This window comes from Kitasatospora sp. NPDC059812 (genome assembly GCF_042732075.1).
GTDB lineage: Bacteria > Actinomycetota > Actinomycetes > Streptomycetales > Streptomycetaceae > Kitasatospora.
In genome coordinates this window covers 4,747-48,888 of record NZ_JBHWIO010000039.1, presented here as the reverse complement: position 1 = coordinate 48,888, position 44,142 = coordinate 4,747, and the positions used below count along the sequence as shown (strand labels likewise).

Sequence of the window (44,142 nt, the reverse complement as noted above, 5' to 3'; positions counted from 1 at the left end):
ACCCCAGCTTCGTGTTTCTCGGGGGGCCCCTTTTTTTTTAAACCCCCCCCGCCCCCCCCGGCCCCCCGAACCCGCGGGGGCCGGCACCCCCGGGGGGGGGGCCCCCCCCCCGTCGTTCGCCAGGATCGGGGAGGCAGCCACCGGCCTGCGGGGCCCTACCGCCCGAACTCCCGGGCGGCGGTCAGCCGGCCGCGGACGGCGGCGTGGACCTCGGCCTCCTCGGCCGGATCTGCGGCGAGCCGGCGCAGGCGCTCCAGCACGCGCGCGTCACCCGTGGTGGCGACATGGCGCGCGGCGAGCTCCCGCGTGGACTCCTCGCAGTCCCAGAGGCACTCGACGGCGGGGCCCTCGGGGAAGTGCACATCGGTCACGGCGAGCGCCCGGGCGGCGCGGCCGCGCAGTTCGGAGGAGGCGGCCTCCCCGTAGATGTGGCGCAGCACGGGGACGGCGTCGGCGGCGACCAGCCGCCCCGCACCGTCGACCAGCGAGCCGAGCCCGGTACCGCTGACCCCGCGGACGGAGACCCAGCGGCGCAGCCCGTCGACGACGAGCGGTGCGTCAGCCGGCTCCCCGGCGTCGGCGAGCAGTTTGACGGCGGCCTCGCCGAGCGCGCTGTCCGCGCCCCCGGTGGCCGGGTCGGCCCAGCGGCGGGCCTGCGCCAGGACCTCGGGGCCGCGCATCCGGCCGACCAGTTCCAGGGCGGCGCGCACGATCCGGTCGTCGACGTCCACGGCGGCGGCCTCGATCAGCTCGACGGCGGCCGGGTCGCGCTGGTCGACCAGGTAGCGCAGTGCGGCCCGGCGGGCACCGGGCAGGCCACCGCGGGCGGCCTCCAACACGGCGGGGCGGTCCTCGGGCCGGACCACGGCGGTCAGGCAGCGGGCGGCCGCGGCGGCCCGGCGGTCCACGGCGTCGGGCGCGGCCGGATCGGCGGCGTCGGGCGCGGGCTCGGGCCGGCTGTCGGCTCCGCCGAGGAAGGCGCCGGCCCCGAGGGCGCCCAGGCTCCCCTGGTCGGCCCAGGCCAGGACGTCGGCGGTGGACCAGCCCGGGGTGACGCCGCCGCGGTTGAGCTGGCGCTGCCAGAGGTCGAAGGGTGACTGCTCGCTGGCCGCCGCCACTCTCGGGTGGTAGGCCGCCCACAGCCGCCAGGGCCGGGGCTCGTAGGCGTTGCGGATGAACTCGCGCAGCTCGGCGTCGCCCTCGGGGCCCGGGGCGAAGCGGTCCAGGACGGCGGTGCCGAGCAGCAGCAGGCCGCGGTCGTCGTCGCGCAGGGCGAGCTCGTCGAGGGCCCAGGCCCAGTTGGCGCCGGTGGCGGTGTACTCGCGCAGCATCAGCAGCGCGTCGCGCCGGCCGTACGCGGCGAGGTGGCCCAGGACGGAGAGGGCGAGGCCGGTGCGGTTCTCGTCGTCGCTGACGAGGTCCTCGGCGGAGTGGAGGTGGTCCTCGATGCCGTCGAGGGGGGCTTCCAGCTCCATGTAGAGGCGGGCGTAGTAGAGGGAGCGGTTCTCGACCTGCCAGTCGGCTCGCGGATCCCTGGTGACGCACTCCTCCAGCGCGGCGATGGCCTCGGTACGGTCGGCGGCCAGCGCGTGGAGCTGCCCGTCACCGCGGCCTCGCTGCAGGAGGCCGAGGAGGCTGGCACTGGGTGCTATCACTGGCTCGAACATGAGGTCAGCATCCGTTGCGGCGGTCGTAGTGGCAACGGGATTTCCGTCGCCGGGGTCACTGGTCGGTACTGCGGTGGGCGCCCGGGCGCCGGAATCACCGAAGGTTACCGCCTCGCGCCACCTTCCGCACACAGGGCGACGAAGGCTGCTGCCACAGTGGCATATGCCAGGGGAATTTTGCCTGCGTTATGTCCAAATCGCCCGCAGGGGCGAGGGCGCTGTGCCACAGTCTTCTCACCACCGACGGCCCGCACGCGGCGGGCCACCCCCGAGCCATGGACCCGCCATGAAGATGCCCATAGGCGCCGCCCGCCCACCGGACACCGCCACGGTGGACGGCGCCCCGGCGGGCGCGACGGACGACGGCGCGCGCGGCGAACCGAGCGGCGACGCCGACAGCGGAACGGACGGCAGAGTGGACGGCACGGCGCAGGAGCCGTCCAAGAACCCCGACCTCGGCGACGGACCCGACGCCGACGGCGGTCGCGACCACCTCATCGGCTCAGCCGAATGGGACCTCCTCACCGACCGCGTCCACTGGAACGCGGACACCTACCAGCTCCTCGGCTGCGACCCGGGCAACGGCCCGCTCAGCCTGGACCGGCTGCCCGACCGCCTCCCCGAGGCCGACCGGCCCGTGCTGCGCCGGATGATGACCGACGCCCTGATCCACGGCCGTATCTCCGCCGGCACCCTGCGGATCCGCCGCGACGGCGCCCCGCACGCCAGCGTCGAGTGCGCGGGCGAGCCCGTCCTCGGCACGGACGGCACCGTCACCGCCCTGCGCATGCTGCTGCGGCCGGCACCCCCGAACTGACCGGGGCCCGCCGGGGCCTCAGAAGCTCCGGGCCGCAGAACCTCCGGACCTCACAACCTCCACGTCTCAGGACCCCCGGGCCTCAGGACCGCTTCGGCCGCTTCTTCGCGTCCGCCGCCCGCAACTCCCGCCCCAGCTCGGCCCGCAGCTCGTCCACCACCGGCAGGCCCCGGTAGCGCGCGGTCAGCCGGTACATCTCGCGCAGCCGGTCCCAGGTCCGGTGCGAGGAGTTCTGCCCGATCAGGTTCATCACCATCTTGGCCTGGAACTCCGCCGCGTCCGGCTCGCCGCTCAGCCAGTGCACCGAGGCCAGGGTGATCCGGTCGAACAGCGCCGAGCGCAGCTGCCCGGTGCCCTCCCGCAGGGTGATCACCCGCTCCGCGTGCCGCTGCGCCTGCGCCGCCGCCGAGGGGTCGTGCTCCGCCAGCGTGCGCAGCACCAGCGCCTGCATGCCGCGCAGTTCGGCCTCGTCGAACACCTGCATCCAGGACGGCGGCGGCTCCGGCGCCCCCTCGGCGAACAGGTCCTCGGCCTCCCCGAGCAGCCGCCAGGTGTCCTGGGAGTGCCCGATCGAGGCGTGCGCCCAGGCCTCGACGGTGTTCAGCATCGCGCGCGTTCTCGGCAGCACCCGGCCGCCGGCCGCCTTGGCCGCCGACATCAGGTCGATCGCGTCGTCGGCCCGGCCCAGGTGGACCATCTGCCGCGCGGCCCGGGAGATCGCCTCGCCGGCCCGCGGCCGGTCGCCGGCCTCCTTGGCCGACTCCGCCGCGATCATGAAGTACCGCTGGGCGGTGGGCTCCAGGCCCACGTCGTGCGACATCCAGCCCGCCAGCACCGCCAGGTTCGCCGCGACCAGCCACAGCCGCTGCTCCACCGCCGGGGGGTGCCGGTGCGTCAGCAGGCCTCCCACCTCGTTCAGTTGACCGACCACCGCCTTGCGCTGGAGCCCGCCGCCGCGCGCCGCGTCCCAGGCGCGGAACACCTGGACCGAGCGCTCCAGCGACTCCACCTCGTCGAGCCCGACCGGGCCCGCGTCGTACACGTCCACCGCGGGGCGCGCCCCGCCCTGGGTGATCACCTGGCGCGGCCCGGGGACCGAGGCCGCGTACGCGACCGCGTCCCCCCCGAGCCAGCCCTTCAACGAATCGGCGATGACCGTTCCGGCCGTGAGCGCGGCACCCGCGCCCACCAATCCACGTCGGTTCAGCATGAGGTCCATTCCCGTGAACTCGGTGAGGACCGCGGCCGTTCGATCCGGCGACCATGGCACTGCTGCGGACTGCGCCGCTCCGGACCTGGTGGGCCGGTGTCGTTCCAGACCGAGGTCCTCAGTGGTGACGACACGGCCGAGCCGCTCCGTGAACACGGCCGCCAGCACCCTCGGCACCGGATCCCGGGGGATCTCCCCCTGCTCGATCCAGCGCCGTACCCTCGACGTGTCGGTGGACAGCTGCTGCTGCCCCATCGCGGCACCCCGACGGTTGACCAGCCGCGCGAGCTCGCCCTTCGACCAACCGGTCAGGACGAACAAGTCAGCGAGTCGGGTGTTGGGTTCCCTGCTCAACGAAGCCCCCAGGTTCCTCGGCTGATTCGAGGCTAGAGGCTCCGGCAAGTGCCAGGCGAGCATTCGCCACCGTTCGCCAGGGCCCGCCAGACTACTAAGCCAGTGCGCCGCGGGTGTGTTGTAGGGGTGCGCCACCTCGCCCCCGGGTCGGGCGGCGTCCCACCGGCGTCGGGGCAGTCCCCCGACCGTGGCACGGGACGCTCCCGGTCCTCACCCGAGGGGGTGGCGCGGCCGGGTGGCGCGGGGGCGCCGGGCACGGCCACGGCAGTCCGGCCGACCGTACTCCCCAGGGTGCGGACGGCCGGAGCACCGCCGTCGTCCGGGTCTTCCGACCCCGCGTCCGTGCCCGGCGCCCGCGCACCACCCACCGCACCGAGTCAGGGCCGCCGTCACGCCAGGAAGCACGCGGCACCGGCCCTCCCCGCACCGCGGGGCGCACCTGCCGACGGACAGAAAGGGACCACCCTCACCCCATGTACTCCTCAGCGACGACCCCCTCGCCGACCGCGACCCGCACCGCGCTGCGCCCCCCCACCGCGGCCGCCGGGCGCCCCGGGCCGAAGCAGGTGCCCCCGTCGAGCCGCCCGGTGGCCCCGCACGGCACCGACGGCCGGTCCACGGACGCCCGGGTCCCGTCCGGCCGTACGGCGCTGGGGCTCCGCGGCCCCGAAGCGGCCCCGCCCGTCGGCGGCCGGCTCCCGCTCGCCCGCCAGGCCGACGGCCGGGTGCTGCGCCCGCCGCACCGGCCCGGCCAGGTCGGCGGCCCCGAGCGGATCGACCCGTCGGCGCTGCAGACCCCGGCGGTGCGGGCCGCGCTGGCGAGCGTCGCGCGGATATGTCCCGCGTTCACCCCGCGCCAGGTGCTGCGCGAGGGCAGCCGCCACATCCTGGTGGCGGGCACCATCGGGCGGGCCCCGGTGGTCGCCAAGTGCCTGGCACCGCAGGCGGTGCGGAGTGGCTACTTCGAGCAGTTGGTGGCCGACTTCCACCACGAGGTGGCGGTCTACCGGGCGTTCGTCCGGCACCGCCCGCCGGTGCGGCTGCCCCGGCTGGTCGCCGCCGACCACGACCGTTGCGTGCTCGTCATGGAGCGCGTTCCCGGGCGCCCGGCCGCGCGGGAGCGCCACCCGGTCAACGCGCCCACCCCGGGCGAGGTGCGGGCGCTGCTGACCGCCGTCCGGACGCTCAACCTGTGGCGGCCGCCGACCGACGTGTTCCAGCCACGCATGGACTACCCGATGGAGATCGCCCGTTACCACTCGGTGGGCCAGCTCACCGACCGGGACGCCGGCGACCTGCGCGGTCTGCTGCACGGCCTCGGCCACACCCCGCTCCAGCTCTGCCACGGCGACGCCCTGCTCAGCAACATGCTGCTGGCGCCGTCCGGCCCGGTGCTGGTGGACTGGGAGCAGGCCGGCTGGTACCTGCCCGGCTACGACCTGGCGGTGCTGTGGAGCGTGCTGTCCGGCGACACCGCGGCGCGCCGCCAGATCAGCCAACTCGCTCAGAGCGGCGGCACGCTGGCCCGGGACGCGTTCCTGGTCAACCTGGTGCTGGTGCTGATGCGGGAGATCCGGCTGTACGACGTGCCGGGCGCCGGCGAGGAGCAGCGGATCATGATCCGCCGGCTCTACGACGACGCCGCGCTCGCCCGCCGGGCCGTCCGGGCCGCGGTCGGCACCCGCTGAGGCTCCGGGCCCCGAGCCCCCGGGGCCCGGAATCCGCTACGGCCGGCCGCCGCGCTCCAGGGCGGCCCGGCCGGCGGCCTCCAGGACGGCCTCGTCCGGGGCGAGGTGCACCCGGCTGCTCAGCACGTCCCGCAGGTAGCGCTCCAGCGGGTGACGCCGGCTCAGGCCGGGGTTGCCGGTGAGCGAGACCGCCTGCTGGACCGCCGCCGTCGCGGCCCGGGTGGCCAGCAGGTGGGCCGGGCCGGTCCGGGCGACCGCGTCCGGCTCGCCCCGGTCCACCCGGGGGGCCAGCCCCTCGACCAGTTCCTCGGCGCCGATCAGCTGGGCCTCGATCTCGCCGAGGGCGCAGCGGTAGCGGGGCAGGGTGCCGAGCGGCTCGGTCAGATTGGCCGGAGTGCGCTGGTTGAGGAAGCGGATCAGCCAGGACTGGGCGGCGCGAGCCACCCCGATCGCCACCGCGGAGAGCGCCAGATCGTGCCAGGCGAGGGAGAGTTCGGCCGCCCCGGCCGCGTCCGCCGCGCCGCCCTTGGGAGCGGTGAGGCCGAGCGCGAGCTCGGTCGGCACCCGGACCTGCTCCAGCACCACGTCGTGGCTGGCGCTGGCCCGCAGGCCGACCTGGTCCCAGGTCGGGTCGATCTCCAGGCCCTCGCTCTCGCCGCGGACCAGGAACGTCCCCAGCCTCGGCTCCGGCTCGTCGGTCCGTGCCGTCACCGCCATCCAGGCCAGCGCCTCGGCGCCGGTGCAGTACGTCTTCCGGCCCGTCAACAACCAGCCCTCGCCGTCCCGCCGGGCCACCGTGTCCGGCAGCGCTCCGGGCCGGCCGCCGGGCTCCGCGCGCAGCGTGTTGACCAGGGCGGGCCCGCGCCGGGACTCGGTGAGCAGCCGCCGGTAGCCCGCCGTCGGCCAGGAGGCACGGCGGGCCTGCTCGGCGTGCTGGAGCAGCGTGAAGGCGGTGACCACGGCCACCGAGGCGTCCCCGCGCCCGAGTTGGGCCAGTACCCGGACGGTGTCGGCGAGCGTGCCGCCCGGTCCGCCGTACCGCTGGGAGACGGTCAGGGTAAGCAGTCCGGCCTCGTGCACCGCCTCGATGCCCTGGTACGGGAAGGTGGCGTCGCGGTCGTGCTCCTCGGCGCGGGCGGAGAGCAGGTCGACCACCCGGGGCAGTCCGGCGAGGGCGGCGACGACGGCCGAGCGGTCGGGCGCGGCATCGGGCGCGGGGTGGCCGGAATCCGACGCTCCCGAGGCGGTGCCGGGCACGGCGGCGGTCGCGGTGCCGGACGGGCGGTCCGCGGGCGAACGGTCAGCGGCGGTGGTCGTCATGGTGCTGGGGCCTCCGGGCGGCAGCGTGGGCGCGGCAGATGCGGGCGGCACGCCGGACGGGCGCGCGGTACCGGACGGGCGGCCTCGGAGGTCAGTTCACGGCCCGCCCCCGGATTCGGCGCCGGCCACGAACGGCCGGCCGCCCGCCGCCTCGGGGACGAATCCCCCTCAGCGGCCCGGACACACCGCGCTGGCGGTGCGCCGCAGGTCCAGATAGCTGCGACGGGTCAGCAGCGGGAGACGGCACGACATGTTCGCGACTGTACGAACCTGTGATCGAAACCGTCAAGCGGCGTCCGAGCCCCGGTCGAGGCCGGTCAGCCCTGCTGGAACATGTCGGCCGGGAGCGGCTTCAACAGCTGATACAGGTCGTCCGAAATCGGTCGGTCCCAGGACGCGATGGTGACCTGGACGCCGTCGCTGCGCCCGAACTGGGCGCAGAACACCCGCTCCTCGCTGACCTTGACCTTCTTCACGATCAGCAGGTCGTCCCCGAGCATCACCGGGAAGTCCTCGGCCGAGACGAAGTCGACCGGCTCGTCGTTCTCCAGCGCCGCGAGCAGCTGCCGCACCTCGAAGGGCACGCTGTCGCCGGTCTCCCGGGCGGGCGAGCCCTCGGGGAGGTTGCCGATGAACATCGCCGGGCCTCTGCCGCCGAACAGGTCGTAGCGCAGGAAAATCCCCTGGCAGGAGCCGTCCGGGCCGGTCATCATGGCCGCACCGAAGTCGCCGGGCCAGTCACCCGGGTCCATCGCGAGCACGTCGAAGTCCGGGCCGGCGGGCTGTCCGGAGCGACGGCGGAGAAAAGACATGGGAACATCGTACGTGCCCGGCACACCACGCTCGCGAGGTGGGTGGGGCACCGTCGGGAGATCGACGCTCAGAGACCAATGTTGACTCTGAGCAACCGTCCGGGCTACGTTCGGTTCAGCACGACAGCCGTTCTGGGTTTCACCCTCCGGGGGGACGGCATGTCGCAACGCGGCCCTACACGCGTTTCCCTCACTGTGCACATCGTCGTGCCGAACTGCCGAGCACCCAGCTTCGTCGTCGCACACAGCACAGCAGACAAGCCAACAGTTCCATCACCACAAGCCAGATCCGCGGGGCCCCGGCCCGTCGCTCCCGCGGATCTTGCTCGGGACGCCGCCGCGTGGGGGCGTGCGGGTCCCGAGCAAACGGTGTCGCCGCCGAGTCGCTCTCGGCGTCGACGCCAGCCTCCCGGCGACTGCCGGCCCCTCGTGGGCCGGGACCGGCCGACGCACCCCGGTGCGCAGGGGATGACTGGGAGGATGGCCTGGCAACGCTGCCGGGTCGCACAGCAGGCGCCGTGTCTGGCCGCGTGGGGGCGGTGGGCACGGCGTCTGCCTGTGCTCATACTCTGAGCTGCGTTTGTCTAACAGTCAACAGAAATTCTGACGGGGCACGTTCAATAGATCATCAGTTGTGATGTTCGGGGCCGAAATCGACCGCGGAGCGGGCCCCGTTCCGACGGGACCCGCTCCGCGGTCGTGCGACGGTGGCTCAGGTGAGGTCGAACTCGCCGTCCCGGGCACCGAGCACGAAGGCCCGCCACTCCCCCGGCGTGAACACCAGGACCGGACCGTCCTCCTGGCGGCCGTCCCGCATCCCGATGTACCCGTCCACGAACGCGATCTGGACATCCCCGACGCCCTGGCTGCTGCACAGCCACTTCGCCCCGCTGAAGTCCACCTTCGGCTTCCCGCTCGGCGCCAGCTGCGGCTCCGCGCCGCCCGCCTCCACGTCGATCCCACTGTTGACTGCCACTACCCGGTCTCCTCCCGACGGCTTTCCCGGCCAGCCTAACCACACCCGCCCGCCCCGGTCAGCGGGTTGACGAGGACTCCACCAGCCGGGCCCGGACGCCGCAGGAGGCCCGCTCAACGCGTGTCCCGCCCGACGGGGGCCACCGGAGCTGCCAGAGTGCTTGGCAGCGCGGGGGACCACCCCCGCCGGCCGTACACGGGCCCTCGACGGCCCTCGACGGCCCGCCCCGGCCCCGCGAACCCGATGCGCACCGGACGCGGCCCGCACCACCTCGCCCAGCACCGCCCACCACCACCCGCCACCGCCCAGAGGGAGCAGCCGATGAGCCGCCGGGACGGCACCCGCGCCGATGTCATCCCCATCTCCGACGCCCCCTCGGCCCACCCCCCGGCGCCCCGCACGCCACCCGCGCCCGCCACGCTGCCCCGGCCTGCCTCCGGCCGGCCCCCCGCGCACGGCCGGGTCGGGATCGTCCTGGTGTCGCACAGCCAGGAACTGGCCATCGCGGTGCGCGCCCTCGCGCTCGCACTGACCGGATCCGACTCCCCCGCCCCGATCGCCGCGACCGGCGGGGACCAGGGCGGTCCCGGCATCAGCGCGGTCCTGGTGGCCGCCGCCACCCGCCGGGTCGACCAGGGCCACGGGGTCGTGGTGCTCGCCGACCTGGGCAGCGCCGTCACCACCGTGCGCGCCCTGCTGTCCGACGCCGACGAGCACGGCCTCCCGTTCCCGGTCCGCTTCGCGAACGCGCCGTTCGTCGAGGGCGCGGTCGCGGCCACCGCCACCGCCACCGCGGGCGGCGACCTCGCCGCCGTCCTGGACGCCGCGGAGGAGGCCTACCGGCAGCGCAAGGGCTGAGCGGCCTCGCGAATTCCCCCCACCCGGGGTGACCGGACGGCTACCATCGGCGAAGGGTCCGGACTCCCGGCCCGCCCGGGGAGGGGAGGCGAGGATGCGGACCGTCCGCCGTGCGCCGGTCAGGGGCGCTCCTTGCCCTCCCACACGAAGACCGCCGACCCCTCGCACTCCAGCGCGTGGCGCAGCCGCTCGTGCTCGACCTCGATCATCGGCGGCAGCCCGTCCAGCGGGTACCAGCCGACCTCCAGCGACTCGTCGTCGTTCACCCTCGCCTCGCCGCCGACCGCCCGGCACCGGAAGGTCAGCACCAGGTACTGCGTCACGTCACCGTTCGGGTAGGTGACCTGCGGCGAGACGGTGACCGAGGCGAGCAGCTCGGGCACGGCCACCACCCCGGTCTCCTCCAGGCACTCGCGCACCACGCCGTCGGCGGGCTGCTCGCCGGGATCGAGGATGCCGCCGACCGGCGCCCACCTCCCGTCGTCGGCCCGTCGGCCCAGCAGCACCCGGCCGTGGTCGTCCAGGACGACGGCGACGACGGCGGTCAGCCAGAGCGGGCGGGTGCCCACCAGGGCGCGGAGATCGGCGAGGAACGGGGGAATGGCCATACGCCGCAGCCTAGGCCCTGTCCGGCAGGCTCCCGGGCCGCCGCCACCGACGTGCGACCCGCGACGCGCGGGCTCATCGTGCGAGGCCGCCCTCCGGGCGCAGCAGGGCCAGCACGGTCAGCCCGAGGATCCGCAGGTCGAGCCGGAGCGAGCGGTGCTCCACGTACCAGAGGTCGAGTTCGGCCCAGTCCGGCCGGGCGAGCGGGCGGCGGGCCTGGAGCTGGGCCCAGCCGGTCAGCCCGGGCCGGACGGCGAGCCGGCCGCGCTCGCGGCGGGAGTAGCGGACCACCTGGTCGGGGCGGACGGGCCGGGGGCCGATCACCCCCATCTCGCCGCGGGCGACGTTCCACAGCCGGGGCAGCTCGTCCAGGCCGGTCCGGCGGAGCAGCACGCCGAGCCGTCCTCCCCGGCTGGTCCGGAAGCGGAGGACCTGGAACTCCCGGCCGTGCCGTCCGGCCCGGGTCAGCCGCAGGAGCACCGGGCCGCGCGCCGTGCAACGGAGCAGGGCGGCGATCACCAGGGCCAGCGGGAGCGCGACGATCCCGGCCAGGGCGGCGAGGGCGAGGTCCCCGCCGCGCTTCATCCGGCGGACACGGTGGTGCGCGGTGCGCCGTCCGGCTTCCTGCCGGGTTCTCCACCCGGTTCTCCGCCCGGATCGGACGTGGCGCTGCCGCCCATCTCTTCCCCTCCACGGCACCGTCGAGTCCACGGCACCGTCGAGCCGCAAGAACGCATTCACAGTAAAGGCGCCTTGGAGTCGTCGCCCGGGAATGGTGAAAGAAGTGGGCAGAGGATTGTCCGACAGGCCGAAATTCGGTCGATCTGACCAATATTGCTCGATCTGCTGCTCGATCTGCCGCTCGGAATGCCGAGGGCAATCGAAGTACAGCCGTCCACCGAAGGCCGGCCGGTCGCTGAGGAGGTTAGAGCGCGGCGCCCCGGCGGTAACGCAGCAGCCCGAACGCGATCCGGCCGAGCAGCAGCACTCCCGCGGCCAGACAGCCCGCCACCGCCATCGCCCAGGCCGGACCGTCACTGTCCGGAACGATCACCGCCACCACAATGCCCAGCGCGAGACAGGCCAAACCCACCACCGCCAGCAGAAGCTGGTGGGTGACCAGGGCGCCACCACTCCACGCACGGGCCATCCTGGTCGCGCCGTGCAGGTGGAAGGGATCACGGTCCGCATCTGCCATGAGCCCAAGGTACCCCCGGCGAACGCCGGAGGCAGCCCGCAGGGAGTGAACGTTCGACCACCCGGTGCGACCGGCCCGCCGACCTCGCCCGAGCAGGTCGCGGACCGGCCCCGGTCGTGCATTCCGGCTCCACATTCAGTTCACATCAGTCCACATCAGTCCACGAAAAATCCTCGTCCCCCCGGTACAACCATCCGCCCGGTGCAGCGGTCTCAATGGCATTGAGCGATCCAGGAGCCGTTCGCGGGAAGGGTGCGAGCCCCCCACCGCGGACCGGAATACCCAGGAGGCGGAGCCGCCGCCGCCTGGAGTCGGAGGCCGGACTCCGTCCTCCGGCGGTACCGCCACGCCGCTCGGCGACCGAGGGGGAACCGTGCCGCAGTCCCAGTCCACCACGTCGATCTCCATGGCCCCCACCAGGCCCGTCCCGTTCGTGCGCCCGCTGCCGACGGCCACCCGCCGCCACCCGACCGCCGACCGGGGCAGGCCGGACGCGCGGGGCGAATGGCTGCGGTTCGCCCCCGTCCAACCCCTGTTCCGCGCCCGCGCCGCACAACGCCTCGCCGTCCTCGCCTACCACGGCGTCACCGACCACCGGTCCTTCGGCGCCCAGCTCGACCGGCTCCGAAGACTCGCCACCCCGGTCTCGCTCACCGCCGTCCTCCAAGCCGTCACCGAACAGCGGCCGCTGCCGCCCCGCAGCGTCCTGGTCACCTTCGACGACGCCGACCGCAGCGTCCTCACCCACGCCCTGCCCGCCCTCGACGCCCGCGGCATCCCCGCCACCGCCTTCGTCATCTCCGAGCTCATCGGCACCGAACGCCCCTTCTGGTGGCACGAGGCCGACTTCCTCGCCCGGCACGGCGGCCGTGCCCGCTCGCTCGACTGCGGGCACCCCTCCCAGCTACTCCCCCGGCTCAAGGCCATGCCCGACCCCGACCGGCGGCGCAGCCTGCACGAGCTACGGGTCAGCGCCGACCGCCGCCCGCCCCGCCAGGAGCAGCTCACCCCCGCCGACCTGCTCGCCCTGCGCGACGGCGGCGTCGCCATCGGCAACCACACCCAGGGGCACCCCTGCCTCGGCCGCTGCGACGACGCCACCGTCCGCGCCGAGATCACCGGCGCCCACGAAGCCCTCACCCGCTGGCTCGGCGAACCCCCGACCGCCTTCGCCTACCCGGACGGCGGGCACGACCCGCGTGCCGAAACCGTCCTCCAGGAGCTCGGCTACCGCCTCGGCTTCCTCTCCGACCACCGGCTCGGCCCCCGCATCCCCTCCCACCCGCTCCAGATCAGCCGCCTCCAGGTCGACTCCACCACCAGCACCCGCCGCTTCGACACCATCCTCTCCGGCCTAGAACCCGCCTACCGCCGCTGGCGCCGCCAAGCCGCCGCCTGACCGGCCGGGGCACGCGAGGGGACGCAGAGGCACTCACGGGCGCTCAGGGTCGCTCAGGAGAAAAAATGTGCCCTGTCGGGGAGAGGTACCGGACCTCTGGGGGGCAAAATTTGGCCCCGCCTCAGCGGCAAACCACCCGCCCGTGGGGCAAGGCCTTGCCCCGCGGGCACAGACCGTCGGGCAGGCCGACTTCCTGCATCAGCCGCCCCGGACAGGCAGCCTCCGCGGAAGACCGGGACGGCCGGCCACCACGGGACTCCTCGACCGACCCCCGGAGGTTGGAGGGCAAAGATTTGCCCCTCAACTCATGACAGAGAACCTGCCCTCGGCTGCCCCGGATGGGGATCAGCTGCGGTGGCCTTCCGCGCGGGCTGAAGGGCGGACCGCCAGCGGGCGAAAATTGGCCCGGCGGCGGCTCGGCGGGGGCTCGTCAGCGGCTCCTCGGGGGGCGAAGTGCTCCGCGAGGGCGGTGGCGGTGGGAGTGAGGGTCACGCCGGCAGCGTGCTGCGCATCAGGGCGGCGAGGGTGCGCCCCTGGGGGTAGAGGAGTGCGGCCGGGGGGAGGGCGGCGGGGGCGCCAGCGTGGAGCACGGTGATGGTGCCGGCGCCGGTGCGCGTGGGGTCGGTGACCCGGCGCAGGGCCTGGGCGGCGACGGCGTCGGCGGAGCCGTGCAGGGTGAGCGCCGGGGAGGCGGTGGGGGCGACGGCGGCGCGGATGCGGTCGTCGACCAGTTCGTAGTGCGTGCAACCGAGGACGATCGCGGCGGTGCCGGCGGGGGTGCGGGCGGCGGCGTCGGCGATGGCGGCGGTGATGGCGGCGTCGTCGCCGTGTTCGATGGCGTCGGCGAGGCCGGGGCAGGCCACCTCGGTCACGTCCGCGGTGCCGCCGAAGTCGCGGATCAGGCCGCGCTGGTAGGCGCTGCCGGTGGTGGCCGGGGTGGCCCAGATGGCCACGGAGCCGCCGAGGGCGGCGGCGGGCTTGATCGCCGGGACGGTGCCGACGACGGGCAGTCCGGGTTCGAGTTCGGCCCGGAGGGTGGCGAGCGCGTGCACGGAGGCGGTGTTGCAGGCGATGACCAGCGCGTCCGGTTCGAGCGCCGCGGCGGCGAGCGAGCAGCCGCGGGCGAGGTCGGTGACCTCCTCGGAGGTGCGCGGCCCCCAGGGCATCGAGGCCGGGTCGGAGGAGAGCACCAGATCGACGTCCGGGCGCAGCTTCCGAAGGGCGGCGGCGGCGGCCAGCAGGCCGATTCCGGAGTCCATCAGTGCGATCTTCACGGGGCAAGACTTTAGTCGATCCGCCCGATCCGGCCGGTTCTGCGGCAAACTGCGGGAGTGACCGTCCTGTTGTGGATCGCCGCGTTCTCCCTGCTGGTCTGGCTCTGGTTGGCGTGCTGCCACGGGCTGTTCTGGCGCACCGACGTGCGGTTGCCGCCGCGCCGTCCGCCGGTGCGCTGGCCGCAGGCGGCGGTGGTGGTGCCGGCCCGGGACGAGGCGCAGGTACTGCCGATGAGCCTGCCGACGCTGCTGGCCCAGAAGTACCCGGGGCGGGCGCGGGTGATCCTGGTGGACGACCACAGTTCGGACGGCACGGGCGCGGTGGCGGCGGAGCTGCGGACGATGGACGGGCTGGAGTTGACCGTCACGACTCCTCCCCCGTTGCCCCCGGGGTGGACGGGCAAGTTGTGGGCGCTGCGGCACGGGGTGGAGCTGGCCGGTCCGGACGTCGAGTACCTGCTGCTGACGGACGCGGACATCGCGCACGGGCCCGACTCGCTGGCGGAGCTGGTGGCTGCGGCGGAGAGCAACGGGCTGGACCTGGTGTCGCAGATGGCCCGGCTGCGGGTGGAGACCGGCTGGGAGCGGCTGATCGTGCCGGCCTTCGTCTACTTCTTCGCGCAGTTGTACCCGTTCCGCTGGAGCAACCGGCCCGGTGGGCGGACGGCGGCCGCGGCGGGCGGCTGTTCGCTGGTGCGGCGGGAGGCGCTGGAGCGGGCCAGCGGGGTGGCCGCGATCCGGGGTGCGGTGATCGACGACGTGTCGCTGGCGCGGGCGGTGAAGTCCTCGGGCGGGCGGACCTGGCTGGGGCTGGCCGGGGCGGTGGACAGCGTCCGGCCGTACCCCCGGCTGGAGCAGTTGTGGCGGATGGTGTCGCGCAGCGCGTACGCCCAGTTGCGGCATTCGCCGCTGCTGCTGCTCGGGACGGTGCTGGGGCTGGGGCTGGTGTACCTGGTGCCGCCGGTGGCGGCGGCGGCCGGGCTGGTCGCGGGGGCGCCGGCGGTGGCGGCGGCGGGCGGGGCGGCCTGGGCGCTGATGGCGGGCACCTATCTGCCGATGGTGCGGTACTACCGGCAGCCGGCGCCGGCCGTGCTGCTGCTGCCCTTCACGGCTGGCCTGTACCTGCTGATGACGGTGGACTCGGCGGTGCAGCACTGGCGGGGCCGGGGCGCGGCGTGGAAGGGCCGGACGTACTCGCGGGCCTGAGTGTTCCGGGCCCCGAATTCGCGGGCACGGCAGGCCGGTTGGCTCCATACTGCTCGAATGGACCGCCAGAGGATCTCCCGTCTCGCCCATGCCCACCACCCGATCGCGGCGCCGCTGACGGACGAGTCGGTGGCCCTGCTGCTGGAACGCGCGACCGCCGGGGCGGCGGACGGCCGGGCGCTGGACCTCGGCTGCGGCGAGGGGGCGTGGCTGGTCCGGGCGCTGGCGGCGCGTCCGCGCTGGCGGGCGGTGGGGGTGGATCTGGACGCGGCGGCGCTGACCCGGGCCAGGGAGGCGGCGACCGCGCTCGGCGTGGCGCGCCGGATCGGCCTGCACCACGTGGACGCGCGGGAGTTCGACTCGGTCGAGCCCTTCGACCTGGTGCTGTGCGTGGGCGCCACCCACGCCTTCGGCGGGCTGCTGCCGACGCTGGCGGCGGCCCGCGAGCACCTGGCCCCGGGCGGGCGGGTGCTGGTCGGCGAGGGCTTCTGGGAGCGGGAGCCGTCCCGGGCGGCCCTGGACGGGCTGGGCGCGGCCCGGGACGACTACGCGGACCTGGCGACCACCACGGACCGGGTGCTGGCGGACGGCTGGACACCGGTGTCCGGTTACGTGAGCAGCCCGCAGGAGTGGGACGACTACGAGTTCGCGTGGACGGGTGCGCTGGCCGAGTGGGCGCTGGAGCACCCGGACGACCCCGACGCGGCGGCCGCCCGGGAGGCCGCGGACCGGCACCGGCGGGAGTGGCTGCACGGCTACCGGGGGACGTTCGGCTTCGTGACGTACCTGCTGCGCCGGGACTGAACCGCCGGGCGGGGCGGGCCGCCGGAGGGCTGTCCGACCCCGGCCGGCGGCGGGCTCAGTTCCCGCGCAGCTGCTCCTGCTGGACCAGGTAGTCCAGCACCTCGGGCATCGCCTCGACGCCACCGGCCTTGCTCGGCGAAGTCCGGTACTCGCCCTGGACGACCACCGTCGGCAGCTCGTTGACGCCGTAGCGGACGAACTCGACGGCGGCCTCGTCGACCGACCGCGCCACCTCGTCGGAGCGGTACGTCCGGCGGAAGAGCTGGGCGTCCACGCCGTGGCGCACCGCCCAGTCGGTGGCGGTGGCCTCGGTGGTGAGGTCGGTCTGGTCGGTGCGCACCGAGCGGAAGACGCTGCTCTGCAGGCGCTCGACCAGGCCCAGGCGCTCCAGCGTGTAGTACAGGCGCGCGTGGCCGCGCTGGGCGCCCTCGTCCGGGCCGCCCGGCCAGATCGCCGGGACGCGCCGCAGGGCGACGTCCGCGCGGTGCTTCTCGGCCCAGGCCTGCAAGGGCTGTTCGAGCTGCTGGGAGTGGACGCAGTCGTACCAGAAGAACTCGGCCGCCTCCGTGCGGACGCTCTCGCGCACCGGCTGCGGATGGTCCAGCTTGACGAACTGGGCACCCTCGGAGGGGGGTTGGTGACTCACCGCGCCGGCCTGGAGGGGGGATACGGCGATCCCGGCGGCGATGGCGAGCAGGACGGTGGACCGCAGCAGCGACTTCGAGTTCACACCGGGCAGTGTGCTGGCGGCGGTTCGTTACCGTCGAGTTCGGCCGGGCACGCTGGCCCGGATTCGCCCGATCGGCCCAGCCCGACGCCCGGCCCGGCGCGCGACTCGACGCCCGGCCCGGCGCCCGACCCGGCGCGCAACCCGACGCCCGGCCCGGCCCGCCGCCGCGGGTCTGTCACGGACCGGTGCGCGCCCCCGGGCCACCCCCCGCCCACACCTCGGCGACCAGCCCCTGCCAGGCGTCCACCACGGCGCCGAGCTCGAAGTGCTCCAACGCGTGCGCCCGGGCGGCCGCGCCGAGGCCCGCACGGTTGCACGCCAGCACCTTGGCCAGCGCCTCGGCGAGGGCGAGCGGGTCCCCGGGGGCGACGAGCGCGCCGGTCGCGCCGTCCCGGACCACCTCGCGCACCCACCCGACGTCGGTGGCGACGGCGGGCACGCCGGCCAGCGCCGCCTCGATCAGCGCGCCGGGCACGCCCTCGCTGTCGCTGGTGAGCAGCAGCGCGTCGGCGGCCCGGTAGAGCGGCGCCGGATCGGGCAGGGCGCCGAGGAAGTGGGCGCGGGCGGCGGCCGGGTGGCGGGCCAGCGTCTCGCGCAGCGGGCCGTCCCCGGCGATGGCCAGCCGGACGTCCGGCAGCCGGTCGAGGACGTCGAGGGCGAGGTCGAGCCGCTTCTCCGGGGCGATCGCGCCGATCCAGGCGACCAGCAGGACGTCGGCGGGCAGGCCGAGCGCGTGCCGGGCGGCGCGCCGGTCGGCCCGGCCGTCGGCGGGCGGATAGCTCTCGGCGGCCCGGGAGTTGGAGATCACGTGCACCTTGCCGTCGGGCAGCCGGAACCGCCCCTCCAGGACGGCGCGGGCCTCGTCGGTGAGCGTGGTGACGGCGGCCGCTCGGTGCATCAGCGCGCCGCCGCGCACCCGGCGCAGCCGGTTCGCCGTCCAGTAGCGGGGGTGGCCGACGGAGACGTAGACGAAGGGGGTGCGGGTGCCGGCCAGGGCGAGGGCGCAGGCCGCCAGGGTGTCGGAGCCGTGGGCGAGCACCACGTCGGCGCCGCGGGCGGCCGCGCGCAGCGCCCGCAGGGTGCCGGGGCGCAGGCGGCCGGAGCCGAGGACGGCGGCGCGTAAGTCCTCCTCGTCGGCGCAGGCGCCGGGGTGCGGGTCGGGCTGCCGGTCGGGCCCGTCGAGGCGGGCTCCCGGACCGGCCCCGGCGCGAACTCCGGTGCGGTCCGCGGCGCGGGGCCCGGGGAGGGCGGGCCCGGTGGGCCCGGGGGACGGGTGCGGGGCGAGGGCGCACAGGGCGGAGGCCTGGCCCCGGCGGCGCAGTTCCCGGTGGAGGTCACGGGCGAAGTTCTGGGCGCCGCCGCGGCGTGGATCACTGATCAGGTGCAGGACGCGGGGACGGGTTCCGGCCGGGTCGGCCGACGTATGGTCGGGCATGGACCGACCTTGGCACAGCGCCCCGCGCCGTACAGCCCCTTCGCGCAACCTGGTGGTGGCCCGTGCGCCCGCGTGAATACACCTGATGTGCGCTGGTCGACTGCGGCCGTGCGCCGGTTGCTCCCGTCGTGCGCCCTGTTCCGCCCCCTCTCGCCCTGCCTCGCTCTGCCTCGCCTCGCCGCACCCCGGCGCCCGACCCCGGCCGCCGTACGGCTGGCGGGCCCGACGGCCACCTGCGATGCTGATCACCAGTCAGGGGGCGTCCGGCACGGGAGAACGGACGCGCCCGCAGCGGGCGGGGGTGGCCGGTGCAGGTGCTTCTGGTGGTCGACAGCGTGAACCGGACCGGCGGGGCGGAGCGCGCCCTGGTCTCGATGGCTCCCCAACTGGTGCGCGCCGGAGTCACGTTGGACGTCGCCTACCTCTACGACTCCCCCGGCGGCTGGCAGCCGGAGCTGACCGCGGCGGGCGCCGCCGTGTTCGGCGTCGGCCGACCGACCGGGGCCGCCACCGCCGCCGCGCTGCGCCGGCTGATCCGCGAACGCCGGCCCGATCTCGTCCACACCGCCCGCCACGCCTCGGACGTGCTCGGCCGCGCCGCCGCCCTGGCCGCCCGCACCCCGGTGGTTTCCAGCCTCCTCGACCCGGCGTACGGACCGGAGCAGTCGGCGGCGCACGGGGCGAGCCCCTGGCGGATGCGCACCGCGCAGGCCCTGGACGCGGCCACCGCCCAGGGCGCCCGCCGCTTCCACGCGCTCACCCGGCACGTGGCCGGCACGATGGCGCGGCGGCTGCGCATCCCCCGACGCCGGATCGACGTGGTGCCGCGCGGGCTCGACCCGGAGCTGCTGGGCACGGCCACCCCGGAGCGGCGGGCCGCCGTACGCGGTGCGCTGGAGCTGGCGCAGGACGTGCCGGTGGTGCTGGCCGCCGCCGGCCAGCACCACCGGAAGGGCCTGGACGTGCTGTTGACGGCCTGGCCGGCGATCCGGCACGCGCAGCCCGGGGCCGTCCTGCTGCTCGCCGGCGCGGCGGGCCCGGAGAGCGCACGGCTGCGGGCGCTCGCCGAGTCCGCCGGGAGCGTCCGCCTGCTCGGGCCGCGCGAGGACGTGGCCGACCTGATGGCCGCTGCCGACGTGCTCGCCGTGCCGTCCCGCTGGGCGGGCCAGGGCGGCACGGCGATCGAGGCGATGGGCGTCGGGGTGCCGCTGGTCTGCGCGGACGTGCCGGCGTTGCGCGAGACGGTCGGCTCGGAGGACTACGCCCGGCTGGTGGCGCCGGAGCGGCCGGCCGAACTGGCGGCGGCGGTCGTCGACACGCTGGACGACCGGGCGGCGGCGCGGGTGCGGGCGAAGGCCGCGCGGGCACGGTTCCTGGCCTCGTTCACGCTGTCCCAGGTGTCCGCGCACATGGTCGAGTTCTACGAGCGCGCGCTGCGGGTGCGGCCGCTCTGACCCCTGCGACCCGGCGGCGGCCGGATCGACCCGTACGCGGAGCGCCCGGGCTGCGCCCGGACCCGGCCGGCGCGTCCTGCGGCCGGTTACGCGGATCGGGTGAACGCGGTTGGACCTCGGCCCGGCCCGGTCGGCAGGATGTCCGGCCGGGGCGACCGTCGCGCTGCCTCACCTCCCCCTTCCCCGTACGGATTTGGAGTCACCCGGTGTTCAAGGGATTCCGCAGCTTCCTGCTGCGCGGAAACGTGGTGGACCTCGCAGTCGGCATCGTGATCGGCGCGGCCTTCACCGCCGTGGTCACCGGGTTCGTCACCGCCTTCCTCACCCCGCTCATCGGGGTCGCCACCGGCGCCGTCGGCGACTTCACCCAGAAGACCTTCGAGGTGGCCGGCACCCGGTTCCCGTACGGGGTCTTCGTCAACGCGCTGATCGGGTTCGTGCTGGTCGCCGCGGTGATCTACTTCGCCGTGGTGCTTCCGGTCGGCAGGCTGCAGGCGCGCTTCGAGTCGGCCAAGCCGGCGCCGGTCGTGAAGGTCGACTGCCCGGAGTGCCTGAGCCCGATTCCGGCCGCGGCGACCCGCTGTTCCTTCTGCACCTCGGAGGTCGCGGGCCGGCCGGGCCTCCCGGCGCAGGCGCAGGCGTTGCAGGCGAGCTGACCACGGGCCCGAGGCCGCTGACGGGGACTTTATTCCCGAAACATTCACGAGCCCTCGTCGGACCGTCGGCGGGGGCTCGAATGCGCCGGCGCACGCCCTGTCCGCAAAAGTTTCTCCGGCGGGCCCCGAACCGTCCACCGCCCGGTCACCGCAAGGGTTCGCCGCGCCGCCGTCCGGGTACTGTTCGATCACTGACGGCACGCCAAGGTTGTCCGGAACTGAACGCCGGTATGTCCGTTCTTCCTACTTTCGAAACCTTTGTGCGAGCGAAGACTGTGTAAACAGTCGAACTGCTCCCCCTCCCGCTCTCCTCAGCAGGCGCGTTGTGGGCTTACCGTATGCCCCATGACCTCGCCCCGCTCCTACGACGGAGTCGGCTACCCCTCTCCGTCCTTCTCCTCCGGCACGCCGATCTACGACAGCCTCGTGGCTGAGCGCGGCGTCCCCCAGATCGCACCCATCAACGTGCCGGCGGCCCTTCCGCCGGCCATGTCGTCCGGTTACGGGGCCAGCGCCGGCCCGTCCTACGAGAACCGGTACGGCAACGGGTACGAGAGCGCCGGCAGCAACCTCCCCGCGCTGCCGCCCGCCCGCCTCGCCCTGGGCCCCGGCCCGAGCAGCGGCCCCTCCGCCGGTCCCGCCACGGCGTACATCCCCGCGCAGCCCGCGCCGGCGTACGCCTCCGCGCCCCAGCCGCCCGTCCCCGGCTACGGCGCCCCCCAGCAGTACCAGCGGCCGCAGCCCGCCGCACCGGCCTTCGCGCAGACCGCCAGCGGCGGCTACCAGCCGACCGGCGGCCAGAGCTTCGGCGGCCAGAACACCTTCATCGGCGGCCAGGGCGGCCAGCAGTCCTTCGGCGCGCAGCCGATCGGCGGTCCGGGCGCGTTCGGCCCCGGGCAGCCGGGCGGCCAGCCGCAGGGCGGTCCGCAGAGCCTCGGCGGCCAGCAGTCCTTCGGCGGCCCCGGCCAGGCCGGCCCCGGCTTCCAGGGCCAGGGCGGCGACCAGGGCTTCGGCGGCGCCCAGCTGCGCCCGGCCATGGCGCCGGTCCGCCCGATGCAGCCGCAGCGCCCGGGCCCGTACGGCGAGCCCGGCCACAACGCCTACAACGCGGGGGGCCAGCAGGGCGGCTACCAGCAGCAGGGCCAGGGCTACTGAGCCACTGACCTCCAGGGCCGGACCCCACCCGGCCCGCACCCGCACCACCTGAGCACCACCCGGCGCGCTCCCCGCGCCGGGCGTACGGAGAAACGGGTCATCCACGGACCGCCCGGAACGCCCCCCACGGCGTCCCGGGCGGTCCGTGCGCGTACGGGGGTCCTGCGGACCGCCGGGAACCGGCTGGCAGGATGGGGGAATGCAGCTCACCGGACTCCACGTCTACCCCGTCAAGTCCATGTACCGCCTGAGCCCCGACACCGCCGCCGTCGAACCCTGGGGCCTGGCCGGAGACCGCCGCTGGATGCTCGCCGACACCACCGGACGCTTCGTCAGCCAGCGCGAGAACGCCGCCCTCGGCCAGATCCGGCCCGACCTGCTCCCCGACGGCGCGCTCTCCCTCACCGCCCCCGACGGCTCCCGGATCGAGGTCCCCGCGCCCGCCGTCGCAGCCGGCGACCCGCTCGCCGAGGTCGAGGTCTGGGGCACCCGCTTCCGCGCCGCCGAGGCCGCCAAGGAAGCGCACCGGTGGATCGCCGAACACCTCGGCGACTACCGCCTGGTCCACCTGGACGACCCGCACGCCCGACCGGCCGACCCCGACTACGCCGAGCCCGGCACCACCGTCTCGATGGCCGACGGCTTCCCCCTGCTGCTCACCACCACCGCCTCGCTGGAGCGGCTCAACGAACTGATCGCCGCCGAGCACCCCGACGGCCACGAGCCGCTGCCGATGGAGCGCTTCCGCCCCAACGCCGTGGTGGGCGGCGCCGAGCCATGGGCCGAGGACGGCTGGCGCCGGATCCGGATCGGCGACCTCACCTTCAAGGTCGTCAAGCCCTGCGGCCGCTGCGTCATCACCACCACCGACCAGGAGAGCGGCGAGCGGCGCGGCCCCGAACCGCTGCGCACCCTGGCCCGGCACCACCGGCTGCTGAAGAAGGCCGCGTTCGGGCAGAACCTGATCCCGGAGCGGCCGGCCTGCACCACCGGCGACGTGCTCGGCACGCTGCGCGTCGGCGACCGGGTCGAGGTCCTGGAGGACGGGGCGCAGTGGCCCGCCGACGCGCGGGGGTGAACCGGCGGCGCTCCGGTTCACCGGCTCCCCCCGCCGCCGCCCCCGCGGCGCGTCCCCGTCTCGGAACCACAGGTGTGCGCGCTCGTTGAACATGTGGTCGGAACCTGTGGCGAAGGCGCGAGCCCCCGGTGCCCGCGCGACCGCGGCCGACCGGACCACCCATGGAGGCGCGCTACGGTGGGCGGGCGGCCCGCGCGTACGGCCCGTTGAACGCCGGCTCGACGAAGGTGGGGACGACAGACCGTCATGGCAGAGCACAGGGTCCGGGTCACCCAGGACAGCGCATCCCGCTGGCGCCGCCGCGCAGGCGAGTACGACACCCTCGCGGAGGCCCTCGCGGCCGCCGAACCGGGCGACACCGTGACCGTCCGGCCGGGGACGTTCCGGGAGAACGTACTGCTGGACAAGCCCGTGACGATCGTCCCGGCCCAGGGCCCGGGCACCGTCCGGATCGACCCGCCGTCCGGAGTGGCGCTGACCGTCACCGCCGACGCCATCGTCCGCGACCTCGTCGTCGAAGGCGGCGACAGCTCCACCCCGGCCGTCCTGATCACCGGGCCGCAGACCGCACCCTCGCTCAGCGGCTGCCGGATCGAGACCCGCTCCGCCACCGGCATCGAGATCACCGACGGTGCCCGGCCCACCCTGCGCGGCTGCGTCGTCGCCAACCCGGCCGGACTCGGGCTGCGCCTGCGCGGCCCCGGCACCGCCGCCGCCCTGGAGGACTGCGAGGTCGCCGCCGCCGGGCAGGCCGGACTCGCCGTCCTCGGCGGCGCCACCGCCGCCCTCGACCGCTGCCGGGTCCACCACGCCGTCGGCGCCGGCGTCCTACTCTCCGACCCGGGCAGCGCCGCCGAACTGACCGGCTGCGAGATCTACGAGATCCGCGGCAGCGGCGTCCAGGCCGAATCGCAGGCCCGCGGGCGGCTCGTCGACTGCGAGATCCACCGGGTCACCGGCAACGGCCTGACCCTGGACGGCGAGGCCGAACTCGTCCTCACCGGCTGCCGGGTGCACGACCTGCCGGAGAACGGCGCCGACCTGCGCGGCCGCTCCCGGCTCAGCCTCAACCACAGCACCGTCCGGGACTTCGGGCGCGGGGCGCTCTCGGTCTGGGACCAGGGCACCGAGGCCGTCGCCGAGTCCTGCCAGATCCACGGCTCCACCGGCGAGTACCCGGCACTGTGGGTCAGCGACGGCGCCCGGCTCACCCTCACCGACTGCTCGCTGTACGACCTGCCGGACGCACTGTTCGTCCTCGACCGGGACTCCGCCGCCACCGCCGCGGACTGCTCCTTCAGCCGGATCCGCAGCTCGGCGGTCTCGGTCAGCGGCGGCGCGGCGGTGACCCTCACCGGCTGCCGGGTCCAGGAGGCCGGCACCGGCCTGTGGTTCCGCGACCACGGCAGCGGCGGCCTGCTCACCGGCTGCGAGATCTCCGACGTGGCCACCGGGGTGATCGTCACCAAGGGCGCCGACCCGGTGCTGCGCGACTGCACCGTCCGGGCCAGCACCGACGCCGGCGTGTACGTCTCGGCGCAGGGGCGGGGCACCTTCGAGGACTGCCGGGTCTCGCACGGCAAGGGCTTCGGCTTCCACATCATCGACGGCTGCCGCACCCAACTGACCCGCTGCCGGGCCGAGCAGAACGAGCGGGCCGGCTTCGAGTTCTCCGAGCCCGGGCCGGTCGCCGAGGGCTGCACCTCGGACGACGTCGCACCGGCCGCCGGTGCGGCCGAGGTGCCGGGCCCGCGGGCCGCCCAACTGGCCTCCACCAGCACCCCGTTGGCCGGGAGGGCCGGGAAGGCCGGGGTGGCCGGCACCGCCGCCGCGTCGGCCGCCACCTCGGCGATCGCCCCGATCCCGGACTGCCGGCCCGCCGACGAGGCGCTCGCCGAACTGGACGCGCTGGTCGGGCTGGCCACCGTCAAGCAGGAGGTGCGCACACTCATCGACCTGATCTCGGTCGGCAAGCGCCGCCGCCAGGCCGGGCTCAAGGCGCCCTCGCTGCGCCGGCACCTGGTCTTCACCGGCGCCCCCGGCACCGGCAAGACCACCGTCGCCCGGCTCTACGGCGAGATCCTCGCCTCACTCGGGGTGCTCCAGCGCGGACACCTGGTCGAGGTGGCCCGGGTCGACCTGGTCGGTGAGCACATCGGCTCCACCGCGATCCGCACCGCCGCCGCCTTCGACCGCGCGCGCGGCGGGGTGCTCTTCATCGACGAGGCGTACGCGCTCGCCCCCGAGGACGGCGCGCGCGACTTCGGGCGGGAGGCCATCGACACCCTGGTCAAGCTGATGGAGGACCACCGGGACGAAGTGGTCGTCATCGTGGCCGGCTACACCCTGGAGATGGAACGCTTCCTCTCCGCCAACCCCGGTGTCTCGTCCCGCTTCTCACGCACCGTCACCTTTCCCGACTACACGGCGGACGAGCTGCTGGAGATCGCCCGGGCCCAGTGCGCCGAGCACGAGTACGCGCTCGCCGAGGCGACCGAGGGCGTACTGCTGGACCACTTCGCCCGACTGGAGCGCGGCCCCAACTTCGGCAACGGGCGCACTGCGCGGCAGGTCTTCGAGACCATGGTCGAGCGGCACGCGATGCGGGTCGCCCACCTCGCGGACCCCTCGACGGAGGAGCTCCAACTCCTCGTCCCGGCCGACCTACCGGGCGCACCGCTGCCCTGACGCCGGGGGCTCGGCACTGTGACGTCGGGCGGGGAGGGCGGCGAGGGCGGCGAACAGATAACAGAGTCTGAAATCTGTTATCTGTTCGCCGTTATCTGTTCGCTGTTATCTGTTCGCTGTCATTTGTTCGCGGTCATTTGTTCACCGCCGCCGCCAACGCGAGCGGGTGGGCAGGCGGGCGAGCGGGCAGCCGGCGACCTCGGCGTCAGCCCGTCCAGGCGCCGCCGGCGAGGAAGGACTCCAGCACGGCCCGGTACGGCACGATGTCGATCCGCTCGCCGGCCAGCCAGTCGTCCGAGTAGTACTTGTCCAGGTAGCGGTCGCCCGGGTCGCAGATCAGACCGACCACGCTGCCCCGCCGCCCCGCCGCCCGCATCTCGGCGACGATCTTCAGCGCGCTCCACAGCCCCGTCCCGGTGGACGCCCCCGCCTTCTTCCCGAGCACCTGCTCCAGCACCCGCACGGCGGCGATGGAGGCGGCGTCCGGCACCTTCATCATCCGGTCGATCGCCCCCGGGACGAAGCTCGGCTCCATCCGGGGCCGTCCGATGCCCTCGATCCGCGAGCCCCGCTCGCAGACGGCGTCCGGGTCGTGGTGCACCCAGCCGTCGAAGAAACAGGAGTTCTCCGGATCGGCGACGCAGATCCGGGTGTCGTACTGCATGTAGTGCACGTACCGGGCGATGGTCGCCGAGGTGCCGCCCGTCCCGGCGGTGGCGACGATCCAGGCCGGCTCGGGGTGCGGCTCCAGGCGCAGCTGGGCGAAGACCGACTCGGCGATGTTGTTGTTGCCGCGCCAGTCGGTGGCCCGCTCGGCGTAGGTGAACTGGTCCATGTAGTGCCCGCCGGTGCTCTCGGCGAGCCGGGCGGAGGCCTCGTACACCTCGTCCGAGCGGTCGACCAGGTGGCACTCGCCGCCGTGGAACTCGATCAGGTCGATCTTGGCCTGGCTGGTGCTCTTGGCCATGACCGCGATGAACGGCACCCCGACGAGCTGCGCGAAGTACGCCTCCGAGACGGCGGTGGAGCCGCTGGAGGCCTCGATCACCGGCTTGCCGGGGCGGATCCAGCCGTTGCAGAGCCCGTGGAGGAAGAGCGAGCGGGCGAGGCGGTGCTTGAGCGAGCCGGTCGGGTGGGTGGACTCGTCCTTGAGGTAGAGGTCGATCCCCCACTCGCCCGGCAGCGGGAAGCGCAACAGGTGGGTGTCGGCGGAGCGGTTGGCGTCGGCCTGGACCTTGCGCACCGCCTCCTTGAGCCAGGCGCGGTACTGCGGGTCGGTCCGGTCGACATCGACGGTCGGCTCGATGCCGGTAGTCGGCGCGGCGTCGACGGTCGGCTCGACGCTCGCGGTCGGCTCGATGCCGCTCGCTCCACCGGACTGGGTCCCGCCGGGTTGGGTGCTCATGGCCACTCTCCCTCGTTACGACCCCCCACTGCTCACTACGAGTGTAGGAGAGTCACGATAAGTGACCGTTTTCGCAGTCCCAGCTTCCGCTTATCGCCCCTGGTCCGACCTGTCGCCCCCCAGCCCGACGCCCGGCCCCGGGTTCAGCCCGCCGTCACCGACTGCGGGTCCGCCAGGTACGGCCCCCAGCCCAGCTCCGCCGCACCCGCGAGCGCACCGTGCGCCAGCTCCGCGCCGACGATCGGCACCCGCCCGCTGCGCCCCCACAGGCTGCGCTCGGCGACCACCGCGCGCAGCCGCTCGGGCGCGGCCTCCAGCAGGTCGAGGTGGAGCCCGCTGAGGACCACCCGGTCCGGGTTGAGGATGTTGGCGACGCCCGCGAGTCCGAGCCCGAGCCGGTCGATGACGTGTTCCACGGCGGCCCGCGCGCGATCGTCGGTGGCGGCCGCCCGGCACAGTTCGCGCGCCTGGTCGAGCAGCGGGCGCCCCGGTTCGGGGGTGAGCCCGGCGGCGGCGAACAGTGCGTCGGGGTCGGTCTCGGAGTTCAGGCAGCCCCGGTTGCCGCACGGGCAGAGCCGGCCCTGCGGGTCGACGGTGAGGTGGCCGACCTCCAGGGCCAGCCCGGCGCTGCCGGTGTGCAGGTGGCCGTCGATCACCAGCGCACCGCCGACGCCGCGGTGGCCGGAGGTGACGAGGAGCAGGTGACGGGCACCGCGCCCGGCACCGTGCCGGTACTCGGCGAGCGCGGCGAGGTTGGCGTCGTTGGCGAGGGCGGTGGGCAGTGGCCGACGGGCGCCGGGGCCGTGGTCGGCGCGGCCCACCTCGACGTCGTACAGGTCGGCGACCGGGGTGCCGCTGGGCCAGGCGAAGTGCAGTGCGGCGAGCGCGGCGCCGTCGGGTTCGGTGACCGGGTTGGGCAGGGCGAGCGCGGCGCCGAGGCAGCGCCGGCTGGTCGCGCGGGCGAGTTCGGCGCCCGCCTCGGCGACGGCGCGCAGCATCCGGACGGGGTCGGTGGCGGCGGGCAGCGGCAGGTGGACGGGCGGGTCGAGCAGGCCGCCGAGGCCGGCCAGGGTGACGCTCAGTCCGTCGGCGTGGATCTGCCCCGCGACCACGACCGGGCCCTGCGGGTCGATCGCGAGCCGGTGCGAGGGGCGTCCGCGTCCGCCGCCGGCCGGGCGCGAGTCGACGGTGATCAGCCCGAGCGCCTCCAGTTCGGCCGTGACGGCCCCGGCGGTGGCCCGGGTGACGTCCAGCGCGCGGGTGAGCGCCGAGCGGGTGGGCGTCTGTCCGGTGTGGATGAGCGAGAGCGCGGGGCCGAGCAGCGTCCGACCGCGATCGGGGGCCGCGCGGCGGTGGGCGTCGCGCTGCGCTTCGAGGTCGGTTCCGGAACCTGGTCGCGGACTTGAAGGTGAGAGCTGCACGCCCCTATTGTGACTTTGTGCCGCTTCGAAACAAAATCCGCCCGCGTCCTCGACCCGACCAGACCTCCCCCCAGTCTCTCAGCACACCCCCCGGCACGGACAGCCCCTGGGGCTCGGCGCGGCTCGCACTCACCGCGTTCTTCGCCGTCGACGGCTTCCTCTTCGCCGCCTGGGTGGTCCGTATCCCGGACATCCGCAGCCAGGTCAACGCCTCGCACAGCGCCCTCGGGCTGGCCCTGCTCTGCCTGTCGATCGGCGCCGTCCTCACCATGCCGCTCGTCGGGCGGCTGTGCCTGCGGTACGGCTCGCGCCCGGTGACCGTCGGCTCGCTCGCCCTGCTCAGCCTCGCCGTCCCGCTGCCCGCACACGCCCACTCGGTCACCGCGCTCGGCGGCGTGCTGCTGCTCTTCGGCGCCGGGTACGGCGGCGCCAACGTCGCGATGAACAGCGCAGCCGTCGACCTGGTGGCGCAGCTGCGACGGCCCGTCATGCCGAGCTTCCACGCCGGGTACAGCCTCGGCGGTCTGCTCGGCGCGGGCCTCGGCGGGCTCCTCGCCGGTGCGCTGAGCACCGCCTGGGCGCTCGCGCTCGGCGGTCTGCTCGGCCTCGCCGTCACCGCCGCCGCGGGCGTCGTCCTGCTGCGCAGCCCGGCCGCGCCGCTGGTCGCGCCCGGCCGCACGGGCGACGGCGACGCCATCGGCGACGACGCGAACGGCCACGGCACCCGCGCCACGGCCGGCCGCGCCGCCCCGCACCTGCGGCTGCTCGTCCTGCTGCTCGGCCTCACCGCGCTGTGCACCGCGTACGGCGAAGGCGCGATCGCCGACTGGACCACCCTCCACCTCACCGACGACGTCCACGCCAGCCCCGGGACGGCCGCCGCCGGGTACGCCGCGTACGCCTTCGCCATGACCAGCGGACGGGTCGGCGGCACCTGGCTGTCCATCCGGCTCGGCCAGACCCGGCTGATGCTGCTCGGCGGCCTGACCGCGGCGGCCGGCATGCTGGTCGCCGCCCTCGCCCCGGTGGTGCCGCTGGCCGTCTGCGGGTTCGTCCTGGTCGGCCTCGGCCTCGCCAACCTCTTCCCCCTCGCGATCGCCCGGGCCGGTGCGGCGGGCGGCCCGCAGGGCGTCGCGTTCGCCTCGACGCTCGGGTACGGCGGCATGCTGATCGGCCCGGTGGTGATCGGCTTCCTCGCCGACGCGGCGGGGCTGCCGATGGCCCTGACCACCGTCGCGGTGGCGGCCACGGCGGCGGCGCTCCTGCCGCTGGCCGTCCGTCGGCGCTGACCGTCCGTCGGCGCTGACCGTCCATCGGCGTTGGCCGTCCGTCGGCGCTGACGGGAGCACCCGGGTCGTCGGCACGGCCGGTGTCCGACCGTCCCCACCGCCGACGGCCCCGGGCGACGCCCGACGCGGCCGCGCGCGGAGGTGGTGGCAGGATGCGGGCCATGACGAGCAGCGGACGGATCCAGGTACTGCGGGCGGCCGAGCGCCCGGCCACGGCGTGGCTCAACGGGGGCGGGGTGACCAGGGAGGTCGCCGGTTTCCCCGTCGGGGCCGGGCTGGACGCCTTCGACTGGCGGGTCAGCCTCGCGGACGTCGCGTCGGCCGGGCCGTTCTCGCCGTTCCCCGGCGTCGACCGGGTGATCACCCTGGTCGAGGGCCCCGGCATGACGCTCACCGTCGACGGCGCCGAGCAGCTGGTCGACGCGCCCTTCCGCCCCTTCGCCTTCTCCGGTGACGCCGTGACGGACTGCCGGCTGTCGGCCGGCCCGGTGGTCGACTTCAACGTGATGACCCGTCGCGGCCGGGTCGCTGCCACCGTGGACGTGCTGACCGCACCGGCCGTCGTGGACGTCCCGCCGGGGGCGACCGTCCTGCTGGTCTGCCTCGCCGGTTCGGCCGCCGTCGACGGTGACACGGTGCTCGACCGCTACGACGCCGCCCTGCTGGAGGGGGCCGGTCCGCGCGAGGTGCTGGTCCGGGCCAGCGGGGTCACCGCCGTGGTCACGCTCCGCCCGTCGCGCTGACGCCGAGGAACCGGGGCGCGCGGGCGCCCGGACACCGGAACGCCGCGGCCCGGGAGGGAGGCCTCCCGGGCCGCAGCGTTCCGGTGGGTGCGGCTCAGCCGCAGAACACCGGTGTGGCGTGCGCCGGATCCAGGGCGTTGGTCACCAGGTGCAGCGCCGTCGGCGAGAACGCGATCGCCACGTGCTCGGCGAGCGTGATCGGGCAGTGGTTCTGCAGCACCTCGTTGTCGACGGCCGGGCCGGTCAGGAACTGGGTCCGCCACGGGGTGACGACCTCGTCGTACACGGTCGAGATCACCGTGTAGCTCACGCCCGGCACGGTGTCCGGGCGGGAGGCCATCGTGCGGTTGAAGTCGGAGCCCACCGCCTGGTCGCGGCAGGCCTGGCAGACGGTGAAGATCAGGTCCGCGACGCCGGGGAAGTACGGCACGAGCTTGGTGATCCCGTCGAGCGTCGTGCCGTGGTTGGACGGCGCCAGGCCGACCAGCCGGCCGACCTTCGCGGCCCCGCCGAGGAACTTCAGGTAGTAGTTCGGCAGCATGCCGCCCTGCGAGTGCCCGACGATGTCGACCTTGGCCGCGCCGGTGGCCTTCAGCACCAGGTCGACGAACCGCCCGAGTTGGGCGGCCGACTCGGGCACCGGGCCCAGGCCGCCGATCGGCAGCAGCAGGCCGCTGCCGCTGGAGGTGATGCCCGGGATGGTGCCGTAGTCGAGCGCGAAGACGCAGTACCCGAGGCCCTTCAGCAGCGGGGAGAGCGCGAGCCAGTTCTCGTAGCGGTTGGCGAAGGTGCCGTGCACGAGGACCACCGGATCGGGGTGGGCGGCGCTCGGGCGGCAGTTCCAGTCGTTGGCGCCGGGCGGCGAGGCCACCGAGTCACCGTCGGGCGGAAGTTCGGCGGCGGCGGAGGTGGCGGCAGCGCTGAGGGAGCGGGCGGCGGCGGGCGCGGCGGAGGGGGACGTCGCGGCGCTCGCCGGGGCGGCCGACGCGCCGGCCAGCAGCGCGCCCGCCAGCACGGTCGCGCCGATGGCCCCGCCGAGCCTGCGGCGCACGGGAGTTGCGGAGAAGCGGAGAAGTGGGGTTCTCAACTGTTGCCTCCACGGCGGAAGTTTGTTACCAACAGGTAACCCGAGTGGCTCCATCATGCGGTCGCCCCTCCGGCCCGGCCCTTGGGCGTTCCCCAGACCTGGACGGTGTTCTCTGTGACCGGTCACAACGCACCCGCCGCCTCGCCCGGCCGCTCACCCGACGCCACACCCCGCTCCGAGCCGCACTCCGCGCCCGCCTCCGTGCCCCCCTCCGCAGCCGACCGCACACCCGTCCGTACACCCGAGCCCACCGCCGTCCCCGACCACACCACCGTGCGCGCGCCCGACCACACCGCCGACCGCACGCCCGGCTGGCGCGTCCCGGTGATCGGCGGCCGACCGGCCGACCAACGACTCCTGGGCGGTGTACGCCAGTTGGCCGAGAGCGTGGTCGCCGCCCTGCTGGACCGCGTGCCGGTGTACCACCGCCTGCCCCGCGAACAGCTCACCGGCGAACTCACCCGCGACACCGAGCGCCGGATCCGCGCCCTGGCCCACGCCGTCCGCACCGGACTCCCCGCCCCCGACGAGGAGTTCGCCGCCGTCCGGGAGGCCGCCGCCCGCCGCGCCGAGGAGGGCCTGCCGCTGGACGCCGTCCTGCTCGCCCACCACCTCGGGCTGGAGGTCTGCTGGGAGTTCGTCACCCGGCACGCCCGCGACGGCGACGCCGCCGACCTGCTCGTCCTCAACCGGCTGCTGCTCGACCAGCTCCGCCAGGCCACCACCGCCGCCGGCGCCGGCTACCTCGACGAACGCCGCCCGACCGGCGACCGGCGCGGCGCCGCCCGGCAGTCGCTGCTCACCGCACTGCTCACCGCACTGCTCGCCGGCACCCCGGCGGACGAGGCCGCCGCCCGGGCCGGGCTCCAACTGCCGCCCCGGTACGCCGTCCTGTGCCTGGCCGTCGCCGACCACCCCGACGAGCACGCCCCCGGCGTCGACCCGGGCATCGCCGGCCGCCGCAAGCTCCGCCGGCTAGTCGCCGAATTCGACCACCGGACGCGGCAGTCGGCGATCACCGCGCTCACCCCCTCGGGCGGCCTCGTGCTCGTCCCGCTCGGGCCGCCCCCGGAGGCCCGGCCGGAGCCCCGGCCGGAGCGAGCGTCCGGGCGCCCCGGCACGCCCGCCGAACTCCCGTGGCAGCACCTCGCCGCCACCGTCGCCGCGGCCGCCCGGGCCGGAGGCGTCCCCGTCCTGGCCGCGGCGGCGGCTGCCGCACCCTGCGAGGTGCCGGGCGCGGCCGCGCTCGCGTACGAAGTCCTGGACGTGGCCCGCGCGTTCGACCGTCCACCCGGCCTGTACCGGCTCGACGACGTCCTGCTCGAATACCAGCTCACCCGCCCCAGCCAGGCCCGCTCCCGGCTCGCCGCACTGCTCGAACCACTGGCCGACGGCGGCGAGTTGCTCACCACCCTGCGCACCCACCTGGCCGGCGGGCTCAACCGGCGGCACACCGCGGGCGCCCTGCACCTGCACCCGAACACCGTCGACTACCGGCTGCGCCGGATCGCCGCCCTCACCGGCCTCGACCCCGCCCGCCCCGCCGACGTCCTGCGGATCACCGCCGCCATCGCCGCCCGCGCCGCCGAACAGGCCCCCGCAGTCCGATAGCGACGTACCGGCACCCGCCCCACCGGGAACGGCGGCGCGGGTGCATCAGCCCTGCTCCCCCGGCAACCGCAGGTCCCACCCCACCAGGGCCCGCAGTTGCTCCGCCGTCACGCCGTCCGGCACCGGCTGGGGTGCGTCGTGGCGCAGCGGCGGCTGCCAGCCCTCCTCGGCCGTCCAACGGCGGACCACCTTGGCCGGCGCCCCGGCCACCACGCTGTGGTCGGGCACCTCGCCGCGCACCACCGCGCCCGCCGCGACCACCACGTTGCGGCCGATCCGGGCCCCCGGCAGGATCACCGCGCCGGTGCCGATCCAGCTCCCGGCACCGATCTCCACCGGTTCGTTGCGCGGCCACTGCTTGCCGATCGGCAGGTCGGTGGACCGGTACTCGTGCGCCTGGTCGGAGATGTAGACGCCGGGCCCGGTCCACACGTCGTCGCCGAGGACGATCGACTGGTGGCCCACGATGTGGCTGTCCCGGCCGATCACACAGCCGCCGCCGATCCGTACGATCGGCTCGGGCCCGAGGTCGAGGCCGGGCAGGAAACCGGCGCTGATGGTGACCCGCTCGCCGATGATCGAGAACGGCCCGATGGTGATCCACTGCTCGTTGAAGACCGCGCCGAGCGGGAACGCCAGTGTCGTACCGTCGCCCAACTCGCCGAACCGGTACGGGCCCGGGCTCTGCCGGGTGACCGCACCGGTCCGCTGCACCCAGCGCCAGCCCCGGTGGACGAGGCGGCCGGCGGCACGGCGGCCACCGGCTCGGACCGCGGAGAGCAGCGAACGGGTTATCGGCATGCCCTCACGTTACCGGCCCGTAGGGTCCGGCCGGCCGCCGGGCGGTCAACATCACACCGGCCCCGCACCCACCCTGGCCTGCGGCCTCCCACGGCCAGGCCCGGCCCTCCGCCCGGGCGGGTCCGAAAACCGCAACCGGCCGGCGGGCTCCGGTGCAACACTCCCCCCATGGAGATCACCGAACACATCGACGCCCTGCGCCGCGAGGGCACCCTGCTCGCCGAAGCGGCCGCCCGTACCGACCTCGCCGCCCCCGTGCCGACCTGCCCGGACTGGAGCCTCAACGACCTGCTGAGGCACGTCGGAAACGTCCACCGCTGGGCCGCCGCCTACCCCTCCCAGGGCCTGCCCGCGCCCCTCGACGAGGACGGCAGGCGGGCCGTGATCGGGCCGGCGCCGTCCGACGCGGCACTGCTCGACTGGTTCCGCGAAGGCCACGCCGCCCTGGTGGACACGCTCACCCGGGCCCCGGCCGACGTCGAGTGCTGGAGCTTCCTGCCGTCGCCCAGCCCGCTCGGGTTCTGGGCCCGCCGCCAGGCGCACGAGACCGCCGTCCACCGCGCCGACGCCGACGCGGCGGCCGGCACCGAGGGCCCCAGGGTGGACACCGCTCTCGCCCTCGACGGCATCGACGAACTGCTGAGCGGCTTCGTGGCCAGCAGCCGCTCCCGGCTGCGCAGCGAACGGACCCGCACCATCGGGGTCCGGAGCACCGACGGCCCCGGCTCCTGGCAGCTGACCATCACCCAGGAGCCGCCGACCATCGGCACGGGCGGCGCCGCCGAACCGGCCGACCTCACCCTCACCGGCCCCGCCCACGACCTGTACCTGCTGCTGTGGAACCGGCTCCCGGTCGGGTCCGCGCAGGTCGAACTCGCCGGCGACGAGGCGCTGCTCGAACTCTGGCGGACCAGCGCGGTCATCGGCTGAGGCCGCGCTGTACGTAGCGCGCCGCGGGTAGCGCGCCGCGCGCTGGGATCAGGGGCCGGGGGGGGGTGGAGCGGCCCGGGGTCAGCGCACCCAGCGCGCGGGCCGCTTCTCCAGGAACGCCCGCATCCCCTCCTGCGCCTCCGCCGACCCGAACAGCCGCGCCGACAGCTCCACCAGCCCCTCCGCGTCCCGCTCGAAGGACCGCACCACCTCGGCGTTGGCCAGCCGCTTGGACTCCGCCAGCCCCTGCGGGGAGCCCTGGCGCAGCGCGTCCAGCAGGCCCTTCAACGCGACCCCGGTGTCCTCGGCGGACTCGGTGGCGCGGGTGATCAGGCCGATCCGGGCGGCCTCGGCGGCGTCGAAGACCTCACCGGTGAGGTAGTAGCGGGAGGCGGCGCGCGGGTCCAGCTTGGGGCGCAGCGGCAGCGAGATCACAGCGGGCGCGAGGCCGAGCCGGACCTCGGTGAACGCGAAGGTCGCGGCCGGCCCGGCGAGGGCGAGGTCCGCCGCGCCGATCAGGCCGAGGCCGCCGGCCCGGGCGTGCCCGTCGATCACGGCGATCACCGGCTTGGTGCAGTCGACGATCGCCCGCTGCAGCTCGACCAGGCCGCGCGGGCCGACCGTCGGGTCCGCGCCGGTCGCCTCGGACAGGTCCGCACCCGCGCAGAACACCTTGCCGGTGTGCCCGAGCACCACGGCCCGGACCTCCGGGTCGGCCGCGGCGACCGCCAGACCGGCGTGCAGCTCGGCCATCAGCCGGGTGGAGAGTGCGTTGCGGTTGTGCGGCGAGTCGAGGGTGATCGTGGTGACGGCGTCGGCGGTGGTGACGCGGACGAGGGGCTCTGCGCTGGTCATCGGCGGGGCCTGCCTTCCGGCTGAGGGTGGGTCGGACTGCCGCGCCGCCCCGGGTGCCCGGGCGACGCCCGGACGACTCTGGCACGCCCACCCACCCCTCGGCCAGAGCCAATCCTGCCCGAGGCGCTGATCGGGATCGAGGCCCTCGCGCTCGTCCGGGAGCAGCCGCGTCACCGAGCCTCGGCGCACCCTCCCCGTCGCCCGGCCCACCGGACGGCGGGGCCCATCGCCAGGCCCGCCGCCGCCAGCACCGCGCCCAGGACGGCCCAGCCGACCAGACCGAACCCGATCACGGCAGTGCTGACCAAGGCCGGACCGGCCATCATCGACGCCGCCGAACCCGCGTTGTACACGCCCTGGTAGGCGCCGTGGTCGCGCTCCCCCGCGAGGTCGTAGCTGAGCGCCCAGCCGCCGGCCTGGCCGAACACCTCGCCCAGCGACTGCAGCGCGATGCCGCCGAGCACCACCACGGCGGCGACGAGCGCGGGCAGGCCGTGCGCGAGGCCGACGACCAGGCACGAGGCGGCGAGCAGCAGCCCCCCGCGGCCGCAGAGCCGGGCTGCCGTCGCCCGGTCCTCCGTCCCCCGGGTGGCCCGCACCTGAAGGGCGATCACCAGCAGGGTGTTGACGATCAAGGTGCCCGCGACGGTGATCCGGGGCGCCTCGGTGTCATGGACGATCCACAGCGGCACGCCGACCTCCAGGACGGCGAACTGCAGGGCGAGGACCGCGTTCAGCACCGTCACGACCAGGAACGGGCCGTCCCGCAGCGCCGGATTGCGCCGCTTGCCCCGCCGGGCACCGCCGTCCCCCGGTTCCGCGGACGGCGCGACCGGGGCCGGGTGCGCGGGGGCAGGGAGGCGGTGGGCGGGGAGGCGGTGGAACAGCACGGCGACGACCACGAAGGAAGCGGCGTCGGCCAGAATCGCCGTCAGATAGGACGGTTTGGTGTCCACCTGGAGCGCGATCGCGCCGACGGCCGTCCCCAGGCAGATGCCCACGTTGGTCACCACCCGCAGGTAGGCCCGGCCCGCCACCCGGCGGTCGGACGGCAGCACCTCGGCGTAGAGCGCGTTCCGCACGGCGGCGGACCCGCGGTCGACGGCCGCGACCCCGCAGGCCAGCACCACGAAGGCCGGATAGCTGTGCACGAGCGTGTACCCGGCGGTGCCGACCGCCTGCACTGCGACCAGCACGACCAGCACCGGCCGGGCTCCCCAACGGTCGGCGGCCCGCCCGGCCGGCACGCTCGCGACGACGCCGCACAGGCCGGCGGCGGTCAGCCCGAGCCCCAGCTGGGCGGCACTCAGACCGAGCACCCGGGTGAAGAACAGCACCGCGACGGACAGGGACAGGCCGCTGCCGATCGTGTTGACCAGAGTGATCCCGGCCAGCCGCCGGACCATCGGGTCGGGGTGCAGCCGCCGTCGCACGACGCTGACGAGCCCGCCGCCGGCCTGCGGGTCTGCGGTGTCTGCGGTGTCTGCGGTGTCTGCGGTGCTTGCCGTGCTTGCCGTGCTTGCCGTGATGGCGGCGCCTCCGGGCATGGCGGGGTCGGGTCCGGACGTCTCCGCCGGCGAGGTGGTGGTCATGTGCTGATCACACCGCCGGACGGCCCGGGTCCGGTACTCCTTTAGGCTCTGGCTAAAACCAAGCGCCCCACGCGCCCCAGCCCCGGCACCCATGCGCCGCGCCGCAGGAGAGCACCCCCCGTGCACCGCTTCACGCTCGGCCTGGCCGACCTCGCCACCACCTGGTTCGCCGTCTCCCCGATCCAGGAGGCCTCGCTCAGCCTGCGCATGTGGACCCACCCCGGGGTCTACCAGCTCCAGACCCCGGCCTTCGAACGGCTCCGGCCCGCCTTCGAACGGCTGGACTCCACGCTGCTGCTGTCACTCATCGCCGGGAACCGCTGGATCCCCGACTTCCTGACGCCCCGCCCGGCCTCGCCCGCCGCCGACTTCCGCACCGAGCTGGCCACCGTCCGCGCGCTGCCGCCGGAGCAGCTGCGCCCCGAACTGGAGCAGGTCTTCCTGCCGCACGGGCGGCCCCTGCCCGCCGCGCTCGCCGCCGGACTGGCCGACCCGGCGCGGCTGTTGCAGCGGATCGCCGACGCGCTGGAGGAGTACTGGGAGGTCTGCCTCGCGCCGTCCTGGTGGCCGCAGGCCCGTGCGGTCCTGGACGCCGACCTGGTCTACCGGGCCCGGCTGCTCTCCCAGCACGGCGCAGCGGCGCTCTTCGCCGACCTGGACCACCGGCTGCACTGGGAGGACGGCGTCCTGTCGATCAACCGCCGATGGACGGACTGGGACGCGGAGACCGCCGTGGACGGCCGCGGCCTCGTCCTCATCCCGACCTTCTTCGCCCGCGGCGCGATCACGATGATCAGCAACGAGCGTGCGCCGCAGATCAGTTACCCGGCGCGCGGCCAGGCGGGCATGGCCGGACCGGGGACGCCGGTGCCGCCGCGGGCGCTGGAGGCGCTGGTCGGCGCGCCGAAGGCCCGACTGCTGGCCCTGCTCGTCGAACCCGCCTCCACCACCGACCTCGCCTACCGGCTGGGCGTCACCCCCGGCGCGGTCAGCCAGCACCTGTCCGTCCTCGCCGCCACCGGCCTGGTCACCCGGGCCCGGCACGGCCGCTCGGTGCTGTACCTGCGCAGCCCGCTCGGGGACGAGCTGACGGGGGCGAACAGGTGACAAGTGACAGATAACAGATTTCAACATCTGTTATCTGTTATCTGAAAGTTGTCACCTGTTCGCCCCCGCAGCCCCCGACCGGCCCGCACCACCCCGACGAATCCCCCAACTCCCCAGTGGTACAGACCTGTTGACGCATTGGTCCAGTCCTCCTACAGTGCCCATGCCCCGCCTCCCCACGGCGCGGGCACCCATCGCACACGCACCAAGCACAGCGGTTCTACGTCACCCTGTCCAACCCCCACAGTCACAGGGAGAACCATGTCCGCTCGATCCCGGGCCAGGCGCCCGCGCGTGCGCAGCAGACTGCTGGCACTGCTCTCCGTCCTGCTCCTGCCCCTCGCCGCGCTCACCGCGCTGGCCGCCCCGGCGAACGCCGCCGGAAAGCTCACCGCCGCCTTCACCACCGCCAACAACGGCTCCTGGTGGCAGGGCACCTACATCGTCCACAACGACAACGCCACCGCCGTGACCGGCTGGACCCTGGAGTTCGACCTGCCGGCCGGCGTCACCATCGGCAACAGCTACAACGGCACCGCCACCGTCAACGGCCAGCACGTCACCGCGACCAACGCGTTCTACAACGCCACCGTCAACGCCCACAGCACCACCGAGCCGTACAGCTTCTGGTTCGTCGGCAACGGCCCGGTCGCCACCCCCACCAACTGCCGCGTCAACGGCGACAAGTGCGACGGCACCGCCGACGTCCCGCCGTCCGCGCCGGGCACCCCGGCGGTCACCGAGTCCACCGCGCACACGCTCGCCCTGACCTGGCCGGTCGCCACCGGCGGGGACTTCCCGGTCGCCTCCTACGACGTGCTCAACGGCGCCACCGCGGTCGGCTCCAGCACCACCACCAGCGCCTTGCTCACCGGGCTCACCCCGGCCACCACATACACGCTGACCGTCCGGGCCAAGGACAGCCGCGGCAACACCGGACCACTCAGCGCGCCCGTCACCGCCGCCACCTTCGACCCGTCGACCGACCCGGTCCCGCCCACCGCGCCGACCAACCTCCGCACCACGGCGGTCAGTTCGTCGGACGTCACGCTCGCCTGGAACGCCGCGACCGACAACGTCAGGGTCGCCGCGTACGACGTCTACCAGGGCGGCACGCTGGTGGCGACGGTCGGCGGCGGCACCCTGACCGCGACGGTCGGCAGCCTGTCCCCGTCCACCACCTACACGTTCACCGTGAAGGCCCGCGACCCCGCCGACAACGCCTCGCCCGCCTCCGCCCCGCTCACCGCCACCACCTCGGACCTGGTCGGCGCCGGAAAGTACGCCCGGGTCGGCTACTTCGTCCAGTGGGGCATCTACGGCCGCCAGTACTTCGTCAAGAACCTCGACACCTCCGGCAGCGCGGCCAAGCTCGACGTCGTCAACTACGCCTTCGAGAACATCGATCCGGTCAACCTGACCTGCCTGGCGGGCGTCACCAAGGGCACCACCGCCAACCCGCAGGACCCGGACCAGGGCACCGGCGCCGGTGACGCCGACGCCGACTACGCCCGCCCGATGAGCGCCGACCAGTCGGTGGACGGCGTGGCCGACGACGGCTGGGGCAAACTCCGCGGCAACCTCAACCAGGTGAAGAAGCTGAAGGCCAAGTACCCGAACCTGAAGGTGGTCGTCTCACTCGGCGGCTGGACGTACTCCAAGTACTTCTCGGACGTCGCCGCCACCGACGCCTCCCGCCAGAAGTTCGTCAAGTCCTGCCTCGACGTGTGGATCAAGGGCAACCTGCCGGTCTACAACGGCGCCGGCGGCGACGGCGTGGCGGCCGGGATCTTCGATGGCATCGACCTCGACTGGGAGTGGCCCGGCTCCGCCGACGGCCACGCCGGCAACCACTGGAGCGCCAACGACAAGGGCAACCTGACCCTGCTGCTGGCCGAATTCCGCAAGCAGCTCGACGCGTTGGGCGGCTCGCACAAGCTGCTCACCGCCTTCACCCCGGCCGACCCGGCGAAGGTCGCCGCGGGCTGGGACCTCACGAAGATCTTCAGCTCGCTGGACATCGCCAACGTCCAGGGCTACGACTTCCACGGCTCCGGCAGCGACAACTCCTGGGAGCCCAACCGCACCGGCCCCCAGGCCAACCTCTACGCCGACCCGAACGACCCGTACAACTTCCACTTCAGCGTGGACGCGGCGGTCCAGACCTACCTCGGCGCCGGGGTCAACCCGCGCAAGCTCACCATCGGCTTCCCGTTCTACGGGCGCGGCTGGCAGGGCGTGGCGGACGGCGGCGCCTCCGGCGTGTGGCAGTCCGCGAACGGCGCGGCCCCGGGCCAGTTCAGCGAGGAGGCCGGCACCCGCGGCTACAACAACCTCATCACCGGCGTCCCCAACCTGACCGTGTACCACGACCCCAAGTCCATTGCGACGTACGGCTACACCGGAGCCGGCGGCCAGTGGTGGACCTTCGACGACGCCTGGTCGATCGCCCAGAAGACGGCCTACCTCAAGTCGAAGAACCTGCTCGGCGGCATGATCTGGGAGATGTCCGGCGACACTCCCTCCGGCACGCTCATCAACGCACTCGACTCCGGGCTCAAATAGCCGGAGGACACGGCCCGTTGGGCCGGTGGGGCAGCAAGGGCCGGCGCTCCGAGAACAACGGAGCGCCGGCCCGCGCCTCAGGTGCCCCAGGTGCCCGACGGGCCTCCAGGGCCGCACCCGCTTCCAGGGCCTCCCGTCACCGGGACGCCATCGCCGCCAGCTTCCTGGCCGCCCGGTACTGCCGGAGCACCTGCGCGAAGGTGGTGTGCCCCTGGGTGGTCCGGGCGAAGGCCCGCCAGGCCGGCGCCACCAGGCAGACCGCCGCGTGGAACAGGTACGGGCGCCGCTCGAAGGCGCCCAGCAGCTGCTTGCCGGCGCGCATCTCCACGCCCAGCCCGGCCTTGATGGCAAACGCGTAGTTCAGCGCCTCGCGCCGCACGTCCGCCGCCTTGCCCGCCTCCGCGACCTTCACCGCCCACTCGCCGGCCAGCCGGCCCGAGCGCAGCGCGTACGAGATGCCCTCACGGGTCCACGGCTCCAGCAGTCCGGCCGCGTCCCCGGCGACCAGCACCCGGCCGCGGGAGAGCGGCGAGTCCTCGGCCCGGCAGCGGGTCAGGTGCCCGGACTCCACGCTCGGGGTGAAGCCGGACAGCCCCAACCGCCGGATGTAGTCGGCGAGATACTGCTTGGTCCGCTCACCGTCACCGCGCGCCGAGATGACGCCGACGGTCAGGCTGCTCGACTCGGTCTTCGGGAACACCCAGCCGTAACTGCCGGGCAGCGGGCCCCAGTCGAGGTGGATCCGGCCCGACCAGTCCGCGGCGACCTGCGGCGGGACGGGGATCTCCGCCTCCAGGCCGAGGTCGATCTGGTCGAAGGTGACGCCGACGTGCCGGGCGATCCGGCTCGCGCTGCCGTCCGCGCCGACCACCGCGCGCGCCTCGAAGGTGCGCCCGTCGGCGGCCGTCACCAGCGCCGTCCGGTGCTCACCGCCGCGCTGCTCGACGCCGGTGACGGTCACTCCGGTGACCAGCACCGCCCCGGCCTGCTTGGCCGCCTGCACCAGGCGCAGGTCGAACTCGTCCCGGTTGACCAGGCCGAACAGCATCCGCCGGGACCGACGCGTCCGGGTGAACCGCCCGTCGTAGGCGAAGGTGACGGCGTGCACGCGGTCCTGCAGCGGCAGCCGGAAGTCGGGCGGCAGGCTGTCCCGGGACGGGCCGATGATGCCGCCGCCGCAGGTCTTGTAACGGGGGTGCTCGGCCTTGTCGAGGAGCAGCACCCGCCGGCCCTGGACGGCGGCGGCGTGCGCGGCCGAGGCTCCGGCCGGTCCGGCACCGACCACCACGACGTCCCAGACGCCGTCGAGCGGCTCGGGCGCCGACCGGCCGACCCTCGGCGCGGTCTCGGCTTCGGTCTCGGCTTCGGTCCCAGCCTCGGTCGCGGCTTCGAACACCGTCTCGGTCCCGGCCTCGGGCACCGTCCCGGTCTCGGACACCGACTCGGGCGTCCCCTCGGACGCCTCGCCTGACGGCTGACCTGACGACCGGCCTGACGGCCGTCCGGACACCTCGGCGTCGAGCGGCGAGGCCTCGGTGTCGAGTGGGCTGCGGGAATCGGAGCTTCCGGAGTCAGTCACGTCGAGCAATCCTATGCGTCCGCCGGACCCGCCGCTGGCCGCGCCGCCCCGAACGCCAGACCGAACCCAGACCGAACCCAGATCGAACCCGGGCCGAGCCCGGGCCGAGCCCGGGGCGATCCCGGGGCGATCCATCGGACCGATCCACCAGACGGTGCGCCGGGCGGGATCGCCGGGTAAAACCACCCGATCGGACTGTTCGAGTCCGCCTATGATCGGCGGTACCCAAACCGCCCCCTCCGCCCGCACCACCCCTCGGGCGAAGCCTTCCCCTCGGAGCCCCGATGTCACAGCCGCTGGCCGACGCCGTCCGGTCCCTGATGGACCGTGCCCGCACCGACCTCGCCGAACTGGTCGCCTTCCCCTCGGTCGCCGACCCGCGCCAGTTCCCGGTCGAGGAGTGCGAGAAGGCCGCCCGCTGGGTCGCCGACGCCTTCGCCGCCGAAGGCCTGACCAACGTCCAACTGCTGGACACCCCGGACGGCACCCAATCCGTCTACGCCGAACTGCCCGGCCCCCAGGGCGCGCCGACCGTGCTGCTCTACTCGCACTACGACGTCCAGCCCCCGCTCGACGAGAACGCCTGGCTCAGCCCCGCCTTCGAACTGACCGAGCGTGACGGCCGCTGGTACGGGCGCGGCGCCGCCGACTGCAAGGGCAACATCCTGATGCACCTGACCGCACTGCGGGCGCTGCGGCAGGCGTACGGCGACGGCTACCCGGTCGGCCTGAAGATCATCGTCGAGGGCTCGGAGGAGCAGGGCACCGGCGGCCTGGAGCGCTACGCCGAGGCCCACCCCGAACTGCTCGCCGCCGACGCCATCATCATCGGCGACACCGGCAACTTCGCCCCCGGCCTGCCCACCGTGACCGCCTCGCTGCGCGGCATGACGGTCGTCGAGGTCGCGGTCACCACCCTGGCCGGCAACCTGCACTCCGGCGCCTTCGGCGGCGCCGCCCCGGACGCGCTGCAGTCGCTGGTCCGGATGCTCGCCTCGCTGCACGACGAGCACGGCGACGTCGCGGTGGCCGGACTGACCGGCGGCCAGACCTGGAGCGGTGTCCAGTACCCGGAGGAGCAGTTCCGCTCCGACGCCAAGGTGCTCGACGGCGTCGCCCTGACCGGCACCGGTACCATCGCCGACCGCCTGTGGGCCCGCCCCGCGATCACCGTCCTCGGCATCGACGCCCCGCCGGTGATCGGCGCCACCTCCTCCGTCCAGGCCGCCGCCAAGGCCCTGGTCAGCCTGCGCGTCCCGCCGGGCAACGACCCGACCGCCGCCCAGGACGCGCTGGTCGCCCACCTGGAGGCGCAGGTCCCGCTCGGCGCCCGTCTGACCGTCGAACGCCAGGGCACCGGCGCCCCGTTCAACGCCGACACCACCGGCCCGGCGTACGAGGCGATGGGCGAGGCCATGGCCGAGGCCTTCGGCACCGAGATGGTCGCCTCCGGCGAGGGCGGCTCGATCCCGCTCTGCAACACGCTGCGCTCGCTCTACCCGAAGGCCGAGATCGTGCTGATCGGCGTCGAGGAGCCGACCACCCAGATCCACGCGGTCAACGAGAGCGTCGACCCGCAGGAACTGGAGCGGATGGCCCTCTCCGAGGCCCTGTTCCTCCGCCGCTACGCCGAACTGCGCTCGGTCTGACGCGCGTTGGTCCGGGGGGCGCCCCGCGGGGGGCCCCGGCCCCCGCCCCCCCCCCCCGCCCCCGCGGGGGGCGCCCCCCCCCCCCCCCGCACACACCCCCCCCCCCCCCCCCCCCCCCCCCCC

The 44,142-nt window shown here is 74.8% G+C and carries 36 protein-coding genes; 18 read left to right on the top strand and 18 right to left on the bottom strand.

Annotation, left to right across the window (positions count from 1 at the left end):
• Positions 1–155: 155 nt before the first annotated feature.
• Positions 156–1,667 (bottom strand): HEAT repeat domain-containing protein, encoded by a 1,512-nt coding sequence (locus ACFV6D_RS20640; protein WP_380378584.1) that lies wholly within the window; start codon positions 1,665–1,667, stop codon positions 156–158.
• 286 nt (positions 1,668–1,953) lie between these two features.
• Between ACFV6D_RS20640 and ACFV6D_RS20635 the strand changes: the two genes are divergently transcribed.
• Complete coding sequence (locus ACFV6D_RS20635) at positions 1,954–2,484, top strand: hypothetical protein (protein ID WP_063350172.1); 531 nt, start codon at positions 1,954–1,956, stop codon at positions 2,482–2,484.
• An 82-nt stretch (positions 2,485–2,566) separates the two neighbouring features.
• Here the strand turns inward: ACFV6D_RS20635 and ACFV6D_RS20630 are convergent, their stop codons facing one another.
• On the bottom strand, positions 2,567–4,048 hold the full coding sequence (locus ACFV6D_RS20630; protein WP_063350171.1) for a hypothetical protein: 1,482 nt from the start codon (positions 4,046–4,048) through the stop codon (positions 2,567–2,569).
• A 473-nt stretch (positions 4,049–4,521) separates the two neighbouring features.
• Here ACFV6D_RS20630 and ACFV6D_RS20625 point away from each other — a divergent pair, with 473 nt between their 5' ends.
• Positions 4,522–5,736, top strand: a complete 1,215-nt coding sequence (locus ACFV6D_RS20625; protein ID WP_107452966.1) for an aminoglycoside phosphotransferase family protein — start codon at positions 4,522–4,524, stop codon at positions 5,734–5,736.
• Positions 5,737–5,772: 36 nt separating this feature from the next.
• On the opposite strand, the gene ACFV6D_RS20620 is transcribed toward ACFV6D_RS20625, so the two are convergent.
• From ACFV6D_RS20620 to ACFV6D_RS20610, 3 genes are all read right to left on the bottom strand, one after another.
• Positions 5,773–7,056 carry an acyl-CoA dehydrogenase family protein gene (locus ACFV6D_RS20620; protein ID WP_079136050.1) on the bottom strand — a complete coding sequence of 428 codons (1,284 nt, stop codon included), beginning with the start codon at positions 7,054–7,056 and terminating at the stop codon, positions 5,773–5,775.
• 317 nt (positions 7,057–7,373) lie between these two features.
• Entirely contained in the window at positions 7,374–7,868 is a 495-nt protein-coding gene (locus tag ACFV6D_RS20615) for a hypothetical protein (RefSeq protein WP_063350170.1), read from the bottom strand.
• A 712-nt stretch (positions 7,869–8,580) separates the two neighbouring features.
• Positions 8,581–8,793, bottom strand: a complete 213-nt coding sequence (locus tag ACFV6D_RS20610; RefSeq protein ID WP_208869206.1) for a DUF397 domain-containing protein — start codon at positions 8,791–8,793, stop codon at positions 8,581–8,583.
• Positions 8,794–9,087: 294 nt separating this feature from the next.
• Here ACFV6D_RS20610 and ACFV6D_RS20605 point away from each other — a divergent pair, with 294 nt between their 5' ends.
• On the top strand, positions 9,088–9,702 hold the full coding sequence (locus tag ACFV6D_RS20605; protein ID WP_347878552.1) for a PTS fructose transporter subunit IIA: 615 nt from the start codon (positions 9,088–9,090) through the stop codon (positions 9,700–9,702).
• Positions 9,703–9,821: 119 nt separating this feature from the next.
• On the opposite strand, the gene ACFV6D_RS20600 is transcribed toward ACFV6D_RS20605, so the two are convergent.
• The 3 genes from ACFV6D_RS20600 to ACFV6D_RS20590 all read right to left on the bottom strand — a co-directional run bounded on the left by ACFV6D_RS20600 (position 9,822) and on the right by ACFV6D_RS20590 (position 11,506).
• The gene (locus ACFV6D_RS20600; RefSeq protein WP_063350169.1) at positions 9,822–10,310 is read right to left on the bottom strand and encodes an NUDIX domain-containing protein; all 489 of its coding nucleotides are present in this window, start codon (positions 10,308–10,310) and stop codon (positions 9,822–9,824) included.
• A 73-nt stretch (positions 10,311–10,383) separates the two neighbouring features.
• The gene (locus ACFV6D_RS20595; RefSeq protein WP_063350168.1) at positions 10,384–10,893 is read right to left on the bottom strand and encodes a sugar transferase; all 510 of its coding nucleotides are present in this window, start codon (positions 10,891–10,893) and stop codon (positions 10,384–10,386) included.
• A 340-nt stretch (positions 10,894–11,233) separates the two neighbouring features.
• Entirely contained in the window at positions 11,234–11,506 is a 273-nt protein-coding gene (locus ACFV6D_RS20590; RefSeq protein ID WP_063350167.1) for a hypothetical protein, read from the bottom strand.
• A gap of 373 nt (positions 11,507–11,879) precedes the next feature.
• Between ACFV6D_RS20590 and ACFV6D_RS20585 the strand changes: the two genes are divergently transcribed.
• Complete coding sequence (locus ACFV6D_RS20585) at positions 11,880–12,905, top strand: polysaccharide deacetylase family protein (RefSeq protein WP_380560662.1); 1,026 nt, start codon at positions 11,880–11,882, stop codon at positions 12,903–12,905.
• Positions 12,906–13,393: 488 nt separating this feature from the next.
• Here ACFV6D_RS20585 and ACFV6D_RS20580 read toward each other — a convergent pair whose 3' ends face one another.
• On the bottom strand, positions 13,394–14,179 hold the full coding sequence (locus tag ACFV6D_RS20580) for a glutamate racemase (RefSeq protein ID WP_380427349.1): 786 nt from the start codon (positions 14,177–14,179) through the stop codon (positions 13,394–13,396).
• Between the two features lie 66 nt (positions 14,180–14,245).
• Here ACFV6D_RS20580 and ACFV6D_RS20575 point away from each other — a divergent pair, with 66 nt between their 5' ends.
• Entirely contained in the window at positions 14,246–15,385 is a 1,140-nt protein-coding gene (locus ACFV6D_RS20575) for a glycosyltransferase (protein ID WP_380560669.1), read from the top strand.
• A 57-nt stretch (positions 15,386–15,442) separates the two neighbouring features.
• Complete coding sequence (locus tag ACFV6D_RS20570) at positions 15,443–16,189, top strand: SAM-dependent methyltransferase (protein WP_380560661.1); 747 nt, start codon at positions 15,443–15,445, stop codon at positions 16,187–16,189.
• A 55-nt stretch (positions 16,190–16,244) separates the two neighbouring features.
• Here the strand turns inward: ACFV6D_RS20570 and ACFV6D_RS20565 are convergent, their stop codons facing one another.
• Both ACFV6D_RS20565 and ACFV6D_RS20560 read right to left on the bottom strand, forming a co-directional pair.
• Entirely contained in the window at positions 16,245–16,919 is a 675-nt protein-coding gene (locus tag ACFV6D_RS20565; protein ID WP_063350163.1) for a thiol:disulfide interchange protein DsbA/DsbL, read from the bottom strand.
• A gap of 175 nt (positions 16,920–17,094) precedes the next feature.
• Complete coding sequence (locus tag ACFV6D_RS20560; RefSeq protein WP_380560660.1) at positions 17,095–18,354, bottom strand: glycosyltransferase family 4 protein; 1,260 nt, start codon at positions 18,352–18,354, stop codon at positions 17,095–17,097.
• Between the two features lie 323 nt (positions 18,355–18,677).
• On the opposite strand from ACFV6D_RS20560, the gene ACFV6D_RS20555 reads away from it, so the two are divergent.
• The 5 genes from ACFV6D_RS20555 to ACFV6D_RS20535 all read left to right on the top strand — a co-directional run bounded on the left by ACFV6D_RS20555 (position 18,678) and on the right by ACFV6D_RS20535 (position 25,385).
• The gene (locus ACFV6D_RS20555) at positions 18,678–19,808 is read left to right on the top strand and encodes a glycosyltransferase family 4 protein (protein ID WP_244293514.1); all 1,131 of its coding nucleotides are present in this window, start codon (positions 18,678–18,680) and stop codon (positions 19,806–19,808) included.
• Between the two features lie 206 nt (positions 19,809–20,014).
• Positions 20,015–20,464 carry a large conductance mechanosensitive channel protein MscL gene (mscL, locus tag ACFV6D_RS20550; RefSeq protein ID WP_063350160.1) on the top strand — a complete coding sequence of 150 codons (450 nt, stop codon included), beginning with the start codon at positions 20,015–20,017 and terminating at the stop codon, positions 20,462–20,464.
• Between the two features lie 345 nt (positions 20,465–20,809).
• The gene (locus tag ACFV6D_RS20545; protein WP_063350159.1) at positions 20,810–21,619 is read left to right on the top strand and encodes a DUF6643 family protein; all 810 of its coding nucleotides are present in this window, start codon (positions 20,810–20,812) and stop codon (positions 21,617–21,619) included.
• Between the two features lie 199 nt (positions 21,620–21,818).
• Positions 21,819–22,697, top strand: coding sequence for an MOSC domain-containing protein (locus tag ACFV6D_RS20540; RefSeq protein ID WP_380426727.1), 879 nt, complete (start codon positions 21,819–21,821; stop codon positions 22,695–22,697).
• A gap of 246 nt (positions 22,698–22,943) precedes the next feature.
• Complete coding sequence (locus ACFV6D_RS20535) at positions 22,944–25,385, top strand: right-handed parallel beta-helix repeat-containing protein (protein ID WP_380379310.1); 2,442 nt, start codon at positions 22,944–22,946, stop codon at positions 25,383–25,385.
• A gap of 205 nt (positions 25,386–25,590) precedes the next feature.
• Here the strand turns inward: ACFV6D_RS20535 and ACFV6D_RS20530 are convergent, their stop codons facing one another.
• Together ACFV6D_RS20530 and ACFV6D_RS20525 are read right to left on the bottom strand one after the other, a co-directional pair.
• Entirely contained in the window at positions 25,591–26,790 is a 1,200-nt protein-coding gene (locus ACFV6D_RS20530; protein WP_380426725.1) for a PLP-dependent cysteine synthase family protein, read from the bottom strand.
• Between the two features lie 143 nt (positions 26,791–26,933).
• Positions 26,934–28,211, bottom strand: coding sequence for an ROK family protein (locus tag ACFV6D_RS20525; RefSeq protein WP_079136045.1), 1,278 nt, complete (start codon positions 28,209–28,211; stop codon positions 26,934–26,936).
• A gap of 17 nt (positions 28,212–28,228) precedes the next feature.
• Between ACFV6D_RS20525 and ACFV6D_RS20520 the strand changes: the two genes are divergently transcribed.
• Both ACFV6D_RS20520 and ACFV6D_RS20515 read left to right on the top strand, forming a co-directional pair.
• Positions 28,229–29,500 (top strand): MFS transporter, encoded by a 1,272-nt coding sequence (locus ACFV6D_RS20520; RefSeq protein WP_380426723.1) that lies wholly within the window; start codon positions 28,229–28,231, stop codon positions 29,498–29,500.
• Between the two features lie 161 nt (positions 29,501–29,661).
• Complete coding sequence (locus ACFV6D_RS20515; protein ID WP_380426721.1) at positions 29,662–30,243, top strand: HutD family protein; 582 nt, start codon at positions 29,662–29,664, stop codon at positions 30,241–30,243.
• Between the two features lie 94 nt (positions 30,244–30,337).
• Here the strand turns inward: ACFV6D_RS20515 and ACFV6D_RS20510 are convergent, their stop codons facing one another.
• The gene (locus ACFV6D_RS20510) at positions 30,338–31,243 is read right to left on the bottom strand and encodes an esterase/lipase family protein (protein WP_380426731.1); all 906 of its coding nucleotides are present in this window, start codon (positions 31,241–31,243) and stop codon (positions 30,338–30,340) included.
• A gap of 201 nt (positions 31,244–31,444) precedes the next feature.
• Between ACFV6D_RS20510 and ACFV6D_RS20505 the strand changes: the two genes are divergently transcribed.
• The gene (locus tag ACFV6D_RS20505) at positions 31,445–32,941 is read left to right on the top strand and encodes a PucR family transcriptional regulator (RefSeq protein ID WP_380426719.1); all 1,497 of its coding nucleotides are present in this window, start codon (positions 31,445–31,447) and stop codon (positions 32,939–32,941) included.
• A 45-nt stretch (positions 32,942–32,986) separates the two neighbouring features.
• Here the strand turns inward: ACFV6D_RS20505 and ACFV6D_RS20500 are convergent, their stop codons facing one another.
• On the bottom strand, positions 32,987–33,742 hold the full coding sequence (locus tag ACFV6D_RS20500) for an acyltransferase (RefSeq protein ID WP_380379322.1): 756 nt from the start codon (positions 33,740–33,742) through the stop codon (positions 32,987–32,989).
• A gap of 168 nt (positions 33,743–33,910) precedes the next feature.
• On the opposite strand from ACFV6D_RS20500, the gene ACFV6D_RS20495 reads away from it, so the two are divergent.
• Positions 33,911–34,672, top strand: a complete 762-nt coding sequence (locus ACFV6D_RS20495; RefSeq protein ID WP_380426717.1) for a maleylpyruvate isomerase family mycothiol-dependent enzyme — start codon at positions 33,911–33,913, stop codon at positions 34,670–34,672.
• Between the two features lie 81 nt (positions 34,673–34,753).
• Here ACFV6D_RS20495 and ACFV6D_RS20490 read toward each other — a convergent pair whose 3' ends face one another.
• Positions 34,754–35,527, bottom strand: a complete 774-nt coding sequence (locus ACFV6D_RS20490; RefSeq protein WP_063350153.1) for an enoyl-CoA hydratase family protein — start codon at positions 35,525–35,527, stop codon at positions 34,754–34,756.
• A gap of 170 nt (positions 35,528–35,697) precedes the next feature.
• Positions 35,698–37,119: an MFS transporter gene (locus ACFV6D_RS20485; RefSeq protein WP_380426715.1), complete on the bottom strand. Its 1,422-nt coding sequence runs from the start codon at positions 37,117–37,119 to the stop codon at positions 35,698–35,700.
• Positions 37,120–37,239: 120 nt separating this feature from the next.
• On the opposite strand from ACFV6D_RS20485, the gene ACFV6D_RS20480 reads away from it, so the two are divergent.
• A complete protein-coding gene (locus ACFV6D_RS20480; RefSeq protein ID WP_380560659.1) occupies positions 37,240–38,226 on the top strand; it encodes an ArsR/SmtB family transcription factor in 987 nt (328 codons plus the stop codon).
• A gap of 261 nt (positions 38,227–38,487) precedes the next feature.
• Positions 38,488–40,791 carry a glycosyl hydrolase family 18 protein gene (locus ACFV6D_RS20475; RefSeq protein WP_380426711.1) on the top strand — a complete coding sequence of 768 codons (2,304 nt, stop codon included), beginning with the start codon at positions 38,488–38,490 and terminating at the stop codon, positions 40,789–40,791.
• Positions 40,792–40,927: 136 nt separating this feature from the next.
• Here the strand turns inward: ACFV6D_RS20475 and ACFV6D_RS20470 are convergent, their stop codons facing one another.
• Positions 40,928–42,370, bottom strand: coding sequence for a geranylgeranyl reductase family protein (locus tag ACFV6D_RS20470; RefSeq protein ID WP_380426709.1), 1,443 nt, complete (start codon positions 42,368–42,370; stop codon positions 40,928–40,930).
• 284 nt (positions 42,371–42,654) lie between these two features.
• Between ACFV6D_RS20470 and ACFV6D_RS20465 the strand changes: the two genes are divergently transcribed.
• On the top strand, positions 42,655–44,019 hold the full coding sequence (locus ACFV6D_RS20465) for a dipeptidase (RefSeq protein ID WP_380430251.1): 1,365 nt from the start codon (positions 42,655–42,657) through the stop codon (positions 44,017–44,019).
• The last annotated feature ends 123 nt before the right edge of the window (positions 44,020–44,142 follow it).

Coding starts and splice junctions, on each gene's coding strand:
- ACFV6D_RS20640 (WP_380378584.1), bottom strand. CDS start 1,667: ATGTTCGAGCCAGTGATAGCACCCAGTGCCAGCCTCCTCGGCCTCCTG.
- ACFV6D_RS20635 (WP_063350172.1), top strand. CDS start 1,954: ATGAAGATGCCCATAGGCGCCGCCCGCCCACCGGACACCGCCACGGTG.
- ACFV6D_RS20625 (WP_107452966.1), top strand. CDS start 4,522: ATGTACTCCTCAGCGACGACCCCCTCGCCGACCGCGACCCGCACCGCG.
- ACFV6D_RS20620 (WP_079136050.1), bottom strand. CDS start 7,056: ATGACGACCACCGCCGCTGACCGTTCGCCCGCGGACCGCCCGTCCGGC.
- ACFV6D_RS20615 (WP_063350170.1), bottom strand. CDS start 7,868: ATGTCTTTTCTCCGCCGTCGCTCCGGACAGCCCGCCGGCCCGGACTTC.
- ACFV6D_RS20605 (WP_347878552.1), top strand. CDS start 9,088: ATGCGCACCGGACGCGGCCCGCACCACCTCGCCCAGCACCGCCCACCA.
- ACFV6D_RS20600 (WP_063350169.1), bottom strand. CDS start 10,310: ATGGCCATTCCCCCGTTCCTCGCCGATCTCCGCGCCCTGGTGGGCACC.
- ACFV6D_RS20595 (WP_063350168.1), bottom strand. CDS start 10,893: ATGAAGCGCGGCGGGGACCTCGCCCTCGCCGCCCTGGCCGGGATCGTC.
- ACFV6D_RS20590 (WP_063350167.1), bottom strand. CDS start 11,506: ATGGCAGATGCGGACCGTGATCCCTTCCACCTGCACGGCGCGACCAGG.
- ACFV6D_RS20570 (WP_380560661.1), top strand. CDS start 15,443: ATGGACCGCCAGAGGATCTCCCGTCTCGCCCATGCCCACCACCCGATC.
- ACFV6D_RS20560 (WP_380560660.1), bottom strand. CDS start 18,354: ATGCCCGACCATACGTCGGCCGACCCGGCCGGAACCCGTCCCCGCGTC.
- ACFV6D_RS20545 (WP_063350159.1), top strand. CDS start 20,810: ATGACCTCGCCCCGCTCCTACGACGGAGTCGGCTACCCCTCTCCGTCC.
- ACFV6D_RS20540 (WP_380426727.1), top strand. CDS start 21,819: ATGCAGCTCACCGGACTCCACGTCTACCCCGTCAAGTCCATGTACCGC.
- ACFV6D_RS20535 (WP_380379310.1), top strand. CDS start 22,944: ATGGCAGAGCACAGGGTCCGGGTCACCCAGGACAGCGCATCCCGCTGG.
- ACFV6D_RS20530 (WP_380426725.1), bottom strand. CDS start 26,790: ATGAGCACCCAACCCGGCGGGACCCAGTCCGGTGGAGCGAGCGGCATC.
- ACFV6D_RS20515 (WP_380426721.1), top strand. CDS start 29,662: ATGACGAGCAGCGGACGGATCCAGGTACTGCGGGCGGCCGAGCGCCCG.
- ACFV6D_RS20500 (WP_380379322.1), bottom strand. CDS start 33,742: ATGCCGATAACCCGTTCGCTGCTCTCCGCGGTCCGAGCCGGTGGCCGC.
- ACFV6D_RS20495 (WP_380426717.1), top strand. CDS start 33,911: ATGGAGATCACCGAACACATCGACGCCCTGCGCCGCGAGGGCACCCTG.
- ACFV6D_RS20490 (WP_063350153.1), bottom strand. CDS start 35,527: ATGACCAGCGCAGAGCCCCTCGTCCGCGTCACCACCGCCGACGCCGTC.
- ACFV6D_RS20485 (WP_380426715.1), bottom strand. CDS start 37,119: ATGACCACCACCTCGCCGGCGGAGACGTCCGGACCCGACCCCGCCATG.
- ACFV6D_RS20475 (WP_380426711.1), top strand. CDS start 38,488: ATGTCCGCTCGATCCCGGGCCAGGCGCCCGCGCGTGCGCAGCAGACTG.
- ACFV6D_RS20465 (WP_380430251.1), top strand. CDS start 42,655: ATGTCACAGCCGCTGGCCGACGCCGTCCGGTCCCTGATGGACCGTGCC.